The sequence below is a fragment of the Companilactobacillus suantsaicola genome, assembly GCF_004745525.1.
Taxonomy (GTDB): domain Bacteria; phylum Bacillota; class Bacilli; order Lactobacillales; family Lactobacillaceae; genus Companilactobacillus; species Companilactobacillus suantsaicola.
Window position 1 is genome coordinate 1 of record NZ_RKLY01000023.1, and the last position, 42972, is coordinate 42972.

The window sequence follows — 42972 nt, forward strand, 5'->3', positions numbered from 1 at the left end:
AAGACTATTTTTGCCTTGGTTCATACCATCTGACTGATGTCTTAGATCTATAACAAATTAACTTCACTATAATTACTATTAAATCAGTATTTCTCTTGACTTCTGGTAGAAATTTCACGGCTGAGCATTTCCCCGAGCTGTTGCTCCAGACTAGAATACAGATCTATGCGTTGTCTCAATGAATTCTGAATTGAATATAAATTCTATTCGAGATTAATGGACAATTGTTTTATAGTCTGGATGCGTTATCGACCTTTAACTATATATCACGAAAAATTTTGGTAGTTTTAATTTAAATGATTTAAAAAATAACAGCATCTATTCAGGTTTTCTGAATGGATGCTGTTTTGGTTTTACTTTTATTTCTTTTTAGTTCTTCTTATTTTCTTGTTTCTTTTCTTCTTGCGCGCGGTGTTCGTTGATGTTGCAACCTTCTGGGCCACAAACGGCACTTTCATCGCTGCCTAGGCTTTGGAACGTGTTTTTCTTGTCGTCCATAATTATCCCTCCTTGGCTTGTACTTGTTGTAGAGCTTGAACAAAGGTTTCGTATGGTTGGGCTCCGGAAATTCCGTATTTGTTGTCGATGACGAAGAATGGAGCGCCTTGGATTCCTAATTGTTGGGCTTCCATTTGGTCAGTCCGGACTTCTTTTTCGAATTGTTTGCTGTTGAGTACTTCGTCAATTTTTTCGGCATCTAAACCGGCTGCGGTAGCGGCTTTTTTCAAGACGTCGTGGTCGGCAATTGATTCGCCCTTGCTGAAGTACACTTGGTAGAAAGCATCGATAACCTTTTCAGTTAAATCCCGATCACCCAATGAATCTGCCAGTTTGATCAAACGGTGAGCATCGAGTGTGTTGGTTGGTACGGCGTTTAGTAAATCAACTTTTAATCCGTCGGAAGCTCCCATTTTTGAAATTTGTTCAATTTGAGCTGTTGCTTGTTCAGTGGTCATTCCATGTCCGGATGAGAAGTTCTCAAGCATTGTCTTATCGGTTGTGGTTGGTAAGGTTGGATCTAGTTGGAATGATTTGAATTCTAAAGGTGTGTCATCATATAGGCTTAATTCTTTTAAAGCTTTTTTCATTCTTGTTGAGCCGATATAGCAAAATGGACAAGCAATATCTGACCAGTATTTGATTTCCATAAATTTTATCCTCTAATCTTTCCTATTCAACTAATTGATTGAATAGTTTTATACTAGCATGATTTATCACTATGTCAATTTGCTTGCTCACTGACAAATTCACGCCAATCGTAATAGCTCTCGTTCAAACTGTATGCGTGATGACCATTCTCATTTAACAGGTGTGCTGCTTGATTTGTTAAAGCACAGAGATGTCCTCGACAATAAACGATAATATCCTTTTTGGCATCGAGTTGTTGCAATTCTTTTTTCAATTCGTCAGCGGGGATATTGATGGCCCCTTTGATATGACCTGCATCAAATTCCTCTTTTGGCCGAACGTCTAATAACTGAACATCGCCTCGAGCAAGTAATTTAATTGCCGCTGATAGATCTAGTGTTTGGACTTTTTGTTCGAGGTTAAATTGATTTTGGAGCTGTTTCATCTCTGACAGTTGGTTTTCACCGACATCCCGTAACAAATAAAATAATTGTTCAACTTGTGGGGATGCTAATTGATAAATTACGTAATTACCTTGCTTTTTATACTTAACTAAATTGGCTTCACGTAAATTTTTTAAGTGTCTGGAAGTGTTGGCAATGGTCATTCCTGACTGTCTTGATAGGGATTCGACGGTTTTTTCACTTTGAGAGAGCAAATCTAGTATTTCTAGACGACGATCACTGGATAAACTTTTACCGATTTTTGACAATTCACTGTAGAGATTAGTTTTGTATTCATTAGCTATTTTGTTCATTTTTTTGGTTCCTTTGACAGTATTTGAGTAATTGATTGAATAGCTTTAGTTTAATTAGTTTTTGTGGATTGTCAATTTTTGTGTATTTTTAAAATTAGAAAGATTTCTATACTGAACATCAGTAGCGTATGTCGTACAATAAATCTATGGTAAAAGTAGGAATATTCTGATGGAACGGAGCGATAATTATGGAACTAGGAACTTCTATTGATGATCTTCTAAAAGAAGAACTCAAAAACCCAGAATTTAAACGTGAATATGAGGCTGAATGCGAGAGATTAGAAAGTGCTTACGCAGCATACAAAGCTCGTGAAAACTTGGGACAACACAAGTCTTGAAACATCAAATAAGTTAGCTTTCGCTATGGGAAAAATTGAGTATCAATATCGAGTAAAGAGAACATGACTGCGAACTGTCATTGGAATATTATGACAAATAGACCAAGGTAATCGACTTTAATTACCTTGGTCTATTTTTTATAGCGTAAAACTTTTTGTCTCATTAAAATAAATTTACTACAAAATAAAATAACGCGATAAAGATGAGAGATTTGAATTGTTTTTTTGATCGTTCCGTTCTTTTTAACAAAAAATTTATTAATCCTACTGCAATAAAGAAAATAGGTGGTACGATTGCCTTAATTAATTTCTTTACTATTGGGTCCATAAAACTGATCCTACACTATCAAAGCATTCAAACAATCCATCATCCCTGAAACTTCTCATTGGTGGCACAAGTAATTTTATTATTTCTTTTATCATCATACGTTCCCCTCCGTATTTGCGTCCTTATTTGATTATATCATGCAGATTGTTAGCTTATTTTTGGGGATTCTCTTGTTCTAAGTCATTCATTAGTGATTTGACTGTATTGAATTTAGGGAGGGGCACTTTATTGGTTTGATCATCAGCAACTTCATCTAGAGATTTCATCACTTCTGAATTTGGTGTAGCTGGAGTTTTTGTCATATTATCACCTCATTAGGATTGTATGATGATTAGGACGTGATTTCTATTACTTTTTGATAAGAAATTTTTTCTTGTGATGTAAAAAAGCCTCAATAGAATTTTTCAGTAAATTCTGTTGAGGCTTTTTTTGTTTTTAACCACGGTTCTATGCGGTATAGCTAAAACGCGTTCCGCAGGCCAGGACTTGGACATATAGCTACGCTTCCCAAATCATCCGCAAAGTACGCGGATAATTCGTGAAGCTAGGCTATCTGCCAAGTCCTAAGCGGGCCTGCTACACGCTCTAGAAAAATGTTCTTTCCTTAATTCCCATATACTTTCTAAAGCCAAATCTAATTGCATATGCTATAGCGGCTGAGACGAAGTATCCTACTGAATTCAAGGTTGGATTGATGGTTGTTGGTACGAATGCCATTGCTCCTAGGAACAAGAACATTCCGACCATTCCTACTACTAAGTAGGCAATTGTCTTTCCCCAACCTGGTCTTTGTGATTTTGGTAGGCGCATTTGGTCGTTGAACCATGTTAACAATGCACCCCACATTAATGACAAGACGATCAAGGTTAAGATACCAGTTTGATTATTTGGATCGGCCTTCTTGGATGTTAAGGCAACGATTCCGTATAGTAATCCAAACAAAGCAAAGAATAGTAAAGCTGTATCGATCCATAGTCCCCAGAATGGTGTCTTCTTAGGTTTCTTGACTGGATGGGCGATTTCTTGGGCCTTTTGAGTAACTGGTCCGTAAAGTTGATTAGCGGGTATACCTTTGATTTGGTTTTCAACCATTTCTGGTAGTAATCCGTCAATGATTTCTTTTGCTTCTTCTTCCTTAAATCCATTTTCAAGCAAGTACTTGTTCAACTTAAAAACGTATTCGGCATTTTTGTTACTGAGTTTCTTGTGCAAGTCATCTGCGTCGGCACTATAAATCTGACTTGTCACTTCTTCTTTTTTATCGCTCTTAGCTGACGCGGCTTGTTGCTTTTGTGCAGCCTTCTTATTCTTTTCTCTTAAATCCTCTGACATTTTGCTCCCCCTGGACTAAACGTTGAAACGGAATTCGATAATATCACCGTCTTGAACTTCGTAATCTTTACCTTCGACACGTAGTTTACCGGCTTCTTTAACAGCTTTTTCACTGCCTAATTCATCTAAATCACTAAAAGACATAACTTCGGCACGAATGAAACCACGTTCAAAGTCAGAATGGATGATTCCGGCTACTTGTGGTGCTTTCATACCTTCATGGAATGTCCATGCACGTGTTTCCTTACCACCTGCAGTAAAGAATGTTCTAAGACCCAATAACTTGTAACTAGCTTTGATAAGCTTATCCAAACCAGATTCAGAAACACCTTCAGCTTCAAGGAATTCTTTCTTTTCGTCGTCATCTAGTTCAGCGATTTCTTCTTCAGTTTTAGCAGAAACACCGATTACTTGGGCTCCTTCTTTTTGAGCGTAATCTTCAATTAGTTTGTAGTACTTAGAACCTTCTGGATCAGCCATGTCGTCTTCAGCGATGTTAGCGACATACAAAACTGGTTTTGAAGTTAATAGGAACAAGCCCTTAACGATCTTTTGTTCTTCTTCGTCAAAATCGATTGTTCTAACCGCTCCGCCTTCTTCAAGAACTGGCTTGATCTTTTCAAGTACTGCAAATTCAGCTTGAGCTTCTTTATCCTTAGCACTTTTAGCAGCTTTTTCAACTCTTGTATAACGTTTGTTGATGCTATCTAAATCGGCGATCCCTAATTCTAGGTTGATTGTTTCAATGTCATCTAGTGGATCAACTTTTCCCGTAACACTGGTGATGTCGTCATCGTCAAAAGCACGAACAACGTGAACAATGGCATCAACTTGTCTAATATTTTCCAAGAACTTGTTACCAAGTCCTTCACCTTTACTAGCACCCTTGACGATACCAGCGATATCAGTAAATTCAAAAGTTGTATGGATCAGCTTTTTAGCAGGAATCAATGAATCAATTCTAGCCAATCGTGAATCTGGTACTTCAACCATCCCCACATTAGGTTCAATAGTAGCGAAAGGATAGTTAGCCATTTCGGCACCAGCCTTTGTAATAGCGTTAAATAAAGTTGACTTACCAACGTTTGGTAGTCCGACAATTCCGGCAGTTAAAGCCATTAGTTATTCCTCATTTCTCTTCATAATATTAGGTGGCATTAGTTGATCTTTTCTCAAGTAATGTTGCTCGTTTTCCGATTTCACCTGGTCAGCTTGGGTCAATACCTTTTTGAATTTCTTATTGAATTCAGCCCGTGGAATCATTACGATGTGTCCACAGCCTAGGCATTTGACTTTAATATCCGCACCCATTCGGATAACTTCCCAGCGGTTTTCCCCACAAGCATGAGGTTTTTTCATTCCAATAATATCTCCAAGTTTAAACATACAATTCCTCTAATCTAAATGGATTCCTAATATGTCTAAAATACGGTTCAAATCATCCGTATTCGAGAAATCAATTTCGAGTTTTCCATGACCACTACGAGTCTCTTTCACTGAGACCGGTGTGTCAAATCTTTCCACCAATTTTTCCTCGGTAGCTTTGATAAATGGTGATTTCTGAACAGCCTTTTTCTTTTTCTTGCTGTTGTGTTTTGACTCCGTGGCCAATTGTTCAAGTTGACGAACAGTTAAATCTTCATTCACAGCTCGTTTAGCCAGTTGGTCGATTTGGTCCTTATCTTTCAAACTCAACAACGTTCTAGCTTGTCCCATTGATAATTTACCACTTTGGACCAATTTTTTAGTCGCTTCCGGCAAATTCAATAGTCGTAAGTAGTTAGCGATGTAAGGTCGACTCTTACCCAATCTTTGGGAAACTTGTTCTTGCGTTAAATTAAGCTTGGTAATTAACGTTTGATAAGCATCAGCCTCTTCCAGTGGGGTTAAGTCTTCACGTTGTAAGTTTTCTAAGACGGCGATTTCCATCATCCCGGATTCACTCAAAGGACGAATGATTGCGGGGATAGTCGTCTTTTTGGCAATCTTACTAGCACGAAATCTTCTTTCACCAGCAATGATTTCAAAACCATTGACACTTTCACGTACGATAATTGGTTGAAAAACACCATTTTGTTCGATTGAGCGTGCTAATTCGTTTAAGGCATCCTCATCGAAGGTTTTTCTAGGTTGGTATGGATTAGGACGAATATCATCGATGGCTAGATCAACAACCGTTTCACTATTTTCATCGATTGCTTCAAATTCGGAAAAAATCGCATCGATTCCTCGGCCTAAACCTTTTTTATTTTTGCTTGATGCCATTACGTTTTAACACCTCCTTAGCAAGATCACGATAAGCTTGTGCACCTCTTGACTTGTCGTCGAAATCAACGATTGGTAGGCCATAACTTGGTGCTTCTGCTAAACGTGTATTTCTAGGTACGATTGATTTATAAACTGAATCGCCAAAGTAAGATTTCACTTCATCAACAACTTGAGCACCCAAGTTAGTCCGGGCATCGAGCATCGTGATCAAAACTCCTTCAATCGCTAAATTAGTATTGAAGTGCTTTTGAACTAGGCGAATGGTATTCAACAATTGACTCAAACCTTCCAAAGCGTAATATTCACTTTGAACTGGGATAATAATTGAATCACTTGCAGTAAACGCATTAGTTGAAAGTTGTCCTAAAGATGGTGGACAGTCGATCAAGATAATATCGTATTCATCATCAACTTCTTGTAGTCCCGCTCTCAAACGAGTTTCACGGGCCATCATTGAAGTCAATTCCATTTCTGCACCAGCCAATTGGATTGTTGCCGGCACAATATCAAGATTTTTATGTTTAGTATGAATAATTGTCTTCTTCAATGGATATTCGTTGACCAAAACATCATAGACATCTTTTTCAACGTTAGCCTTCTTGATTCCTAAGCCGCTAGTAGCGTTTCCTTGGGGATCAGTATCAACTATCAATACCCTTTGACCAAGATCAGTTAAACACGCTCCCAAATTGATGGTGGTTGTAGTTTTTCCGACACCACCTTTTTGATTTGCAACAGATATTTTTCGTGCCATTTTATTCCCCTATCTCTAGAAATTGTCTTACAATCTCACAAAATATTATCTATGGTAATCACTTTTGGCGCTTTTGCCATAACTATATAATCTTATCATTTTTACAGTATTATTTAAAAATCAACATCACTTCACGAGTGGTTTCTTTGCAGGCGTACCAGGCTTTCGAGGGTATTTCTTTGGTGTCTTAGAAATTTTTTCAACAAAGATAAAATTCCTAACCCCTGCTTCATTAGGAAGTTCAACTGATTCTTGTTGCTTGATTTCACCACCTAAAGTCTTGATGGCAAATTCAGCATTTTGAACTTCTTCAGGAGCTTTTTCCGACTTCATCGCTACGAATTGGCCACCAACTTTAACTAGTGGTAAGCAAAATTCCGTCAAGACATTCATAGCTGCAACCGCTCTAGCCGTTACAACATCGAATGATTCACGAAATTGACTATTCTTGCCAACTTCTTCAGCTCGACCATGAACTAAGGAAACGTCGTCCAAGTTTAGTTTTTTAACTAAGCCATCTAAGAATTTAATCCGCTTATTCAATGAATCAACGATTGTCACCTTGAGTTTGGGATTGATGATCTTCAATGGCAAAGATGGAAAACCAGCTCCCGAACCAACATCACAAAGTGTCAATTCTTGGTTTAAGATCTTTTCATCAACAAAACCGAGGACGATTGAATCGTAAAAATGCTTCAAATAAACTTGATCTTCTTGCGTTATCGAAGTCAAATTCATGACCTTATTCGTCTCGACCAATTCATGAAAATATGTCGCAAATTGTTCTTTTTGAACATCACTCAATTCAATACCTTTTTGAGCTAAAGCTTTAAAAAATTCTTCCGGTTTCATTCAATACCTCCACTCGTGAAACAAGATGTTTCACACTCTTTAATCCTATATTAATGAAGCGTTTAATTCAATGCTGTTTTTGATTTGTATTTTCTAATTTTTAAGGTATTAAAAAATATTATAATTAATAATGAATCCACTTAATTTTAGGAGTAACGAAAATGATAATTGTTAAACATACCAATGACCTCAAACCAAACGAATTAGTCGAGATTTTTAAGCAGCGCACCAAAGTTTTCGTCGTCGAACAAAATTGTCCCTATCCTGAAGTAGACGATGACGATTTTGACGACCTGCATGTTTGCTTAGTCGAAGATGCCAAATTAAAAGCCTATGCCCGCATCATCAACAAACAAACTCATATCACTTTCGGCCGCGTTTTAGTCGTCAAAGAATTCCGTGGTAATGGCTTGGGAAAAGAAATCGTCACCGCGGCCTTAAAAGAAATCACCCAACGTTTTCCCAATGTAAAAATCAGAATTCAAGCTCAAGTATATCTACAAGATTTCTACAGCAGCTTTGGTTTCAAAACTATCTCTGAAACTTATTTGGAAGATGGCATCCCACATATTGATATGATTTTAAGATAAGGAAAAAACCGTTCGAATTAAAAAATTCGAACGGTTTTTTGAAACGAGTTACACAAGTAGGCTTGTTTCACTCTCTGTGCCCCTGCCAAGGAACTTAATTATAACGCTTCTAACACATATGGTCACACCCATTTGGCAAACAGTCACAATTAACTTTTTCCGGAGCGGTCTTAACCTTCTCATCTAAAGTTTTTTGAAGCGTTATGATATCGTTACGGCTGATTTCAAGTGAATCAATTAGTTCATTTAAAACTGATCCCGTCTTGTGAGCACAAAAGTCATTGAACAAACTCTTGGCATATTCATCCATCGTGTCTTGTTCAGAAACAGTTGCTGAATAGATGTAGCGACCGCCTTCTTTTTTACGACTGAGAAACTCTTTTTTAGTTAAACGTGTAATCAAAGTTTTAATGGTCGAATCAGACCAGGATTGCTTTTGTTGCATTAAATTAATAATTTCCGTACTCGTCACGTGATTCAAAGTCCAGACGATACGCATAATTTGCCATTCAGCTGAAGAAATTTCTTTTTTCTGCTCTTTTTTAGGTACTACAGTATCCATCAAAATCTTCCTCTCTTGATGCATACAATTATATAACATAAATCTTTTGTTTGGGGGAGATTAAGTATGTCGCCCTCCACAAAAAACTCAATTGGGACTGGAACGATGTGGGCGCGACTTTAAGCTTTTTTCAAAACCGGAAAAAATCTTAAAGCTCGGCCTTATTCTAAGCAATAAATTGCTAAGAATAATTTCACATCTGAGCCCAATTGAGTTTTTTGTTCCGGGCTGAATTTCACTTCTATTGATTATTTGCTTTCCATTCATTTAAAAATATTACTTCTATTCTGATTTGGAACTTAATATTTTAACTAGTGCTTACGTTACTTCTCGTTCAAGTATGAAAAGAAAAAATCTTACTAGTTGGCAGCAATGTACCGTCGTTCCAGTAAGATTCTCTATTTTTTACATCAAATTATTAACTGCTGAATCTGAACAGAAGTCTATCCAATTCCAGAATTTACTGAGATACTGCAAAAAAACTGAGATCCAGTCTGGAGTACAAGTCCTGTGATGGCTCAGCCGCCATATTATTCTTAGCAATTTATTGCTTAGAATAAGGCCTAGTTTTGAGATTTTGCGTACTTTGCAAAAACTCAAAATAGTGCCGGCAGCGTTCCAGCCAATCACAGGACTTGTACGGAAGACGGCAATTAACCACTATCCAAACTAAAGAACTATGCTATTTAGCCTTATCTTCCCATCACAGGCTTTTTCTCATCATATACTTCCACACAATAGTCTTTCTTGCCGCAAGCTGGACAAGTCAATTTTCGAGCTTTGGGATTGTGTTTAGCAAAGAAAGCTTTTTTGAAATTTGGTTTAAATTCTGTCCCACAGTTTGGGCAAATATAATTCGTATTTTTAAAATAATATAGTGACAACCAAGCGGCTGCGATAATAACTATTACAATTGCGATTGCAAAGGGCCACCATTGATGACGCGTAATTCCCCAATAAAGCGTTCCTAGCTCTAAAATATCCATTGGTAATCCATAACCGAGCATTCTTAGATGTACTTTACGTAATTTACTTTTGTTATCCATTATTTTTTCTATGTCATCGATCGTCGTTAAATTTACTTGCTCCATCTGTGGTAAATGATTTTTTAGTTCTTCAACTGTTCTTAATTGCTCTTTAGTGTCTTTCAACGAATCTTTAAGTGCTTTTTGTTGTTGTTCCAAAAGCAGTTGTAAAACTGTAATGGAATTATCACTTTCAATGATCTCGGAAATTGCTTTGAGTGATAGGCCCAAATTCTTGAGTAACAAAATTAATTTTAGTTTTTGTAAATCATTATCGGTGTAAATACGACGACCGTTGCCGACTATTTTACTGGGTTTCAACAAAGACTTATCATCGTAGTACTGTAAGGTTCTAACGGAGATATTGGTTAGCTTTGCTAATTCACCAGTTGTGTATTCTGACATAGATTTTCACCTCTTTCTATTCTTGTTTTACCTTATTACGTTGGGGAATATGCAAGTACTTTTGCCATATAACGGCGTTATATTTTACAATAGTGTTGGTATAGACCTTGTGAGCAAAATTACATAGCAATTAATTGCTATACGTTTTGAAAAGTCATAAAACATGGGTTTGGAAATAATAAATATTTTTTTGAAATAGGAGGATAGACTTACGAAATATAGTTTTTTTGTTCAACCACAAGTAAATAAAAGTGATGATTCCGTTTTTGGGTATGAGGTTTTGTTACGTAAAGAGGATAACGGGACTTGGCATTTACCTGATGATTTCACCGAGCTTTCTATTGCAGAGCAAACTAAGTTGGTCGAAGAAACTGCGGAGTCTTTAAAAGAAGCCACCGGTTCAATTGATCGCGTGATTTCTTTTAACCTTAACAGGGAACAAGCTTTGGACCCTTTAACTCTTGGAGAAATTATTGCTTTGAAAAAAAGAATTACTCCTATTTCATTAACGATTGAATTAACCGAGTCAATGCCTTTGAATATTATCAAAGAATACAGTTCTTTGTTGCATCAATACGACATTGCTCTAGTCCTCGATGATGTGGGAACTGGTTCAAATACGTTTGAAAATATTAAGCATACTTTACCATACGTTGACCGCATTAAGTTTGCGATGCAAAATTTTCGTATGGCTGGAAAACCTGAAAAGATTCCCGAGTGCTTATCTTTTTGGGTCCATCAAGCTCAAAAATACTGTTTAGGTATGGTGCTTGAAGGTGTTGAGGATGGTAATGACCAAGTTTTGGCGCAGAAATTTGGGATTAACATTCAACAAGGCTATCTTTATGGTAAACCCGCTGCTGTTGTGGCTTAAATTTAATTTTTGGTATATAAAAAGACGAACCTGGTGCCTCCTGTTTTGATTGGGGGTTGGGTTCGTCTGTTTTTTTGGTTTTGGTAAATTTTTTCTATTTTAAATTGTTGTTGTTCTGGGTTATGACCATTGTTCTATTCTGAATAGTAATTGGTCTTTTGGGTTATAACCATTGTTCTATGCGATATAGCTAAAACGCGTTCCAGCCAACAGGAGTCAACATATAGCTACGCTTCCCAAATCGCACGCAAAGTACGCGCGCAATTCGTGAAGCTAGGCTATCTGCCAAGTCCTAAGCGGGCCTGCTCCACGCTCTCTAAGCTAATGCATCCCAAGCTGGTAACAACTCTGGTTCTTGTTCCAAATCTTTTCTTTCTTCATCACTAAGGAACTTCTTATTGATAACTACTTCATATACATAATCTTCAAACCATTTTTGGTCCATCATGTAATATCCTTGGTTACCGTTCTCTTCGCCCCATGAATTTTCAACTTTCCAACGGTTTGGTTGGCCATTTTTCAAGTTAACTCCTGTGATTGTCATTGCGTGTGATACTTCTGCTTCGCCATAATCTAATCTCAAGCCTTTGTCGAATTGGCTGTCGATGCCCAAGAGTGCGTCGTATTGATATAAATCGCCTAACAAATAACCGTTCTTACGATCTGATTGTTGTAAGACGTCGTTTCCAAACCAAACTAATTGATTACCTTTCAATTGTTGAATCGTCAAATCTTTTAGACGTTCCATTGGTAGGTTCAAGAAAGTATGAGGTTCTTTTCCGACCATGTTATTTTGAGTATCGATTGCGTAAACTTGATGATACTTCTTACTCTTTTGTGGTGAATTTTCAATTGTGACATAATCATCCAAGTTAGTGGTAAAGTAATTCTTAAAGAATTCTTTGGGTGTGATATTGTCAGCTTCGAGCAACTTGCCATCATCAGTTCTAAGAGACAAATCAAAGTCCTTTGGTGGTTGACCAAATGAGTAGACACAGAGTTTATAAACTTGACTAAGCATTTCTTCAACACGTTTGTCGATTGCTTCCTGGCTCGTCTTCTTTTCAACTAAACTACGTAATTCAATTCCGTTTTTACGCAATAATTTGCCCAAAACATCGTCGAATTCGTTAGTATGTTCTGAAGGTTGTGTTTCTGGCATGGCGTAACTTGGTACGACACCATATTTTGTGATCAAGTTTGTCGCATAATCCCAGAAACCACCATCACCGTTAGGACTCTCAAATAGATGATTGACCTTGCGATCAGTGACTGGTAATTCAGCCGTTTTTAAGACTTCTTGATAAAAATAATTGGATTTTTCTAGACGATCATAAAATGATAAATAATTTTGTGACAACTCGAAATCCTTTAAATTGTTACGCAAAGCAAATTCAGTTCTCAATGTGTTCAAAGCTGCGAACAGCCAGCAACGTCCAGATTGCTTTTGATTAGAAACTTTGCCAGTTTCAACTTCGAGATTAAAAGTTGGATTTAACTTTGTTTTTACTTTGGGATCCTCTGAAGCTTTGTAGATACCCACTTGCGCTACAGAATTTTTAAGAACATTATTACTTGCATCTTGATTTAAGTTCTTATTAAAATCTGCTAAAATTTCATTATTGATTTCCTTAGTCAATTTCATCACCTCGTTATTAAACTATATTACAATTATTTAACTAAATTACAACATTTCTAATCAAATTGGAGAAATTATGTCAGAAACTATTAAAATTGCTTATTTATATGAAGATCTCATGAACACTTACGGTGACAGTGGTGACGTGAAGATTCTCAGTTTCCTTTTAAAAGAAAAAGGTTATGATACTCAAGTCGACAATATCAGCCTCGGTATGAAATTTAACGCCTTCGATTATGATTTCGTATTCTTCGGTGGTGGCCAAGACTTCGAACAATCCGTCGTCGCAACCGATATTCAACGGCACCGCCAAACCATCAAAGACTACATCGAATCTGACAAACCAATGCTTTGTATCTGTGGTGGTTACCAATTTTTAGGTAAGTATTATGAAACCAGCAGTGGGAAAACAATCAAGTGCTTGGACGTATTGCCCCTTCACACAGTCTTTAAAGCCGATAGTAGAATGATCGGTGACACTGAATACAAGACCCCATGGGGAACTGTCAAAGCTTTTGAAAATCACAGTGGCCGAACTTATTTCGATGACAAAACCAAACTAAAACCTTTCGGTGAAATGGTCGAAGGTTACGGCAACAATCCTGATGACGGCCAAGAAGGTATGCGCTACAAGAACACTATCGGTAGCTATTCCCACGGACCAATTCTAAAAAACGAAAACGTCGCCCGTGGTATCGCCGACGAAATCATCAAAGCTCACAAGGAACGTATGAAAGAAAGTGCAAAATAAAAAACCTCGGCAAGCCGGGGTTTTTTTTGTATAAAAATAGACATAAAATCACTACTATAAGTCTTCTTTAAGCAAACTATATAGATTTTCATCATGGAAACCATCGTCTAATAGTTCGTTTTGGCGTAATGTTCCTTCCAAAATAAAGCCAGCTTTCTTAGCCACTGCATTACTTGCTTTATTATCAACAGCTGCTTGGATTATGACACGATTTAACCCATAATCTTCAAAGCCTAAGTTAGCCATACACTTCACTGCTTGCGTCATAATTTTTTTCCTTGAAATTTCTTACCCAACCAATAGCCAATATCAGCACTAGCTCGTAAATGATCAAAATGATTAAAACTAATCATTCCAGCAATTTCATTTTGATACCAAATTATAAGGTTTAATGAATCATTCTTCCCCATATGGCGATTAGTCATCTGTAAAAACTCAATTTCATCATCCACTACTTTAGTTAACTTTAACCATGGTAAATAATATTCAAAGTATTCTCTTTGTCCATCTAACAATTTGAATAGCTTGGGACCATCAATTTCAGGCCTCGGTACTGCTAATTTAATATCATCTGACACTTTGCAAGACAACATCGTACTTACCTTCTTTAACTTAATTAACATATTTTGTTTACTTAGTCTAAAACAAAAATTTTAGTTATCCAAAAATCGATTAGTTTTAAATATCGCGGTTGAAATTGCTGGTGCAACAATAATTGCGACAATCATTTCCGGAATTCCATTAGTACCGACAATAACTAATAATACTTTATTCAAAAGATCAGTTTGGGTTGCGTATGCTTGTGCCATTGTGTTGGCGTACATCAAACGCATCAAACCTAATACTAAGACTGTATTGACTAGGGAACCGACTCCGGCAGCAATTGCCATCCCTAAAATTTTTTTACTAGTATGCTTCTTAAACCAAAGATAAATAAACCCGGCAATCAATCCGACACAGATTCTCGGTAAAACGGCGACGACGGGATTGGTGAAAACTGTTGTATCAATAATTGATGTTGGACTCGTGAAGGCACGAATAACCGTACCAATTCCCCAAACTAGTCCTACTATCGCACCACTTTTAGGTCCTAAAACAATAGCGGCTACGATCACTGTAATATGAATAATCGTTATGTTAATGAATCCTGTGGGAATATAACCCAAAAAAGGAACCATCGATTGCACAAAAATAATGGCAATTAAAATACCCAAGATGGCAGTCCGATATGCCTTCCGTTTTTGCAAATTCCTCACGTCCTCAAATTAATTTTTCTTAATTTTACCCGAATATGATAAAAAGGACAAAAAAAGAACCCCACCATACAGGCAGGGTTTAGATGTGCTTTTTTTGCACACTACGGACACGAAGTCCCAATACGATTATTGTAAGCCTATCCTTCAGCAGCATCAACTGCCTTGATAACTGCATTTCTAAAGCCATATTCTTCAAGCGCAGCCACGCCACGAATCGTTGAACCACCTGGTGAAGTTACTTCATCTTTTAAGGCTGAAACGTTCAATTCGGATTGTTTAGCCAGTTTGGCCGCTCCAATAGCCATTCCAATAGCAGCGTCATAAGCTAGTTTTCTATTCAAGCCATGTTTTACACCTGCATCACTCAAAGCTTCGATGAAAACATCTAGAAAAGCTGGTGAACAGCCGGCAACGGTGCCTAAAATTCCTAATTGTGCTTCTGGAACTTCGACTAATTGACCAGTGTAACCCATAATTGAAGCGATTTTTTTCTTGTCGTCATCAGTGAAGTCACTTGAATAAGTGATACCAGTAAAGCCTGCTCCAACTTTAACTGGTGTGTTTGGAATTGCATGGGCCACTTTGACTTCTCCTAGTGCTTGCTTCAAATGAGAAACTGAAGCGTTACCAGTGAAGGCAACGATTAACTTACCTGCAGCGATTTCCTTTAATTCAGTCAAAACGCTATCCAAGGCATTGGCACCAACTGCAATAAAAATAACTTCCGTGTCTTCTAGTTGTTTAACACGCTTGACCATTTTAAAACCTAATTGATCATCTAAAAGTTGGGTTCTGTTGGAACGACCACCTTTAACAATAATTTGATTTGCATCAAATCCATTTTTTACGAGACCCGTTATAACGGCCCCTCCGATACTTCCGGCACCAATAAATCCAATCATTATGCACTATTCTCCTTCACAATGTTTATACTGTACATTATATAGAAATTATTTTTAGATGAGAAATATAGATTGTCATTTCCTTTAGTTTCTCACCATTTTTTTGTATCATTTGATTAACAGGAGGGGAAAAATGAATAATTACAAAACACGAGCCCAGTTAAAAGGTGAAGTGAAGGATTTGGTTAGAGGACGTTGGAGTACAGCCGTCTTACTATACTTGATTCCAACAATCTTGATGTTGGCGAATGCTGGTTCAGGTGGGAGCAGAAGTTCTAGTGACTACACTTCAGCAACAACGAGCTTTAACTTTACTGCCATTGTCACGACGGCGTTCTCATCCGGAATCATCGTCTTTTTATTGAGTTTGATTTTCTTAATTGTTTCACTTTCAGCAACTTTTCGTGGCTTAGATTGGATCGAAGATCCCGAATTGGAATTCAGTCCAATCAAGAGTAACTTTACTTACTTCAGAAGTCCTGATTGGTGGAAATTGATTTTCATCTATATCATCAATAACATCTTTGTATTCTTGTGGTATCTGCTTTTGATCGTACCCGGAATCGTTAAGAGTATCGCCTACTCACAGACTTTCTTTGTTTACAAAGATCTAAACGATCGCGGTTTAGCCGACAATTATTCACTGACTGACTACATTACCCGCAGTCGTCAATTGATGAATGGTAACAAGTGGCGTTACTTCGTCTTACAATTGAGCTTCATCGGTTGGTTCATTTTAGGTGGTATTACTTTGGGAATCGGATTTTTCTGGATTTTCCCATATTACAAACTAACTATGGCTAACTTCTATCATGACTTGGTTGCCAACGAGAATAACTAAAAAAACACAACTTAGGTTGTGTTTTTTTATAACGCCGTTATGCCGTATAATGTTCAACAACATCTTTCAATAAGCTTGTTACATCGCTCTGAGCTTTATCGTTATAATACTTAGCAAAACGCTCGTCACTGACATACATTTCGACTAGGCCCTTGTGCATCTCTTTAGTATATTTAGGCCACGTAAATTGTAACCAAGATTTATGTTCTTGATAGATTTTTTTAGCCAAAGCAGAATCCAGGTCGGGATTTTGTTTGAGTGTCACTAAATCTGCAATCAGTTGTGACTCAATTTTTTCCATTTGATCAAAGTCCTCTTTTGATAATTGACCGTACTTCTTATTCGACTGTTCGATCACGTCAGTTCCATAGTTTTGGCGAATTTCAGTTCCAAACTCAGCCTCATTTTTTTCTAATTGTTCTTTTTTGAAGGCTGCAAATTTTTCTTTATCTGTCATGGTGATTTCTCCTTGATAATCGGCAATTGTTTTGGTGATATTAGTTAAGAGAGCATCTACTTGATTTCTTTTTTCTAGCAACAAGTTCTGTTGGTCTTTCAGAGCTTTTAGACGTGAAAAATCTGGATCGTCGAGTAACTGTTTAATTTTGCTCAGGGAAAAGTCTAGTGAACGATAAAACAAAATCTGTTGCAATTTATTTACATTTTTTTCATTATAAATTCGATAATTGTTTTCATTAATTTCACTTGGCTTCAATAATCCTATTTCATCGTAATATCTCAAAGTACGCGTAATGACACCGGCCAATTGGGCCAATTTTTTAATTGTATATTTCATAAATAACTCTCCTAACAAAACTGATTCTACAAGTTGACGTTGCGTTAAGGTCAAGGAAAATATCGCAAAAACCAATCACATTTTTTTTGATTCTGTTACTATAAAGGAAACAATTATTAGGTGGGTGACTAATTTGAACGAATTTATTCAAGTACTAACAATTGCCGGTTCTGACTCTGACGGAAGTGCTGGCGCACAAGCTGATCTAAAAACTTTTATGGCTCGTGGCGTTTACGGAATGTCCGTGTTAACTGCTGCGGTGGCTGGTAATTCTTATGGTATTCACGACAGTGTCAATATGCCAGCCAAATTCATCAATAGTCAAATTAAAGATATCAAAGATGATTTTCAGGTTTCAGCTTTCAAAACGGGAATGCTTTCTGATTCAGAAATTATTAATACGGTAGCTGATGCTATCAGTGACAAACCTTTTGGGACTTTCGTTTTGGATCCTGTTATCATCACTAAACACGGCGCAATGCTCTTGGAAACTGACGCTTATCAAACTTTGATCGACAAGTTGTTCCCATTGGCGGACTTGATCACACCAAACTTTTACGAAGCTAAGAAGTTATCTGGCTTAGAATTAGACAATAAAGAAGAAATTGTTAAGGCTGCACATAAATTACGCAATTTAGGTCCAAAAAATATTATGATAAAGGGTGAACATAGCGACGACTCAATTGCAGAAGTTGAAGACTACGTTCTCCTAGAAGATGGACAGTCATTCTGGATCTCTGAACCGTTTGTCAAAACTGACCACATTAACGGTACGGGTGACACTTTATCGTCATGTATCGTAGCTGAAATTGCTAAGGGTAAGAGTATGGAAGACGCCATTAGAATTGCAAAAACATTTACTTACAATGCTATTAAAAATGAAATCGACGTTGGGCACAAATATGGTCCTATTAACCATTTTGTAAAGGATGATATACAATAGTATTTGTTAGTAAAATCGGAGGTTAATTATGGTAAGAATAACAAAAATTTCTGCCGGTATTTTATTGCTTATACTATCGATTATCTTAATGATCAAGTCAGGTTTTGAAGGCTTTATCGCCGCACTGGTTGGTACTGGTGCCATTGGAGGTGCTGCTGGTATTTTGATGGCAATAACTTACATCATCACGGCAGCTATCTACATTTTGACAAATCGGACTTACAGTTTAGTTCCCGATATCGTTGGTTTTATTATCTTAATTTTAGGCGGTCTCATGGGCTTGTTTAATGCCAATATGCCCGGTGCCGGATTCTTAAAAATCTGGGCCTGGGTCGGTATTATTATTGGTGCCATCGATTTAATCGTCGTTATAACGGATACGATCATCAATCCCTTACCCGACGAGGACGAAAATCAAAACGACAATCAATTCAATAACAACCAGTTTGATCCCAATCAAAATCAATTTAACAATCAACCAATGAATGGGCAATACAATAATCAACCGAACAATTTTAATCAACAAAACTATGGGTACAATCCTTATCAAAATAACCCAAATCAATATAATCAATCCAATCAATACAATCAACCTAATCAATACGGACAAAATCAATACAATCAAAATCAGAATTACAATGGTTACAATCAAAGTCAAATGCCTAATCAACCAAACGGCGGCAACAATCGTCAATTCAATAATCAAGCAATGAATCAAAATCGCCAAAATTATAATCAAAATCAATTTGGTCAAAATCAGAATAACCAAAACTACAATCAGGGCGCCTATAACCAACCTAATCAACAAAACCAGTTTAATAACCAAGGCCAATTCCCTAATAACTTCAACAACAACCAAAATAGTGTTGGCAGTCGAAGTCGCAGTAATCGTCATAAGAAATAGTTTTAGGGGTTAAGTATGCCGCCCTCCATAGCAAAGCCAATCACAGGACTTGTGCGGAAGACGGCATCAACCACCAACCAAACAAAAGAAACATTCTATTTAAAAATAGTACTTACGTAAATACCCAAAAAGAACAGCCAATCCAAATAAAATTAGAAAAGCAATCAATCCTTTTAATTGCTGCTGATTTCTGAATTCTGGTTCTTCTTCTTTTTCCGTGCTCAATTCTTTAGAAAAATACACAATTATCACACTGTTCAGTGCAATAGCCACTAACAGTAGCCCCGTTGTTAGATTGGTTAACTTGCCTATTATTCTTTGCTGAGAAACTATCAGAACCAAGAGGATATTCAGAATACTTGGTACCCAGATATATTTTTTTAAGCTTGCTAAACGAGTTTTCTTCTCTATGTCTTTCACAACATCAGATCCTTCCACTAATAAATTATCGAGTGACAGGTGATAGAGTTGCGAAATTCGAATCAAACTTTCTATATCGGGGAAAGTTTTACCGGTCTCTCAATTAGAAATAGTTTTAGACGAAACGAACAATTTCTCTGCTAGTTGTTCTTGCGTTAAATTGAATTCTTTTCGTTTACCACGTAATATTTGATTTAATTTCATGACTGATCACCTTTCATCTAAAACTTATCAAAATGGGAAGAAAGCTACCATCCAATCCCTTTCTAGTTTTACTATTTTCAATAACTCAATCGCTATAACGCTAAAATTTGGGGATAAATTCCCTAATTCAAGAATACCATTGATTTTTGTAAAAAATTCTTGCCTATTATGATGATAAAAACGATTTCAAAGGACTATATTTTATTGTAGAACATTAGTTATCTATAAAATTGTTAAAAATTTATCAATCTGTTGATAATCCTATTAAAACAATGATGAAACCGCTTTTTGCGAGGCTAATTCATTGCTTAAAAAGTTAATCAATCATATGATAAATTTGTATATATAGGGAAAAATATATTGTTCTAAGGAGGTTTTTTACCATGCTCACTATGGGTCTAAGCATTGTCTCTTTAGCACGTTTTCAATTTGCTATGACAACTGTCTTCCATTTCTTCTTTGTTCCCTTCTCAATCGGAATGGGTTTTCTTGTTGCCATCATGGAAACTATTTACGCTGTTAAAAAAGACAAGGTTTATCTAGATATGGCAAAATTCTGGGGAAAAATTTTCCTTCTAAGTTTTGCTGTTGGTATTGTTACCGGTATTATTCAAGAGTTCCAATTTGGTATGAACTGGTCCGAATATTCACGTTTCATGGGTGATGTATTCGGTGCTCCTTTAGCTATTGAAGCTCTGCTTGCTTTCTTTATTGAATCCGTCTTTATCGGAATTTGGATGTTCACTTGGGATCGTTTCAAACCAGGTGTGCACGCATTTATGATTTGGATGACTTCAATTGGTACGATGTTGTCAGCCATTTGGATTTTAGCTGCCAATAGTTTCATGCAACATCCAACTGGCTTTAGAATCAACAACGCCACCGGTCGTATTCAATTAACTGACTTTGGTGCTGTTGTTGCTAATCCTCAGCTTTGGAAAGTCTTTCCTCACGTTATCTTAGCTGCTTTCATGACTGCTGGTGTTGTAATCGCCGGTATGAGTGCTTGGGGCTTGTTACGTAAGAAGAGTGGTGAAAATCATTTCTTCAAGACATCACTTCGCTTTGGTCTCTGGGCAAGTTTGATTTTCGCACTTGCTTCAGCTGGTGCTGGTGATTTGCAAACTCAACAAATCATCAAGGATCAACCAATGAAGTTCGCCGCAACTGAAGGTATTTACGAAGATACTAAGGACCCTGCTCCTTGGACAGTCGTTGAACTGATCGACAGTAAAAACCATACTGCTAGTGGAAAAATTGAACTTCCTGGTGTTTTGAGTCTTTTGGCATATCACAAATTAAGTGGTTCTGTTAAAGGTATGAACACCATCAACAAAGAACTACATGCTAAATATGATAAAAAATTCGGTAAGGACATGAACTACTACGTTCCACCTAAGACTTTATTCTGGAGCTTTAGAGTCATGACCGGAATCGATGCTTTGATCATGTTAGTTGCTTTCGTTGGTCTGATCTTCTCACGTAAGAAGAAAGATACGATTGAAAGTCACAAGTGGATGCTAGTTGTTTTAGGCATCTGCCTCTGGGTTCCATTTATTGCCAACTCAGCTGGTTGGTTCATTACCGAATTCGGTCGTTATCCATGGATCGTTTATGGTCTATTCACAATTGCCGATGCCGTTTCACCAACTTCAACTGTTGGTACTTTATTATTCAGTAATATTGTTTACTTCTTGCTATTCACACTTCTGGGTGGCGTTATGATTTGGTATTGTCGTCAAACACTTCATCATGGTCCTTACTTTGAAGAAGCTGATGCTAAACAAAACGTCGATCCATTCGCAAAGGAGGCCTTTGGACAATGACACTAAGTACATTATGGTTCATCGTAATCGGACTTTTGTTTGCCATCTTCCTCTTTTTGGAAGGCTTCGATTTTGGTGTCGGAATGTCAACTAGAATTCTAGCCAAAAATGATGAAGAACGAGCTGCTTTAATGTCAACGATCGGCCCTCATTGGGACGGAAATGAAACCTGGTTAGTAACGGCTGGTGGTGCCATGTTTGCATCCTTGCCACTCTGGTATGCTACTTTATTCTCAGGTTATTACATTCTCTTCTTATTAGTTTTAGTTGGCCTTATCTTGCGTGGTGTTTCCTTTGAATTCCACAAACATGCTGAAACTAGAACTGGTAAAAATCTTTGGATGTGGGCATTTTTTGCTGGTAGTATCATCCCACCATTCTTTCTATGTATGATTTTATTAAGTATGGTTCAAGGTATTCCTATCAATGCCAATGGTGATGCTTTCCCAACTTTCTTTGACGTTGTCAATCTCTTGTCAGTCGTCGGAGGAGTTGCTGGTGTCCTACTATCACTAGTCCACGGTTTGAACTTCATTCGCTTAAGAATCGAAGGTCCATTACGTGAACGTGCTCGTAAATTGAATCAAATTTTATATCCAATCTTGTTTTTAGGTGAAGTCGTTTTTGCCATCTTGGTATTTCTACAAACAGACTTCTTCACTAAGAGATTCGCATCATCATTACTTATCACAGTTCTAATTGTTTTGTTCTCACTCTTAGGTTACTATGGAGTCCTAAAGGATAGAGAAGGCTGGAGTTTTGCTGGTAGTGGCTTATCACTAAGCATGGTTATCGTCTTGCTATTCAACGGACTTTTCCCACGTGTTATGATTGCTACAAATCCAGCACATAGTATTTTGATTAAAAATGCTGCCAATTCTCAATACACTCTCACAATTATGACGATTGTGGCCTGTATTCTGGTTCCAATTGTGGCAATCTACTTCGTTTGGTCATATTCCCTATTCACTAAGAGAATAAATCCAAGAGAGAATACGGTGAAATATTAATGATAGATAAGCGTTTATTTCGCTTACCGGGAACTAAAAAATTACTCTTAATGCTTGCAGGATTAACTCTCTTGCAAGCATTTGTTATTTTATTCCAAGGTAAGTATTTAGCAGAAGCACTAGTTAATTCGTGGGAACAAAAACCGCTCCAATCAATCATCAAACCGATGATTTTATTTGCAATCGTCTTTATGCTCAGACACATCTTTACCTTGATCAATACCAAAATTGTTGAAGGTTATGCCAGCAAAACTTCCGAGCAGATTCGCTCCCAATTGTTGGAGAAAGTCTACACTTCAGGACCAGAAATGATTTCTGATGTCGGAAGTGGTAACTTAGTCACTTCTTCACTTGATGGAATTGATTTAATTGAGAACTACTTCAAGTTGATTTTTACTAAATTGATGGATATGTGTCTAATTCCACCAGTTTTATTGATCTACATTTATATGCAAAATATCGCTTCAGGAATTACTTTGACCATCATCGTTCCTCTAGTAATCTTATTCATGATTATTTTAGGACTCGCTGCCCAAGCCAAAGCCGATTCACAGTACAAGCAGTATACGATTCTTTCAAATCACTTTTTAGATGCCTTACGTGGTCTTCCAACCTTAAAAATGTTAGGTCTAAGTAAGCGCTATGCTAAAAATATCTATACCGTCAGTGACGAATATCGCCGCCGCACCATGAATACTTTACGAATTGCCATTCTTTCAACCTTTGCCCTCGATTGGCTAACAACCTTAGGAATTGCTATTTTAGCCGTCTTTTTGGGTCTTGGCTTGATCAACAATAGTTTCCCACTCTTCCCCGCCTTGGTAACATTAATTTTGGCGCCGGAATATTTTTTGCCATTACGCAATTTTTCAAACGATTACCATGCCACTTTAAATGGAAAGAATGCTCTCGGTTCAATTTTTGAGATTCTCGACCGACCAACTACGACCAAGGAAAATCAATTGCGTGATTTCAATTGGGATAATAATTCGCAAATAACGATTGATAACCTAAAGTTCTCATACCAGGGAACTGCCCAAAATGAAGTCAGCCTTGATATCGACAGTTTGAAACTCTCCGGCTACCAAAAAATCGGCGTCATCGGCAAATCCGGTTCCGGTAAAACAACTCTGATCAGAACCATTGGCGGTTTTATCAAACCTGATTCAGCTGAGATTGCCATCGACAATCAAAAACTAGACAGTTTCAAGCAAAAAAATTGGCAGAACAAGTTAACTTTCTTACCCCAATCACCCTATTTATTCTCAGCTTCCATTGCTGAAAATATTGCCTTCTACCGACCAGACGCCACGAAAGATCAAATTGAATCCGCCGCTAAATCTGCCGGGTTGTTAGAATTCATCGCCACTTTGAAGGATGGTTTTAATACCAAGATTGGTGAAGGTGGCCGTGGTATTTCCGGTGGTCAGCAACAACGTATCATGCTGGCGCGAGCTTTTCTAGCTGATGACCGACACGTTTTGATTTTTGATGAACCAACTGCTCACCTTGATATTGAAACTGAATATGCCTTAAAACAACCGATGGAAGAGCTTTTCAAGAACCACTTGGTAATCTTTGCGACCCACCGTTTGCACTGGATCAAAGAAATGGATTACGTTATCGTTATGGACAATGGTCAAATTGCTGAACAAGGAACTCCTGAAGAGCTCAGCCGTCATAACGGTGCTTTTGAACAATTAATTACTAATATGCGAGGTGAACAGATGTGAATTTCTTTAAAACTTTTAAACATGATTCCTGGGTTAAACCTTACATAAAACAATATAAGGGACTTCTCATAACGGCGTTATTATTAGGACTCTTTACCTCATTTTGTGCCGCCGCTTTAATGTTTACCTCTGGCTATACGATCGATAAAGCAGCCACTCACCCCGTTAATATTCTCTTGATTTACGTACCCATTTTATTGACTCGTGCGTTTGGTATCGGTCGCCCAGTTTTCAAATATCTCGAACGCCTCAAGAGTCACAACTGGGTTCTACGAGTCACTTCCGATTTGCGGACACGACTCTATAAAACCCTTGAAAGTGATGCAACATTTTTCAATGAGCATCATAAGACCGGTGACATCATGGGATTATTATCTGAAGACATCAGCCATCTCCAAAATCTTTATTTAAGAACTATTTTCCCAGCCGTGATTTCTTATTTACTAACCATCATCGCTTCAATTGCCTTAGGAGTCTTCAACCCGTCCTTTGGTTTCTTCGTCTTTTTACTATTATTCATCGAAGTTTTCCTCGTACCACTGTTCTCAGTTTCCGTTGAAAGCGCCCGCCGTGCCTATCAAAAAGAGGTCAAAAGCGACCTCTACGTTCAACTGACCGATAATATTTTAGGAGTTGACGACTGGATTATTTCTGGTCGAAAATCCGATTTTCAAAATCTGACTTCGCAAAATATTCAAAATCTCGATCAATCAAAGAATAAATCCAAAGCCTTCCGGCGTAACCGTGACTTACTATTACAATTGATCTTCGCGGCAATTGTCGTTTGTTTCTTAATTTTCACCAACTTAACAATGACTAACAATCAAGAACAAGCTAACTTTGTCTCAGCCGTCGTACTAGCCATCTTCCCTCTCTCTGATTCTTTAATTCCTGTCAGTCAGGGCTTCGAAGAATGGCCCTTGTATAAAGACTCGATCAATCGGTTAAACACGCTTAAACCGGTTAAAAACCAGCTTCCTGAGCAAGTTAACTTACCGGCCGCTGACTTTAAGGAACTAAATCTCGAGCATGTGTCATTTGAATACAACACCGACTCACCAATTTTAATCAAAGATTTCTCGCAAACTATCACTCGTGGTGAAAAGTTAGCCTTGCTTGGGCCAAGTGGAATTGGTAAAACAACCATTTTACAGTTGATTCTAGGCGACCTAACGCCAACTAAAGGCCAAATCACTATCAACAATCTTGGTATCGACCAAATTCAAGTCAACCGTGAAAAAATCTTTTCAGTATTAAATCAGAAACCATTCTTGTTCAACACAACCTTAATGAACAATGTCCGTCTAGGAAACGAAAATCGCAGCGATTCTGAGGTCAAAAAAGCCTTAGAACGTGTCGGTTTAAAGAAACTAGTCGAATCATTACCTGATAAATACGAAACCCTCGTTGGAGAAAATGGCTCACGTTTCTCAGGTGGAGAACAAGAAAGAATTGCTTTAGCAAGAATCCTCCTTCAAGATGCTCCAATTGTTTTACTGGATGAACCAACCGTAGGACTCGACCCAATCACCGAAAATGATTTACTAGAAACTATTTTCGAAGTTCTTAAGAACAAGACAATTATTTGGGTAACGCACCATTTACAAGGCGTTAAACACGTTGACAAAGTAGTGTTTATCAACGACGAAAGTATCGAAATGCAAGGTTCACCACAAGAACTATACAAAACCAATCAACATTTCAAAGAACTATATCAAATGGACCAAGGACTTTAGTCGTTATAACGTTACATTTGTGTTCGACTAAATAGTTAATTTCTTTAGTTTGGGTGGTGATTGTACTGCCGTCTTCCGCAACAGCTCTGGGAAATGCTGGAACGCTGTGGGCACAACTTGAAGCCAATTTTTAAGTTCGAAAATTGTCTCCAAGATTGGCCTTTTTGTAAATGCTAAAGCATTAACAAAAATTTCACGGCTGAGCATTTCCCAGAGCTGTTGCTCCAGACTAGATTTCGGTTCTTTGCAGTTATTTCTGTAAATTCTGAATTGAATACAAATCTATTCAGAGGCATCATTGAACTGTTTCATAGCCCGGATTCGTTATAACGCTTAAATATTTTAATTGATTTAATTACTAAAATAAAAAAATAGAGGATATTACTAATACTGCAAGATTCTGCAATATAGTAATATCCTCTTTCTTTATTCCTTAGTTCTTACTTTGACGTACGAGACACAATAGCCTAACAAAATACCCAGCCCAAAATCAGAACAGAATTAGTATACCTAAATGAATGGAAAGCAAATAACCAATAAGTGTGAAATTCAGTCCGGAATAGCAAAGCCGATTTGGCTCAGTGGTGAAATTTCTCTTAACGCTTTAGCGTTTAGTGAAAGGCCGAGCTTGGAAATGCCGCGTACTTTGCGGTAGTTTCAAGTCGTGCCCACCACGTTCCAGCCAAAATCGGCTTTGCTATGGAGGACGGCATACTTCCACATCCCCCCAAAAAAACAATTAGAATCCCATCGTTACACCGTTGATTATTCCTATTGGACTGTCTTTTAATGACCGTGACATTACTTCTAGTTGATTGATTATGTCATTTTGCTCTTTTGTAAAATGATACTCGTTAGCGAAGGCTAAGTTTCGTAGATACCAATTCAAATTGCGAATTGCTTCGGGAATTTGCTTTTGTTGTTGACTAACTTTCTCGGATTTATTGATAACCGCATAGGCTGTCAAAATCTCTTTTTTGATTGCATCATTGTCTTGTACTGAAGTATTCAACCGGTTTAAAAGTTGATTGACTTTCTTAACTTCTTGAAGCTTTTTCTCTTCACTCATAATTTCCTCCTTAACAAGAAATTACTTGATTCGATCGATCAAATTCTTAACTAAAGCTTTTAAAACTTTTTGATTGTGGCTCTTAGGTAACTTCTCAATTTCACTCACAGCCCGATTCGTATAACTGTGGGCAATTTCTTTAGCTTGATTGAGATATCCATTGTCAACGACGATATTTGTTGCCTTTTTGTCATCTTCACTAGTTAGTTTATCTTTTGATAAAACTTCGATCAATTGTTCGTTTCCTGCTTCTAATCCTAGAATATATGGTAACGAATATACGCCATTTTTTAAATCTTCATGAGCAGGTTTGCCAATTTGTCCAGAATTACTGAAGTCTAAAACATCATCAATAATTTGAAAAGCCATTCCGATATCATGGCCGATTCCCTTGCAACGATCGATCAAATTTTGGTCGCCGTCACTAACTATGGCCCCCATTGCGGCACTTAGACTGAACAATTCGGCCGTTTTACCAGAGATTTCCGTAAGATACATTTCAGTCGTGGCTTTGACATTGAAATTGATCAACATCTGGTCTAATTCACCGACGAGAATTTTTTTCATACTGAGGGCGTTGCGTAAAATATCAACGTTGGAATGTAAATTGCGTGATATCAATTCAAAATAGAGCGTAAACAAATAATCTCCGGCATAAATGGCGTTACGGCGACCGTACTTCGTATGAATGGTTGGTTGGGAGCGGCGCATTGGTGAGTCATCGATCACATCATCGTGAATCAAAGTAGCGACGTGTAGTACTTCCAGTGATGCTGCTAGCGGAATTAAATCTTTGGTTGGCAATTTTTTCTTACCGAAGTCACTAAATAGTAAGAAAAAGGCGGGACGCAACATCTTGCCTCCTGAGGTCAAATCTCGAATCATCCCCGTTATTTCGAGATTATTAATATTCACTGCCTGATGAATATATTCTGTCGTTAAATCCAACTGTTCCCCTAATTGGGGATACTTTTTCCAAATTGAGTTTGCCATAAAATATATCTTACCCCTGTATCGCTTTGTTGTACTGCAAAATAATTCTATAATAGAACTTATCAAATTAGAACCTATCAAAACCAAAGGATGGTCAACGTGAAACCTTCAGTATTTTTTGAATTAGTCGAAATTAAAGCTAAAACTGCTAGTGTCTTTCCATTTCTAATGGGAACGTTGTATTCATATTATCACTGGCACTCTATTAACGCTCTTGATTTGATTTTATTTTTTATCGCTATGTTTTTATTCAATATGGCCGTTGATATCAACGACAATTACTGGGATTACAAAAACGCCACTGGAGACGATTTTCGTCAGAAAACTAATGTCATCGGCGTTCACAAGCTTAATATCCACTTAGTCGGTTGGCTCGACTTTTCTTTTACCGTTATAGCGGCTATCATCGGACTATTTATCGTCTATCGAACCGGCTTGCCACTGCTCTTTTTAGGGTTATTCTCGTTTGCTGTCGGTTTTTGTTACGCCGGAGGTCCTTGGCCAATCAACCGTGGTCCTTTAGGAGAATTTTTCTCCGGTTTCACGATGGGATACGTTATTTATCTAATTGCAATTTATATCAACGTCGTCCACACACCTGAAGTGATTTTGAATTTTAAATTTTATGGTGATGCCTTATTGTCATCCCTACTGACAGTTTTCGCCATTTCCAATTTATTATTAGCAAACAACATTGCCGATCAAGAAGAAGATATTGGTCTAGGCAGAAAAACGCTAGTCTATTATCTTGGTAAAGACAATTCAATTTTTATCTTGAAATCTCTCTACGTACTGGGATATCTAGCTCTGACTTGTTCCGTTATTTTAGGATTACTTCCAAAGTTGATGCTGTTGACCTTCTTGATTACACCAATTGTATATAAAAATGCCAAAGCATTCAGCGCTAATCCGATCAAGAAGAAAACTTTCCCCTTAATCATCAAAAATCTCTTGCTGATCACTTTGACAGAAACAGTCACCTTTATTTTAGGCGTGTTATTTAATTTTTAATTTAAGTATTGCGCAAAATCATAAGTATCTTGGGCAATCATTAATTCTTCGTTAGTTGGAATCGTGTAGGCGGCCACTTTTGAGTCATCAGTTGTGATCTTGATCTCGCCACCGCGTTGTTCATTTTTCTCGTGGTCAATCTTCAAGCCCATGTATTCGAGTCCACTCAAGATGTCCTCACGTACAGGAGCTGAATTTTCACCAACACCAGCTGTGAAAGCCAACACGTCCAAGCCACCCATTTCGGCAGTGTATGAACCGATGAATTTCAAAATGCGGTTACGATACATTTCCAAAGCTAATTTGGCACGTGAATTAGTGTCCTCGACAGCTTCGATATCACGCATATCTGGGGAAACACCTGAAATTCCTAATAGTCCAGACTTGTGATTCAAAATGTCGATCATTTCTTGAATATCGGTAATACCTAATTTTTCCATTAAGAACGGCAAAACTGAGAAATCAATGTCACCACTTCTAGAACTCATCATGATCCCTGCTAGTGGCGTGAATCCCATTGAGATATCAAAGGCTTTACCGTTTTTTATTGCGCTGATCGAAGCCCCTGATCCTAAGTGCAAGACAATAATATTCTTATCCTTGATACCACCGTCGACGATATCTTCTAGACGTTGGGCGATATATCTGTGACTAGTTCCGTGAGCCCCATAACGACGGACGTGATACTTCTTATAGTCTTCCATATCGATACTGTAGAGATAGTTTGTTTCCGGAATATCAACGAAGAAGGAAGTGTCAAAGACTGCAACTTGAATGGCCTTTGGAACTAATTTTTTAAAGACGTTGATATAATAAGCTTCAATTTTATTGTGAAGTGGTGCATATTCTGCCAATTGCTCAATTTTTTTCAAGTTCGCACTATTGACGATTTCTGACTTTTTGAACTCTTCACCACCGGCAACGACACGATGACCGAAGGCGACAATATCTTCAAATCTTTCAATGATTCCCATATCTTTTAGTGCATCCAGGATAGACAAAACGGCGACATCATTGGATTCAATGGCTTCCTCACGTTCAATCTTTTGACCATTGTACTTTAATTTAAAGACAGCTTTGGGACTACCTAAACGGTCGATCATCCCTGAAGCAATTGTTGTTTTGGCAGGCATTTCAAAAAGTTTCCATTTCAAAGTTGAACTACCTGCATTTATAGCCATAATCTTCATACAAAAACTCTCCTTTTTTGGTCTAAGTTTTCTCTACAAATAGCTTTATATCAAACTTTACACCGATATAAAAAAATGCTACTCTTTAGTAACTATTATAAGTCTTTTTATGGGGGAATCCATTCGTGAAATTTTTAGACATGCTACGCAAAATTGATGAGAAGCCAGAGCCTAGTAAAGCGGTTCCAAATTCTCCTAAAAAAAATCAAGAACCTACACCTACTTCACAAGCTCAAACAACCGAAGTGGCTGAAAAACCCGCTGAGGAAGAACAACTTCCAATGTCTGTTCATGATAAACGCGTAAAAATTGAAGAACAAATGAACGATTTATCGCATCAATATGCTCAATTGAGAAATGACCTCAAAACGAATCTTTTCACAGAAAAAGACGATTTTGAAACTAAGAAAGAAACCTTAGATAATTATCTTGAAACCTTAAAACGCGATGAGTCTGAATCAACTGAAAAACTTGCTGATACTAAAGCTCAAAATGACGATGCTGCTAAAGAACAACTAGCTCATGTTAAAGCCGATCGTAAGGATCTAGAGGCAAAACTTGCTGACTTACAAGACCGACTAAAAGATTTGAATTCCGACATCAACGCCAGAACAGCCCACTTAGAATCACTTCAAACTAACTTGGCTAAGAACGAACAATCTGAATCTGACATGTCAACTTCGATCAAAGAAGAAAAAGACTTACAAAAGATGCTCGTCTTGATGGAAGAACAAAAGAATTCTATCAACACCCTCTATGATCAAAGAAAAGACCTCAAGACTCAAATTAATTCCGCCCAAGAAAATATCGCAAATCTAAATAGTAATGCTGACGAACTTAATAGTAATATTAGTGACGTCAACAAGCAAATCGAAGATTTAGTTAAAAAAGACAAAGATATCAACGACAAGATGAAGAGTGATCACAATTATCGTATTGAAACTATCGCTGGCCTTGAACGACACTTACAAAGTTTGGATGAGGAACACAAGAAAATTGATGGTGAACTAAGTGAAGTTAATAACAACATCGACTACATCACTAAGTATATCAAAGATGTTTTCCATTCTGCATACTTAGTTCGTGATGTTTATCTCGATAAGGAAAAACAATATTTTGTAGCAGCCGATAAATTCGATTCTAACGCTGATCAAAACGATTTATTCGGTATGGTCAATTATTTAGAGACTAAATTGCAAAAACCAGTAACAATTGTTTCAACTTTCTATAACAATCATCTTCACGATTGCTTGGATCAAAAAGCTAAAAACTTGAAGATTGCCATTCCAAATGTTGTTAACTTATTTGAACAACTCCAAGTCAGCCCTAATCCAACTGATAAAAAAGTAGCTATCCCCGAAAATCAAGATTGGGTAACTAGAACTGATGTTGAATCACAAGACACTTTCATCTACGACCAAAAACAAACACTTCTAATGACGGTTGAATATTTCGACAAAAAAATTGACCGTATCAACTATTACAAGAACGATCAAATCGTCAAAACTAATATTTATAACGGTGACGGTCAACTATCTTCAATGCAGAAATTCAATCAGGATAAGCAATTGACTGAACAAAGTTTCTATCGCACTGATGGTTCAATTGTTTTAACTATTATTTTTGATAAAAATAATGCTATTAGCTATCAATTATTTGATAAAAACGGACTTTTGGAGCATGATTTCAATGAGAAGTCAGAACTGATCACTTGGTGGCTCAAGAGCATCTCACCCGATACAGAAAACGCTGTTTTTGTAGGTAATAATTCTGATTTGTTATACCAACTAATCACAAGCGTGAATAGTATTTCGAGTGATAACACCATTCTTCTTTTACAAAATGTAGCTAAGAGAATCGATGATGTGATAACCTTATTGGATAAGTTATCTGAAGTTCACGACATCTTTGTGCAATCTGAGGATGATTTGCATGCGATTGAAAATAAAACTAACCGTGACATCAGTGTCAGTGTCATCAACACCTTAAGTGACGGTACTTTATCACTACCTGTATCACTGAAAATTTAATATTGGGGGGCTGTATGATGTGGCAGAGTCTCTCATTTGAACTCTAAAAAACCAAATTCATACTAATGAGTTTGATTTTTTTTTGGTCACATCTTCAATCTTGCGAAAGTGGAAGAAATTATGAAAACTATATCTGTTATCGTTCCGTGTTTTAACGAACAAGAATCTATCAATATTTATTACGACGCCATGACAAAAGTCAAAGAGGCTGCCAACAAATTCAAATTTGAATACTGGTTCATCGACGATGGTTCTAAGGACAAAACGTATTCGATCCTAAAGGACTTGCAAAAAACGCACAGTGACGAAGTCCATTTCATCTCCTTCTCAAGAAACTTCGGTAAAGAGGCTGCTCTATACGCTGGATTAAACGAAGTTACTGGTGACTATATCGCCGTTATGGATGTCGACTTACAAGATCCACCCGAGATGTTGCCAGAAATGTTTGATCTATTAGAAGCTAAAGAATATGACTGTGTCGGAACTGCCCGTATGGATCGTGAAGGTGAAAACAAAATCATCTCCTTCTTCTCCGACAGTTTTTACAAATTGATCAATAAAATGTCGCAAACCAAAATCATCCCCGGCGCCCGTGATTACCGCTTAATGACTAGACAAATGGTTGAAGCCATCAAATCAATGACCGAGTACAACCGTTTTTCCAAGGGAATCTTCAGTTGGGTCGGCTTTAAAACTAAATATTTACCATACAAGAACCGTGAAAGAGTCGCTGGTAAAACATCCTGGAACTTCTGGAAACTGTTGAAATACGCCGTAACCGGCATCGTCGACTTCTCAGAAGGCCCATTAATGTTCGCCACTTGGATGGGAACTATCTTCTCAATCACCTCAGTGTTCGCAATTATTGCCATCATCATCAGAAAAATAGTTAATCCCCTAAGCAGCGTCAACGGCTGGGCCTCAATTGTTTCGATAATCTTGTTAATTGGTGGAATACAGTTGTTAAGTATCGGAATATTAGGTGAATATATCGGGAAGATTTTCTTAGAAGTTAAGAAGAGACCGATTTATATTGTTAAGGACAAAAAATAGAGAGCGTGGAACAGGGGCGGTCAGCTACCGGAGGATAACGTAATTTCACGAATTGCACGTCGAACTTTACGGGCGATTTGGGAAATTTTGTTATCTCGGAGGGAGTTGCCCCTGTGGAACGCGTTTTGACTATATCGCATAGAACCATGGTTATAAAAAAATTATAGCTATAAAAAACCACACCAAAAAAGCAGAGAATTCCCCAATCCAGAATCCTCTGCTTTTTCATTTCCACCATTTCCAATCATTATCACATGATAAACCATATACTATAAGATATAATATAATATACAGGAATAGATTAAGGGACGGATAAAACTATGAATGTACGTGATCGTCAAGCTGAAAACACCAAGAATGCAATTTTAAAGGTGGCAGCTGAAATGTTTTTATCACAAGGTTACCAGGCAACTTCTACTCGTAAGATTGCCCAAGAGTTGAACATTACACAACCGAATATGTATCACTATTATAAAAACAAAAAAGTCCTCTATATGAAGGCTATCGAGTACGTCGTTAACGGTTTGAGTGAGAAATTGCTAGCGGAGTATAACGACAAAAAAGATTTACCGTTTGAAGAACTACTTACTTCAATGTCGAAGTTCATGATTGAGAATTTCCGCATCAATTATTTCGTGATGCAAAATGACATCGACACCTTCTTTACCCCTGAGGAAAAAACAGAACTCAGCAAAAATTGGGATGGTGGATATTACAAAGTTTTATTCAATATATTTCAATCTCACAAGAGTGATTTGCGTTCTGACTTGGCAATCCCCGTTCAAGTTGGAACATATTTAACAATGTTGCTGCCTTACATTGAACACAATGATGCCAAAAGGAAGCGTAATATTGCTAACTTAGCTACGGTTATCAATATTTTCATCAATGGCATCAAAAAAGAATAGGAGCAAATATGGAATTTATAACCCTTCTCGCATTGATGTTATTTCTAACACTAGTTGTGAGCCACATTTTTAACCGACTCAACTTACCTGCTGTCATTGGACAACTGATCTTGGGGGTCATTCTAGGGAAAGGTGTCTTAAACATCGTCAAACCTAGCAGTGAGGTCGACCTCTTTTCGGAAATTGGTGTCGTCTTATTAATGTTTCTAGCTGGTCTAGAAAGTGATTTAAAACTACTAAAGAAACATTTATTACCAAGTATTAATGTCGCAATTTTTGGGGTAATTCTCCCCGTCGCCTTATCACTAGCAACTGCCTTAATTTTTGGTATTAACTTAAAGGAAAGTGTCTTCATGGCAGTTGTCTTCGCCGCTACTTCAGTTTCCATTTCTGTTGAAGTTTTGAAGAGTCTCAACTACCTTTCAAGTTCGTCTGGGACGGTCATTTTAGGAGCCGCTGTCGTTGATGATATTTTGGCCATCTCTATTTTGAGTGTCATGTCTGGAACTTTAACAGGAGATTTTTCTGCCAAAAAATTATTGTTGCTACTAGCCATGTGGATCGGCTTTGGAATTTTAATCCTCGTCCTTCACAAATGGATCATTCCTGAACTAATGCACCTATCCAAATACGTTGAAGCTACTCATGCAACGACGATATTTGCTTTAGTAATTTGTTTTGTGACGGCTTATGTCGCTGATGTAGTTCAATTAGATGCCGTCTTAGGTGCCTTCGTGGCCGGAATTGCAGTGTCTAATTCAAGCTACTATGATGAAAAAGTTAATAGTAATATCGAAACGATCGGTTATGGAATCTTTATTCCAGTATTCTTCATCAGTATTGGTTTAAACCTCGAATTCAGCAGTTTCCTTCGTGACTTCTGGTTAATTGCCATCTTTACCATCACCGGAATCGTCGGAAAATTGATTGGGGCCGGCTTCGGTGCTCGAATTTCTGGTTTTGGTAAAAAAGATTCCTATGTCATTGGTGCGGGGATGATTTCTCGTGGTGAAATGGCTTTGATCATTGCCCAAATTGGTTTTAGTGCCAAATTGTTATCGGAAGAATACTATTCAGCCGTGATCATCAGTGTCATTTTAATTACGATCATCGCACCATTTATTCTCAAGAGCTCAATTAATAAGAATCCGCTATAGCTTATAGTTACCACTAAATCAAAGCACGCGATATAATGATAACGTAAACATTTTTTATTTAGAAAATAGAAGGGGAAGGTTATTATGGCACATATTTTAGTACTAGGTGCTGGTTACGGTGGCTTGAGAGCTGCTCGTGATTTAGCAAAAAGCACTCCAGCAGGAACACAAATTGATTTGATCGACAAAAATGATCGACACGTTGAAAAAACTGCTCTACATACTATCGCAGCAGGAACTAACCGAGCTGAGGCAGTAAGTTTTGAAATTCGTTCAGTTTTACCTTCAAATGTTAACTTTATCAAGGCAAATGTCTCTTCGCTTGATTTAGACAACAAAACGGTTAAATTCTCAGACCACGAGGATATCAAATACGACTACATCGTTGTTTCTTTAGGCTTCCGTTCTGAAGACTTCGGTCTAGAAGGTGCCAGCAAAAACGCCTTGATCCTTCAAGATCTTGAATCAGCTGAAAATATTTACAAGAAGATCAACGAAAATATCGCAAATTATAAGAACTCACAAGATCCTAAGGACTTATCTATCATCGTTTGCGGTGCCGGTTTCACTGGTGTTGAAATCCTTGGTGAATTAGTTGATACTGTAAAAATTTTAAAAGCTAAATACGATGTTCCTGAAATCAAAGTAACTTGCCTCGAAATGGCAACGAGAATCCTACCAATGTTCGATGAGAACTTGGCAAGCTATGCTGTTGACTATTTGGATAAGAATGGCATTAAATTGCTTACAGGAGCTAAGATTAAGAAAATCGAAAAGGACTCCGTTATCTATATGGACGGCGACACTGAAAAGAGTGTTGGCGGAAGCACAATCATCTGGACCGTTGGTGTCAGTGGTAGTGACGTCATCAAAGATTCTGGAATCGATGCCAGAAGAAACCGTGTCATGACAACCGAATTCTTAAATCTAGAAGCACATCCAGAAGCTTACTTCATCGGAGACGACTCAGCCATTATCCCAAAGGGTGAAGAACGCCCATATCCAACAACTGGCCAATTAGCTACAGCCGAAGGATCAGGAGCTGCCTTCAACATCGCCGCTGCATTAAACGGCAAAGATTTGAAACCATTCGTTTACAAGTCAATGGGTACCGTCGCTTCATTAGGACAAAACCACGGAATCGCTGAAATCACAAGTAAGAACCTCAAGTTCAAAGGAACATTTGCTTCATTGTTGAAGCATCTTTCAGCTGATAGAGGAATTATGGAAATTGGTGGAATTAAGACTGCTATTAAGAAAGGTACTATCTAAATAGAGCGTGGAAGCCAACGGTCAGGAGTCAGCAGATAGCCTAGTTTCACGAATTGCCCGCCGATTTTGCGGGCGATTTGGGAAACGTAGCTATATGTTGACTCCTGTTGGCTGGAACGCGTTTTGGCTATATTGCATAGAACCATGGTTCCAATCAAAAAGAACAAACAAATATAAATATCAAACAAAAAACAACCACTTCAGTTCCCAAAAGAAGCCAGGTTGTTTTTTTATTCCCCAAAATCCCCAACAAAGCACCCAATAATTGCTTTATAAAAATCCAAATAATATACTAACCCTGAACAACACCAAGGGGTGACAATCATGGCAATCAATAAAAATCAAATTTGCACGATTTGCGGCAACCGCTTCACCATCACTGAAGGATTATTTCTTCGCGACCTCAGTGATGTTTTAAAGTCCAAAATTAAAGAAACTAATCAATACGTCAAACCATCCTCGTTCATTTGCTTAAAGGATTTACAAAAACTCAGAATTTCAAATATGCAAAAAATCATCGATCAAGATTTAGAAATTGATCACCAAATGAGTGACAAACTCAAAAAAGAACTGGAAAAAGATACTTACGTCATTAAGAATATCAACGATACCGTTTATGGCAAAAGAACTCGTGGTCAAAAGATGGCTGACGCTGTGGCTAAATTTGGCGGTAGTTGGGGCTTTATTATCGTCTTCACCGTTGTTTTAGTCGGTTGGATGGCAATCAATGTGCTTCATTTATTTGGGATGCATTTTGATCCCTATCCTTTCATCTTACTGAACTTATTTCTCAGTTGTGTAGCCGCAATTCAAGCACCAATTATCATGATGAGTCAGAATCGCCAAGCTGATCGTGACCGTTTCGATTCTGAAAATGATTATCGGACCAATACTAAATCAGAAATGGAAATTAGAATTCTGCATGAAAAACTCGACCAACTAAATGAAGTCCAATGGCCCCATATTTTGGACATTCAAAAAATGCAAATCGAGGTTCTCAGTGAAATTGAAAATGAAATTCAATCTTTGAAAGCTGAAAATGAGCCAAAAAGAGAACGTAATACTAGACATCCGCACAAAAAATAAGAAAATGGAATAGAACTTTTCCAACAATAAAACAGTGGGCCAAGATAATCGTACTTTGATTACCTTGGTCCACTTGTTTTATATCCTAAATTTATTTTATTGTGTGCGTGACACCTATGTTTCCTCTAAATAGTTTTTTCAAAACCGTCACGATGATTGTAGCTAAAATCGATACAAAAATTATTGTGAAGATCACGCCTAATAGCTGCAAGCCTAATTGTTTGAAGCCACCGCCGTACAACAAACCATTCGTTATAACGTTACTATTGACTGACTTTGTAGCGAACAATCCTACTGCAATTGAACCAACAATGCCGCTGACACCGTGACAGCCAAAAATATCTAAATAATCATTTAGATGTAATTTGTATTTCAAATAATTCATAAAATAAAAACTCGCTATTGCAGAAATTATACCGATGATGAAACTACCAAAAACTGTCACATAACCTGTGCCCGGTGTTATTCCAACTAATCCACAAATACTGCCGGTACAGATGCCGCTGACGGTGACTTGAGATTTATAGATATTTTCCAAAACTATCCAAGTAACTAAAGCCGAACATGCGGCAACGGTCGTAGTAAAGAAAGCATTGATAGCTTGCATATTTAACTTTAAAGCACTGCCGGCATTGAACCCGTACCAGCCGATCCACAAGAGCACCGTCCCAAATAAGATCCACATTGAGTTACCTTTGGCCGCCTCATTATTGTATTGATACGGTTTTCGTAAAGTAATGGCTAAAATCATCGCTGTAATACCAGCATCAATATGGATCACTGTTCCTCCGGCAAAGTCCAGTACACCTAACTTAGCCAAAAAACCACTGGTTGACCAGACGATATGTGCCAACGGATAGTAGATCAACAATGACCAGCAAATTACAAACAAAACAATGAATCTGATCCTAGCTCGACTAGCGACTGCTCCTAAGAAAAGCGCTGGCGTGAGAATCGCAAACATCATTTGAAAGAGTAAGTACACACTTGTCGGCAAACCTGTCGTGCCATAAGTAGACGATAAGTCTAGTCCCGACAAGAAGAGATGTTGAAAGTTACCGATAATTCCTAAAATATTACCTTCAAAGGCAGCCGAGAAACCTACTGCGACCCAGAGTAGACCAGCAATTCCAAACATTAAAAAGCTGTTGAACAGAATTCGATTGACGTCTCTTTGAGGGACAAATCCGCTATAAAAAACGGCAATTCCTGGCACCATTATCCAGACCAATATTATTGAAAGAATCATAAAGCTTAAGTTCATAATTATCACATTCTTTTTTTGATAGTTAAAACAAGCCCTCACAAGCGTTTCAAGTATCCCTCTATATTGACCCGTATTTTATTACAATTCTTTTTCTATGTATACCAATTCAACTTGTGCCAGAGAGCGTTAAAATGTCAGTTTTTTATTCGAACAATTATAATGGAGTCGCATTCTAAAAGAATGAAATATTTATATTTTAAGGAGTTTGTCATGGAAAAGAGAAAATCATCAATATCTTTATTAGGTATGTTGATCACCCTTGGAATCGTTTATGGCGATATCGGGACTTCCCCGCTTTATGTTATGAACTCGATTATCGGTAACGCCGGTACAATGGCAGACGCTAAACCTGAATATATTCTCGGTAGCGTTTCATTGATTTTCTGGACTTTAATGTTGATCACTACTATTAAGTACGTTCTGATTGCCATGAAAGCCGATAACAATTCCGAAGGGGGAATCTTTGCCCTATATGCCTTAGTCCGTTCTCAAGGTAAATGGTTGATCATTCCTGCTCTAATCGGTGGCTCCGCTCTTCTAGCAGATGGAACACTTACTCCAGCCGTAACGGTTACTTCAGCGATTGAAGGAATCAAAGGCCAACAATTTGGTAATTTCATTTTTTCCAATCACCAATCAGTCGTTTTGATCATCGTAACGGTAATTCTTTTATCAATTTTTATCATTCAAAAATTTGGAACTGAACGGATCGGTCGCTCTTTTGGCCCGATTATGCTCGTTTGGTTCAGCTTTATTGGTATTGCCGGACTATTTAATCTCGTCGGTAACTTTGAGGTTTTAAAAGCTCTATCACCAATCTATGCCATCAAAGTTTTATTCAGCCCGGTCAATAAGGTTGGTATTTTCATTTTAGGTAGTGTCTTCTTAGCAACGACCGGTGCCGAAGCACTGTATTCTGACATGGGTCAAGTTGGCAAGCACAACATTTATTTTACCTGGCCATTTGTTTACACCATGCTGATGCTCAACTACTTCGGCCAAGCTGCTTGGGTGATTTCCAACTATCAAAACAGCCAGTACAACAAGCTTTCTGGAATTAATCCTTTTTACGAAATGTTACCTAGTGACTTCAAAATTTTTGCCATCGTTATAGCGACACTAGCAGCTATCATTGCTTCTCAAGCCTTAATAACCGGCTCGTACACTCTAGTTCAAGAAGCGATTGGTTTAAAAATTTTACCTCGGTTAAGAGTTAAATTCCCTGGTAAATTTGAAAGCCAATTGTACATTGAATCAGTCAACTGGATTCTTTGCACGATCACCGTCAGTATCGTCTGGATCTTCGGTTCTTCAGAACATATGGAAGCAGCCTATGGACTCGCTATAACGCTAACGATGCTAATGACTACTATCCTATTACATCAATTCCTGCTCATGAAAAAGCACCGTCTCTTCGCTAATATTTTCATGGTATTCTTCCTAGCATTGGAAGGATTATTTCTAATTTCCAGTCTGGTAAAATTCGTTCATGGTGGCTATATCACCGTTATAATCACGCTAGCCATTTTAGCCGTCATGGTGATCTGGTTCTTCGGTAACAAGCGGCGTGATGCTTACTTATCAGAAAGTGAGAATGTTTGTCTACTCGACTACATCCCTCAACTGGAGAAATTAAGTAAGGATCCTGGATTCCCAACATACGCGACTAATTTAGTTTACATGATCAAATTAGGTAAGGATTACACGATTAAACGTTCCATCATCTATTCAATTTTGGATCAAGCACCTAAACGGGCTAAGGTCTACTGGTTCATAACGGTCAATCAGACAAGTGCCCCTTATGAATGTAACTACACGATCGATATGATGCACACGAGAAACGTCGTCAACGTGCAGTTAAACCTTGGATTTAAGAAGTCGCAACACGTTAATATTTACATTCGGCAAATTATCAATGATTTGATCAAAAAGCACATTATTGATGATCAAACACCAACTTATTCGATGGTTTCTAACCGTCACGTCGGCTCCTTCAAATTCATTATTCAAAATCAACAATTCCAGGATTTGGGAGCGCAAGAACACATGAATGGCTTAGATCGATTATTGATTGGCGGTCGATTATTGCTCCAAAATATTACTATTTCACCATCCCTTTGGTACGGTTTGGAATTTAGTGATGTTGTTGAAGAAAAAGTTCCCCTATTCTTAGGTACACAAACTGATGAGTATTTGGCGGAAAAAGAAATCAAAAATAACGTTAAATAAAAAAAGCTTCCCGAACGGGAAGCTTTTTTTATTTGACAATTTCAGCACCAAGACAATTTTTGAAGTGCTCCAAAGCCCATTTGTGACTGGCTTGATTAAATGAAGCTACGCCAGCTTCATGAATTACCAGTTTATAGTTCAAATTGTACGCATCAACAGCGGTATGCAAAACGCAAATATCCGTACAGACACCGACTAAGTGTAACGTATCGATTTTTCTTTCTCGAAGACGCAAGTCTAAATCAGTCCCGGCAAAAGCGCTATAACGGGTCTTATCGAACAGTTTCACCTGTTCATTGTCGTCGTGACTATCGAACCAGTCTTTGACACCGCCAAATAGTTCACGACCCCAAGTTCCTCGAACGTTATGGGTCGGGAAAAGTTTGGTTTCAGGATGATACTTGTCACCGGCTTTGTGAACATCAGTTGGGAACCAAACCCAATCGCCGTTTTGATACATATCCTCAGCTAAATTAAAAATCCTCGATTCAATCTTTTGACCCGGTGCTCCACAAGTTAAAGCACCATTATCTGCTACAAAATCGTTCGTGTAATCAATAACCAATAAAGCTTGATGTGAAGGCATTTTTTAATCCTACTTTCTGCTGCATATTTGTTATACATCGATTATTCAAAATCTGGTCTGGTAAGTCAATTTATTCGCTTACTTTGGAACTTTCACATTTATTTTTCTGCTAATATGAAAGCGTATAACACTAAGGGAGGCTTCATAATGAGTGATCGAAATAAAAAATATAATATTGGTACCAATTCAATTCTGAGCGTGAAAGGTGTTTCGATTGATTAGTTTTAGAAGTAAATCTTTTCAAACACCAAGCAGTGGTTTTTATTTTCTCCTTCATCCCAAACAAACCTAAAAAAATCTGCTATAATTTCCCTAATCCTAGGAGGTTAAACATGCAAAAAAGATATCGAGAATCACTTCCAAAAATCCCACTAATAATCTCAATCGTTGGCGTGATAATTTTTGCTGCCCTGTTTTCCTTCCTCACTTTGAGAACGCCAACCCCGTCAACGACACCCACGTATCCCAAAATCAAAAAAGAACTCACTCAACAATTCAACAGCAACGGCAAAGTCGCTACGGTCAAAGAGGATCGCAACATTAACGACAAAACCAGCAAGAAATCACATACTGTGATCATAGTAGTATTAACTGACAAACAGACTCAAAAATATATCAAAACTACTTATGAAGCTGTTCAAAATGACAACGCCACTACCGACCAAAAACTGTACATCCGCTCGATTCAAAACATCATCCAGAAATCTGCTAAGAAACTCGACAATAATTACGATGTCATCCAATTTGTCTACAAGGACAACAAATCTTACATCCCTGTTGCTAGTTCCCAAAAGAACAAAAATTTAATTCCACTCGTGAAGACAAAATAAAGAGTTTGGGACAAAAGTCCTAGATGACAAAAATAAGGTCCAGAAATCCTAATGATTTCTGGACCTTATTTCTATATACTAGTAAAGAAACGTCTTCAGTCGTTTCACCGCCAAGTA

At 37.6% G+C, this 42972-nt stretch carries 42 protein-coding genes and 2 pseudogenes; 20 read left to right on the forward strand and 24 right to left on the reverse strand.

All coding sequences use genetic code 11. The annotated features are described in order from the left end of the window. Positions 1-369: 369 nt before the first annotated feature. The 3 genes from EGT49_RS12725 to EGT49_RS08840 form a co-directional block, all read right to left on the reverse strand. Positions 370-498: a hypothetical protein gene (locus tag EGT49_RS12725; protein ID WP_281275468.1), complete on the reverse strand. Its 129-nt coding sequence runs from the start codon at positions 496-498 to the stop codon at positions 370-372. A gap of 2 nt (positions 499-500) precedes the next feature. Further along, positions 501-1148, reverse strand: a complete 648-nt coding sequence (locus tag EGT49_RS08835) for a DsbA family oxidoreductase (protein ID WP_135373556.1) — start codon at positions 1146-1148, stop codon at positions 501-503. Between the two features lie 74 nt (positions 1149-1222). After that, positions 1223-1885 (reverse strand): ArsR/SmtB family transcription factor, encoded by a 663-nt coding sequence (locus EGT49_RS08840; protein WP_135373558.1) that lies wholly within the window; start codon positions 1883-1885, stop codon positions 1223-1225. A gap of 188 nt (positions 1886-2073) precedes the next feature. Here EGT49_RS08840 and EGT49_RS08845 point away from each other — a divergent pair, with 188 nt between their 5' ends. Further along, positions 2074-2223, forward strand: coding sequence for a hypothetical protein (locus EGT49_RS08845; RefSeq protein ID WP_246013823.1), 150 nt, complete (start codon positions 2074-2076; stop codon positions 2221-2223). Positions 2224-2703: 480 nt separating this feature from the next. Here the strand turns inward: EGT49_RS08845 and EGT49_RS12500 are convergent, their stop codons facing one another. The 7 genes from EGT49_RS12500 to rsmG all read right to left on the reverse strand — a co-directional run bounded on the left by EGT49_RS12500 (position 2704) and on the right by rsmG (position 7757). Next, positions 2704-2853, reverse strand: a complete 150-nt coding sequence (locus EGT49_RS12500) for a hypothetical protein (RefSeq protein WP_167849812.1) — start codon at positions 2851-2853, stop codon at positions 2704-2706. 283 nt (positions 2854-3136) lie between these two features. Further along, positions 3137-3883 (reverse strand): DUF1129 family protein, encoded by a 747-nt coding sequence (locus EGT49_RS08850; protein WP_135373561.1) that lies wholly within the window; start codon positions 3881-3883, stop codon positions 3137-3139. 15 nt (positions 3884-3898) lie between these two features. After that, on the reverse strand, positions 3899-5002 hold the full coding sequence (gene ychF, locus EGT49_RS08855) for a redox-regulated ATPase YchF (protein WP_135373563.1): 1104 nt from the start codon (positions 5000-5002) through the stop codon (positions 3899-3901). 3 nt (positions 5003-5005) lie between these two features. Next, a complete protein-coding gene (locus EGT49_RS08860) occupies positions 5006-5269 on the reverse strand; it encodes a DUF951 domain-containing protein (protein ID WP_135373565.1) in 264 nt (87 codons plus the stop codon). Between the two features lie 9 nt (positions 5270-5278). Then, positions 5279-6148 carry a ParB/RepB/Spo0J family partition protein gene (locus EGT49_RS08865; RefSeq protein WP_135373566.1) on the reverse strand — a complete coding sequence of 290 codons (870 nt, stop codon included), beginning with the start codon at positions 6146-6148 and terminating at the stop codon, positions 5279-5281. Beyond that, the gene (locus EGT49_RS08870; protein ID WP_135373568.1) at positions 6129-6905 is read right to left on the reverse strand and encodes a ParA family protein; all 777 of its coding nucleotides are present in this window, start codon (positions 6903-6905) and stop codon (positions 6129-6131) included. Before EGT49_RS08870 ends, EGT49_RS08865 begins: the two co-directional genes overlap by 20 nt. A 126-nt stretch (positions 6906-7031) precedes the next feature. Then, positions 7032-7757: a 16S rRNA (guanine(527)-N(7))-methyltransferase RsmG gene (gene rsmG / locus EGT49_RS08875; protein WP_135373570.1), complete on the reverse strand. Its 726-nt coding sequence runs from the start codon at positions 7755-7757 to the stop codon at positions 7032-7034. A 161-nt stretch (positions 7758-7918) separates the two neighbouring features. Between rsmG and EGT49_RS08880 the strand changes: the two genes are divergently transcribed. Next, positions 7919-8347: a GNAT family N-acetyltransferase gene (locus tag EGT49_RS08880; RefSeq protein WP_135373572.1), complete on the forward strand. Its 429-nt coding sequence runs from the start codon at positions 7919-7921 to the stop codon at positions 8345-8347. A 109-nt stretch (positions 8348-8456) separates the two neighbouring features. On the opposite strand, the gene EGT49_RS08885 is transcribed toward EGT49_RS08880, so the two are convergent. Then, a complete protein-coding gene (locus EGT49_RS08885) occupies positions 8457-8909 on the reverse strand; it encodes a CopY/TcrY family copper transport repressor (RefSeq protein WP_135373574.1) in 453 nt (150 codons plus the stop codon). 692 nt (positions 8910-9601) lie between these two features. Further along, the gene (locus EGT49_RS08890; protein ID WP_135373576.1) at positions 9602-10339 is read right to left on the reverse strand and encodes a MerR family transcriptional regulator; all 738 of its coding nucleotides are present in this window, start codon (positions 10337-10339) and stop codon (positions 9602-9604) included. A 217-nt stretch (positions 10340-10556) separates the two neighbouring features. On the opposite strand from EGT49_RS08890, the pseudogene EGT49_RS08895 reads away from it, so the two are divergent. Continuing rightward, a pseudogene (locus tag EGT49_RS08895) lies at positions 10557-11213 on the forward strand (EAL domain-containing protein); the annotation flags it as partial. Between the two features lie 316 nt (positions 11214-11529). Here EGT49_RS08895 and EGT49_RS08900 read toward each other — a convergent pair. Continuing rightward, positions 11530-12852 (reverse strand): C1 family peptidase, encoded by a 1323-nt coding sequence (locus tag EGT49_RS08900; RefSeq protein ID WP_135373579.1) that lies wholly within the window; start codon positions 12850-12852, stop codon positions 11530-11532. 76 nt (positions 12853-12928) lie between these two features. On the opposite strand from EGT49_RS08900, the gene EGT49_RS08905 reads away from it, so the two are divergent. After that, positions 12929-13603, forward strand: a complete 675-nt coding sequence (locus EGT49_RS08905; protein ID WP_135373582.1) for a type 1 glutamine amidotransferase — start codon at positions 12929-12931, stop codon at positions 13601-13603. A gap of 54 nt (positions 13604-13657) precedes the next feature. On the opposite strand, the pseudogene EGT49_RS12780 reads toward EGT49_RS08905, so the two are convergent. The 3 genes and pseudogenes from EGT49_RS12780 to proC all read right to left on the reverse strand — a co-directional run bounded on the left by EGT49_RS12780 (position 13658) and on the right by proC (position 15761). Next, a pseudogene (locus tag EGT49_RS12780) lies at positions 13658-14196 on the reverse strand (GNAT family N-acetyltransferase). A gap of 60 nt (positions 14197-14256) precedes the next feature. Then, positions 14257-14850, reverse strand: coding sequence for an ECF transporter S component (locus EGT49_RS08915; RefSeq protein WP_135373584.1), 594 nt, complete (start codon positions 14848-14850; stop codon positions 14257-14259). Positions 14851-14996: 146 nt separating this feature from the next. After that, positions 14997-15761: a pyrroline-5-carboxylate reductase gene (proC, locus tag EGT49_RS08920; RefSeq protein WP_135373586.1), complete on the reverse strand. Its 765-nt coding sequence runs from the start codon at positions 15759-15761 to the stop codon at positions 14997-14999. A 133-nt stretch (positions 15762-15894) separates the two neighbouring features. On the opposite strand from proC, the gene EGT49_RS08925 reads away from it, so the two are divergent. After that, entirely contained in the window at positions 15895-16602 is a 708-nt protein-coding gene (locus EGT49_RS08925; RefSeq protein ID WP_135373588.1) for a DUF975 family protein, read from the forward strand. A gap of 37 nt (positions 16603-16639) precedes the next feature. On the opposite strand, the gene EGT49_RS08930 is transcribed toward EGT49_RS08925, so the two are convergent. Then, positions 16640-17398, reverse strand: a complete 759-nt coding sequence (locus EGT49_RS08930) for a MerR family transcriptional regulator (RefSeq protein WP_135373590.1) — start codon at positions 17396-17398, stop codon at positions 16640-16642. Between the two features lie 133 nt (positions 17399-17531). Between EGT49_RS08930 and thiD the strand changes: the two genes are divergently transcribed. Both thiD and EGT49_RS08940 read left to right on the forward strand, forming a co-directional pair. Continuing rightward, positions 17532-18341, forward strand: a complete 810-nt coding sequence (gene thiD, locus EGT49_RS08935) for a bifunctional hydroxymethylpyrimidine kinase/phosphomethylpyrimidine kinase (protein ID WP_135373592.1) — start codon at positions 17532-17534, stop codon at positions 18339-18341. Positions 18342-18369: 28 nt separating this feature from the next. Then, positions 18370-19245: a hypothetical protein gene (locus EGT49_RS08940; protein WP_135373594.1), complete on the forward strand. Its 876-nt coding sequence runs from the start codon at positions 18370-18372 to the stop codon at positions 19243-19245. A 99-nt stretch (positions 19246-19344) separates the two neighbouring features. Here EGT49_RS08940 and EGT49_RS12645 read toward each other — a convergent pair whose 3' ends face one another. Both EGT49_RS12645 and EGT49_RS12650 read right to left on the reverse strand, forming a co-directional pair. Further along, complete coding sequence (locus EGT49_RS12645; RefSeq protein ID WP_246013827.1) at positions 19345-19665, reverse strand: hypothetical protein; 321 nt, start codon at positions 19663-19665, stop codon at positions 19345-19347. A gap of 99 nt (positions 19666-19764) precedes the next feature. Continuing rightward, entirely contained in the window at positions 19765-19869 is a 105-nt protein-coding gene (locus EGT49_RS12650; protein WP_246013828.1) for a helix-turn-helix domain-containing protein, read from the reverse strand. Positions 19870-20252: 383 nt separating this feature from the next. On the opposite strand from EGT49_RS12650, the gene EGT49_RS08950 reads away from it, so the two are divergent. Genes EGT49_RS08950 through cydC form a run of 4 tightly spaced genes read left to right on the forward strand, consistent with a single transcriptional unit; the run spans position 20253 to position 26174 of the window. Beyond that, positions 20253-21695: a cytochrome ubiquinol oxidase subunit I gene (locus EGT49_RS08950; protein ID WP_135373596.1), complete on the forward strand. Its 1443-nt coding sequence runs from the start codon at positions 20253-20255 to the stop codon at positions 21693-21695. Beyond that, complete coding sequence (cydB, locus tag EGT49_RS08955) at positions 21692-22705, forward strand: cytochrome d ubiquinol oxidase subunit II (protein WP_135373598.1); 1014 nt, start codon at positions 21692-21694, stop codon at positions 22703-22705. The genes EGT49_RS08950 and cydB overlap by 4 nt, the downstream gene beginning before the upstream one ends. Beyond that, positions 22705-24438, forward strand: a complete 1734-nt coding sequence (cydD, locus tag EGT49_RS08960) for a thiol reductant ABC exporter subunit CydD (RefSeq protein ID WP_135373600.1) — start codon at positions 22705-22707, stop codon at positions 24436-24438. Before cydB ends, cydD begins: the two co-directional genes overlap by 1 nt. Continuing rightward, entirely contained in the window at positions 24435-26174 is a 1740-nt protein-coding gene (cydC, locus tag EGT49_RS08965) for a thiol reductant ABC exporter subunit CydC (RefSeq protein WP_135373602.1), read from the forward strand. The genes cydD and cydC overlap by 4 nt, the downstream gene beginning before the upstream one ends. A 739-nt stretch (positions 26175-26913) precedes the next feature. On the opposite strand, the gene EGT49_RS08970 is transcribed toward cydC, so the two are convergent. Further along, complete coding sequence (locus EGT49_RS08970) at positions 26914-27243, reverse strand: bacteriocin immunity protein (protein WP_135373604.1); 330 nt, start codon at positions 27241-27243, stop codon at positions 26914-26916. A gap of 21 nt (positions 27244-27264) precedes the next feature. Next, positions 27265-28236, reverse strand: a complete 972-nt coding sequence (locus EGT49_RS08975) for a polyprenyl synthetase family protein (protein WP_135373607.1) — start codon at positions 28234-28236, stop codon at positions 27265-27267. A 99-nt stretch (positions 28237-28335) separates the two neighbouring features. On the opposite strand from EGT49_RS08975, the gene EGT49_RS08980 reads away from it, so the two are divergent. Next, on the forward strand, positions 28336-29247 hold the full coding sequence (locus EGT49_RS08980; protein WP_135373609.1) for a 1,4-dihydroxy-2-naphthoate polyprenyltransferase: 912 nt from the start codon (positions 28336-28338) through the stop codon (positions 29245-29247). On the opposite strand, the gene EGT49_RS08985 is transcribed toward EGT49_RS08980, so the two are convergent. Next, entirely contained in the window at positions 29244-30437 is a 1194-nt protein-coding gene (locus tag EGT49_RS08985) for an acetate/propionate family kinase (RefSeq protein ID WP_135373611.1), read from the reverse strand. The two genes, EGT49_RS08980 and EGT49_RS08985, sit on opposite strands and share 4 nt — an antisense overlap. Before the next feature lie 125 nt (positions 30438-30562). On the opposite strand from EGT49_RS08985, the gene EGT49_RS08990 reads away from it, so the two are divergent. The 6 genes from EGT49_RS08990 (at position 30563) to EGT49_RS09015 (ending at position 37943) form a co-directional block, all read left to right on the forward strand. Next, positions 30563-32467: a hypothetical protein gene (locus EGT49_RS08990; protein WP_135373613.1), complete on the forward strand. Its 1905-nt coding sequence runs from the start codon at positions 30563-30565 to the stop codon at positions 32465-32467. Positions 32468-32587: 120 nt separating this feature from the next. Continuing rightward, positions 32588-33520, forward strand: a complete 933-nt coding sequence (locus EGT49_RS08995; RefSeq protein ID WP_135373615.1) for a glycosyltransferase family 2 protein — start codon at positions 32588-32590, stop codon at positions 33518-33520. Between the two features lie 320 nt (positions 33521-33840). After that, entirely contained in the window at positions 33841-34428 is a 588-nt protein-coding gene (locus EGT49_RS09000) for a TetR/AcrR family transcriptional regulator (RefSeq protein ID WP_135373617.1), read from the forward strand. Between the two features lie 8 nt (positions 34429-34436). Further along, positions 34437-35585 (forward strand): cation:proton antiporter, encoded by a 1149-nt coding sequence (locus tag EGT49_RS09005; RefSeq protein WP_135373620.1) that lies wholly within the window; start codon positions 34437-34439, stop codon positions 35583-35585. A gap of 84 nt (positions 35586-35669) precedes the next feature. Beyond that, on the forward strand, positions 35670-36857 hold the full coding sequence (locus tag EGT49_RS09010) for an NAD(P)/FAD-dependent oxidoreductase (RefSeq protein WP_135373622.1): 1188 nt from the start codon (positions 35670-35672) through the stop codon (positions 36855-36857). A gap of 324 nt (positions 36858-37181) precedes the next feature. Further along, positions 37182-37943 carry a DUF1003 domain-containing protein gene (locus EGT49_RS09015; protein ID WP_135373624.1) on the forward strand — a complete coding sequence of 254 codons (762 nt, stop codon included), beginning with the start codon at positions 37182-37184 and terminating at the stop codon, positions 37941-37943. A gap of 91 nt (positions 37944-38034) precedes the next feature. Here EGT49_RS09015 and EGT49_RS09020 read toward each other — a convergent pair whose 3' ends face one another. Next, positions 38035-39207, reverse strand: coding sequence for an ammonium transporter (locus EGT49_RS09020; RefSeq protein WP_135373626.1), 1173 nt, complete (start codon positions 39205-39207; stop codon positions 38035-38037). Positions 39208-39420: 213 nt separating this feature from the next. Here EGT49_RS09020 and EGT49_RS09025 point away from each other — a divergent pair, with 213 nt between their 5' ends. Next, the gene (locus tag EGT49_RS09025; protein WP_135373628.1) at positions 39421-41439 is read left to right on the forward strand and encodes a KUP/HAK/KT family potassium transporter; all 2019 of its coding nucleotides are present in this window, start codon (positions 39421-39423) and stop codon (positions 41437-41439) included. 28 nt (positions 41440-41467) lie between these two features. On the opposite strand, the gene EGT49_RS09030 is transcribed toward EGT49_RS09025, so the two are convergent. Beyond that, complete coding sequence (locus EGT49_RS09030) at positions 41468-42025, reverse strand: cysteine hydrolase family protein (RefSeq protein WP_135373630.1); 558 nt, start codon at positions 42023-42025, stop codon at positions 41468-41470. A gap of 332 nt (positions 42026-42357) precedes the next feature. Between EGT49_RS09030 and EGT49_RS09035 the strand changes: the two genes are divergently transcribed. Next, positions 42358-42855 carry a hypothetical protein gene (locus EGT49_RS09035; protein WP_135373632.1) on the forward strand — a complete coding sequence of 166 codons (498 nt, stop codon included), beginning with the start codon at positions 42358-42360 and terminating at the stop codon, positions 42853-42855. Positions 42856-42972 lie beyond the last annotated feature (117 nt).

Coding starts and splice junctions, on each gene's coding strand:
- EGT49_RS09020 (WP_135373626.1), bottom strand. CDS start 39,207: ATGAACTTAAGCTTTATGATTCTTTCAATAATATTGGTCTGGATAATG.
- EGT49_RS09010 (WP_135373622.1), top strand. CDS start 35,670: ATGGCACATATTTTAGTACTAGGTGCTGGTTACGGTGGCTTGAGAGCT.
- EGT49_RS12725 (WP_281275468.1), bottom strand. CDS start 498: ATGGACGACAAGAAAAACACGTTCCAAAGCCTAGGCAGCGATGAAAGT.
- proC (WP_135373586.1), bottom strand. CDS start 15,761: ATGATTGGATTTATTGGTGCCGGAAGTATCGGAGGGGCCGTTATAACG.
- EGT49_RS12650 (WP_246013828.1), bottom strand. CDS start 19,869: ATGAAATTAAATCAAATATTACGTGGTAAACGAAAAGAATTCAATTTA.
- EGT49_RS08840 (WP_135373558.1), bottom strand. CDS start 1,885: ATGAACAAAATAGCTAATGAATACAAAACTAATCTCTACAGTGAATTG.
- EGT49_RS09035 (WP_135373632.1), top strand. CDS start 42,358: ATGCAAAAAAGATATCGAGAATCACTTCCAAAAATCCCACTAATAATC.
- EGT49_RS09015 (WP_135373624.1), top strand. CDS start 37,182: ATGGCAATCAATAAAAATCAAATTTGCACGATTTGCGGCAACCGCTTC.
- EGT49_RS08885 (WP_135373574.1), bottom strand. CDS start 8,909: ATGGATACTGTAGTACCTAAAAAAGAGCAGAAAAAAGAAATTTCTTCA.
- EGT49_RS09005 (WP_135373620.1), top strand. CDS start 34,437: ATGGAATTTATAACCCTTCTCGCATTGATGTTATTTCTAACACTAGTT.
- EGT49_RS08890 (WP_135373576.1), bottom strand. CDS start 10,339: ATGTCAGAATACACAACTGGTGAATTAGCAAAGCTAACCAATATCTCC.
- EGT49_RS09000 (WP_135373617.1), top strand. CDS start 33,841: ATGAATGTACGTGATCGTCAAGCTGAAAACACCAAGAATGCAATTTTA.
- EGT49_RS12500 (WP_167849812.1), bottom strand. CDS start 2,853: ATGACAAAAACTCCAGCTACACCAAATTCAGAAGTGATGAAATCTCTA.
- EGT49_RS08950 (WP_135373596.1), top strand. CDS start 20,253: ATGCTCACTATGGGTCTAAGCATTGTCTCTTTAGCACGTTTTCAATTT.
- EGT49_RS08970 (WP_135373604.1), bottom strand. CDS start 27,243: ATGAGTGAAGAGAAAAAGCTTCAAGAAGTTAAGAAAGTCAATCAACTT.
- EGT49_RS08925 (WP_135373588.1), top strand. CDS start 15,895: ATGAATAATTACAAAACACGAGCCCAGTTAAAAGGTGAAGTGAAGGAT.
- EGT49_RS08940 (WP_135373594.1), top strand. CDS start 18,370: ATGGTAAGAATAACAAAAATTTCTGCCGGTATTTTATTGCTTATACTA.
- EGT49_RS08930 (WP_135373590.1), bottom strand. CDS start 17,398: ATGAAATATACAATTAAAAAATTGGCCCAATTGGCCGGTGTCATTACG.
- ychF (WP_135373563.1), bottom strand. CDS start 5,002: ATGGCTTTAACTGCCGGAATTGTCGGACTACCAAACGTTGGTAAGTCA.
- EGT49_RS08870 (WP_135373568.1), bottom strand. CDS start 6,905: ATGGCACGAAAAATATCTGTTGCAAATCAAAAAGGTGGTGTCGGAAAA.
- EGT49_RS08880 (WP_135373572.1), top strand. CDS start 7,919: ATGATAATTGTTAAACATACCAATGACCTCAAACCAAACGAATTAGTC.
- EGT49_RS08845 (WP_246013823.1), top strand. CDS start 2,074: ATGGAACTAGGAACTTCTATTGATGATCTTCTAAAAGAAGAACTCAAA.
- EGT49_RS08860 (WP_135373565.1), bottom strand. CDS start 5,269: ATGTTTAAACTTGGAGATATTATTGGAATGAAAAAACCTCATGCTTGT.
- EGT49_RS08835 (WP_135373556.1), bottom strand. CDS start 1,148: ATGGAAATCAAATACTGGTCAGATATTGCTTGTCCATTTTGCTATATC.
- EGT49_RS08850 (WP_135373561.1), bottom strand. CDS start 3,883: ATGTCAGAGGATTTAAGAGAAAAGAATAAGAAGGCTGCACAAAAGCAA.
- cydB (WP_135373598.1), top strand. CDS start 21,692: ATGACACTAAGTACATTATGGTTCATCGTAATCGGACTTTTGTTTGCC.
- EGT49_RS08905 (WP_135373582.1), top strand. CDS start 12,929: ATGTCAGAAACTATTAAAATTGCTTATTTATATGAAGATCTCATGAAC.
- EGT49_RS09030 (WP_135373630.1), bottom strand. CDS start 42,025: ATGCCTTCACATCAAGCTTTATTGGTTATTGATTACACGAACGATTTT.
- EGT49_RS08995 (WP_135373615.1), top strand. CDS start 32,588: ATGAAAACTATATCTGTTATCGTTCCGTGTTTTAACGAACAAGAATCT.
- EGT49_RS08985 (WP_135373611.1), bottom strand. CDS start 30,437: ATGAAGATTATGGCTATAAATGCAGGTAGTTCAACTTTGAAATGGAAA.
- rsmG (WP_135373570.1), bottom strand. CDS start 7,757: ATGAAACCGGAAGAATTTTTTAAAGCTTTAGCTCAAAAAGGTATTGAA.
- EGT49_RS09025 (WP_135373628.1), top strand. CDS start 39,421: ATGGAAAAGAGAAAATCATCAATATCTTTATTAGGTATGTTGATCACC.
- cydD (WP_135373600.1), top strand. CDS start 22,705: ATGATAGATAAGCGTTTATTTCGCTTACCGGGAACTAAAAAATTACTC.
- EGT49_RS08865 (WP_135373566.1), bottom strand. CDS start 6,148: ATGGCATCAAGCAAAAATAAAAAAGGTTTAGGCCGAGGAATCGATGCG.
- EGT49_RS08975 (WP_135373607.1), bottom strand. CDS start 28,236: ATGGCAAACTCAATTTGGAAAAAGTATCCCCAATTAGGGGAACAGTTG.